At 64.6% G+C, this 57,421-nt stretch carries 54 protein-coding genes and 1 pseudogene (1 of these 55 cut by a window edge); 29 read left to right on the top strand and 26 right to left on the bottom strand.

The features are described from left to right. The first annotated feature begins 42 nt into the window (after positions 1–42). Both AOT87_RS15765 and AOT87_RS15760 read left to right on the top strand, forming a co-directional pair. Positions 43–954: an SDR family NAD(P)-dependent oxidoreductase gene (locus AOT87_RS15765; RefSeq protein ID WP_057967075.1), complete on the top strand. Its 912-nt coding sequence runs from the start codon at positions 43–45 to the stop codon at positions 952–954. Between the two features lie 146 nt (positions 955–1,100). Then, entirely contained in the window at positions 1,101–2,795 is a 1,695-nt protein-coding gene (locus AOT87_RS15760) for a DEAD/DEAH box helicase (RefSeq protein WP_057967076.1), read from the top strand. Here the strand turns inward: AOT87_RS15760 and AOT87_RS15755 are convergent. Then, positions 2,792–3,706, bottom strand: a complete 915-nt coding sequence (locus tag AOT87_RS15755) for an SDR family NAD(P)-dependent oxidoreductase (protein WP_057967120.1) — start codon at positions 3,704–3,706, stop codon at positions 2,792–2,794. The genes AOT87_RS15760 and AOT87_RS15755 overlap by 4 nt on opposite strands. Positions 3,707–3,915: 209 nt before the next feature. On the opposite strand from AOT87_RS15755, the gene AOT87_RS15750 reads away from it, so the two are divergent. Continuing rightward, entirely contained in the window at positions 3,916–4,491 is a 576-nt protein-coding gene (locus AOT87_RS15750; RefSeq protein ID WP_081342997.1) for an MspA family porin, read from the top strand. Then, a complete protein-coding gene (locus AOT87_RS15745) occupies positions 4,488–4,859 on the top strand; it encodes a hypothetical protein (RefSeq protein WP_081346281.1) in 372 nt (123 codons plus the stop codon). The genes AOT87_RS15750 and AOT87_RS15745 overlap by 4 nt, the downstream gene beginning before the upstream one ends. On the opposite strand, the gene AOT87_RS15740 is transcribed toward AOT87_RS15745, so the two are convergent. Further along, positions 4,856–5,236, bottom strand: coding sequence for a VOC family protein (locus AOT87_RS15740; protein WP_057965244.1), 381 nt, complete (start codon positions 5,234–5,236; stop codon positions 4,856–4,858). The two genes, AOT87_RS15745 and AOT87_RS15740, sit on opposite strands and share 4 nt — an antisense overlap. A gap of 15 nt (positions 5,237–5,251) precedes the next feature. Continuing rightward, positions 5,252–6,049 carry an HAD-IIA family hydrolase gene (locus AOT87_RS15735; RefSeq protein ID WP_030095715.1) on the bottom strand — a complete coding sequence of 266 codons (798 nt, stop codon included), beginning with the start codon at positions 6,047–6,049 and terminating at the stop codon, positions 5,252–5,254. A 116-nt stretch (positions 6,050–6,165) separates the two neighbouring features. Between AOT87_RS15735 and glp the strand changes: the two genes are divergently transcribed. The 10 genes from glp (at position 6,166) to mnhG (ending at position 17,640) form a co-directional block, all read left to right on the top strand. Further along, complete coding sequence (gene glp / locus AOT87_RS15730) at positions 6,166–7,359, top strand: gephyrin-like molybdotransferase Glp (RefSeq protein ID WP_057967078.1); 1,194 nt, start codon at positions 6,166–6,168, stop codon at positions 7,357–7,359. A 247-nt stretch (positions 7,360–7,606) separates the two neighbouring features. Beyond that, a complete protein-coding gene (locus AOT87_RS15725; protein WP_057967079.1) occupies positions 7,607–8,338 on the top strand; it encodes a phosphatidylserine decarboxylase in 732 nt (243 codons plus the stop codon). Positions 8,339–8,349: 11 nt separating this feature from the next. Further along, the gene (gene pssA / locus AOT87_RS15720; protein ID WP_057965245.1) at positions 8,350–9,237 is read left to right on the top strand and encodes a CDP-diacylglycerol--serine O-phosphatidyltransferase; all 888 of its coding nucleotides are present in this window, start codon (positions 8,350–8,352) and stop codon (positions 9,235–9,237) included. Positions 9,238–9,243: 6 nt separating this feature from the next. Then, positions 9,244–11,460 carry an AAA family ATPase gene (locus tag AOT87_RS15715; RefSeq protein ID WP_057967080.1) on the top strand — a complete coding sequence of 739 codons (2,217 nt, stop codon included), beginning with the start codon at positions 9,244–9,246 and terminating at the stop codon, positions 11,458–11,460. Positions 11,461–11,546: 86 nt separating this feature from the next. Beyond that, on the top strand, positions 11,547–14,396 hold the full coding sequence (locus tag AOT87_RS15710) for a Na+/H+ antiporter subunit A (protein ID WP_057967122.1): 2,850 nt from the start codon (positions 11,547–11,549) through the stop codon (positions 14,394–14,396). After that, a complete protein-coding gene (locus tag AOT87_RS15705; RefSeq protein WP_057967081.1) occupies positions 14,393–14,857 on the top strand; it encodes a Na(+)/H(+) antiporter subunit C in 465 nt (154 codons plus the stop codon). The genes AOT87_RS15710 and AOT87_RS15705 overlap by 4 nt, the downstream gene beginning before the upstream one ends. Positions 14,858–14,862: 5 nt before the next feature. Continuing rightward, entirely contained in the window at positions 14,863–16,455 is a 1,593-nt protein-coding gene (locus AOT87_RS15700; RefSeq protein ID WP_057967123.1) for a Na+/H+ antiporter subunit D, read from the top strand. Further along, a complete protein-coding gene (locus AOT87_RS15695; protein WP_030095723.1) occupies positions 16,452–17,027 on the top strand; it encodes a Na+/H+ antiporter subunit E in 576 nt (191 codons plus the stop codon). The genes AOT87_RS15700 and AOT87_RS15695 overlap by 4 nt, the downstream gene beginning before the upstream one ends. Further along, positions 17,024–17,317, top strand: coding sequence for a monovalent cation/H+ antiporter complex subunit F (locus AOT87_RS15690; protein ID WP_057967082.1), 294 nt, complete (start codon positions 17,024–17,026; stop codon positions 17,315–17,317). Before AOT87_RS15695 ends, AOT87_RS15690 begins: the two co-directional genes overlap by 4 nt. Beyond that, complete coding sequence (mnhG, locus tag AOT87_RS15685) at positions 17,314–17,640, top strand: monovalent cation/H(+) antiporter subunit G (RefSeq protein WP_046252462.1); 327 nt, start codon at positions 17,314–17,316, stop codon at positions 17,638–17,640. Before AOT87_RS15690 ends, mnhG begins: the two co-directional genes overlap by 4 nt. Here the strand turns inward: mnhG and AOT87_RS15680 are convergent. The 6 genes from AOT87_RS15680 to AOT87_RS15655 all read right to left on the bottom strand — a co-directional run bounded on the left by AOT87_RS15680 (position 17,637) and on the right by AOT87_RS15655 (position 27,723). Beyond that, a complete protein-coding gene (locus tag AOT87_RS15680) occupies positions 17,637–19,565 on the bottom strand; it encodes a MinD/ParA family protein (protein WP_057967083.1) in 1,929 nt (642 codons plus the stop codon). The two genes, mnhG and AOT87_RS15680, sit on opposite strands and share 4 nt — an antisense overlap. 147 nt (positions 19,566–19,712) lie before the next feature. Continuing rightward, positions 19,713–22,853 carry an AAA family ATPase gene (locus AOT87_RS29080; RefSeq protein ID WP_057967084.1) on the bottom strand — a complete coding sequence of 1,047 codons (3,141 nt, stop codon included), beginning with the start codon at positions 22,851–22,853 and terminating at the stop codon, positions 19,713–19,715. A 433-nt stretch (positions 22,854–23,286) separates the two neighbouring features. After that, positions 23,287–24,339 (bottom strand): 4-hydroxy-2-oxovalerate aldolase, encoded by a 1,053-nt coding sequence (dmpG, locus tag AOT87_RS15670; protein WP_044104937.1) that lies wholly within the window; start codon positions 24,337–24,339, stop codon positions 23,287–23,289. A gap of 28 nt (positions 24,340–24,367) precedes the next feature. Then, positions 24,368–25,276 (bottom strand): acetaldehyde dehydrogenase (acetylating), encoded by a 909-nt coding sequence (locus AOT87_RS15665; protein WP_057967085.1) that lies wholly within the window; start codon positions 25,274–25,276, stop codon positions 24,368–24,370. Positions 25,277–25,295: 19 nt separating this feature from the next. Beyond that, positions 25,296–26,081, bottom strand: a complete 786-nt coding sequence (locus tag AOT87_RS15660) for a 2-keto-4-pentenoate hydratase (RefSeq protein ID WP_030095730.1) — start codon at positions 26,079–26,081, stop codon at positions 25,296–25,298. Then, on the bottom strand, positions 26,074–27,723 hold the full coding sequence (locus AOT87_RS15655) for an FAD-binding protein (RefSeq protein WP_081346282.1): 1,650 nt from the start codon (positions 27,721–27,723) through the stop codon (positions 26,074–26,076). The genes AOT87_RS15660 and AOT87_RS15655 overlap by 8 nt, the downstream gene beginning before the upstream one ends. Before the next feature lie 88 nt (positions 27,724–27,811). Here AOT87_RS15655 and kstD point away from each other — a divergent pair, with 88 nt between their 5' ends. Together kstD and AOT87_RS15645 are read left to right on the top strand one after the other, a co-directional pair. Beyond that, positions 27,812–29,500, top strand: coding sequence for a 3-oxosteroid 1-dehydrogenase (gene kstD / locus AOT87_RS15650; protein WP_057967124.1), 1,689 nt, complete (start codon positions 27,812–27,814; stop codon positions 29,498–29,500). A gap of 9 nt (positions 29,501–29,509) precedes the next feature. Next, the gene (locus AOT87_RS15645; protein WP_057967087.1) at positions 29,510–30,367 is read left to right on the top strand and encodes a MaoC/PaaZ C-terminal domain-containing protein; all 858 of its coding nucleotides are present in this window, start codon (positions 29,510–29,512) and stop codon (positions 30,365–30,367) included. 9 nt (positions 30,368–30,376) lie between these two features. On the opposite strand, the gene AOT87_RS15640 is transcribed toward AOT87_RS15645, so the two are convergent. Beyond that, positions 30,377–31,135 (bottom strand): hypothetical protein, encoded by a 759-nt coding sequence (locus AOT87_RS15640; protein WP_057967088.1) that lies wholly within the window; start codon positions 31,133–31,135, stop codon positions 30,377–30,379. A gap of 221 nt (positions 31,136–31,356) precedes the next feature. Here AOT87_RS15640 and AOT87_RS15635 point away from each other — a divergent pair, with 221 nt between their 5' ends. Further along, a complete protein-coding gene (locus AOT87_RS15635) occupies positions 31,357–32,043 on the top strand; it encodes an Rv3717 family N-acetylmuramoyl-L-alanine amidase (protein WP_030095735.1) in 687 nt (228 codons plus the stop codon). A gap of 5 nt (positions 32,044–32,048) precedes the next feature. Here AOT87_RS15635 and AOT87_RS15630 read toward each other — a convergent pair whose 3' ends face one another. The 6 genes from AOT87_RS15630 to AOT87_RS15605 are packed head-to-tail and all read right to left on the bottom strand — an operon-like array spanning position 32,049 to position 38,091. Next, positions 32,049–33,203 carry a lipid-transfer protein gene (locus tag AOT87_RS15630; RefSeq protein WP_030095736.1) on the bottom strand — a complete coding sequence of 385 codons (1,155 nt, stop codon included), beginning with the start codon at positions 33,201–33,203 and terminating at the stop codon, positions 32,049–32,051. A gap of 2 nt (positions 33,204–33,205) precedes the next feature. After that, positions 33,206–33,625, bottom strand: coding sequence for a MaoC family dehydratase (locus AOT87_RS15625; protein WP_057965253.1), 420 nt, complete (start codon positions 33,623–33,625; stop codon positions 33,206–33,208). Beyond that, entirely contained in the window at positions 33,595–34,545 is a 951-nt protein-coding gene (locus AOT87_RS15620) for an OB-fold domain-containing protein (RefSeq protein WP_057967089.1), read from the bottom strand. Before AOT87_RS15620 ends, AOT87_RS15625 begins: the two co-directional genes overlap by 31 nt. A 28-nt stretch (positions 34,546–34,573) precedes the next feature. Beyond that, on the bottom strand, positions 34,574–35,737 hold the full coding sequence (gene fadE29, locus AOT87_RS15615) for an acyl-CoA dehydrogenase FadE29 (RefSeq protein ID WP_057967090.1): 1,164 nt from the start codon (positions 35,735–35,737) through the stop codon (positions 34,574–34,576). Between the two features lie 9 nt (positions 35,738–35,746). Continuing rightward, a complete protein-coding gene (locus tag AOT87_RS15610) occupies positions 35,747–36,808 on the bottom strand; it encodes an acyl-CoA dehydrogenase family protein (RefSeq protein WP_057967091.1) in 1,062 nt (353 codons plus the stop codon). Between the two features lie 23 nt (positions 36,809–36,831). Further along, on the bottom strand, positions 36,832–38,091 hold the full coding sequence (locus AOT87_RS15605) for a cytochrome P450 (RefSeq protein ID WP_057967092.1): 1,260 nt from the start codon (positions 38,089–38,091) through the stop codon (positions 36,832–36,834). 217 nt (positions 38,092–38,308) lie between these two features. Here AOT87_RS15605 and AOT87_RS15600 point away from each other — a divergent pair, with 217 nt between their 5' ends. Next, positions 38,309–39,469, top strand: coding sequence for a steroid 3-ketoacyl-CoA thiolase (locus AOT87_RS15600; protein ID WP_057967093.1), 1,161 nt, complete (start codon positions 38,309–38,311; stop codon positions 39,467–39,469). A 47-nt stretch (positions 39,470–39,516) separates the two neighbouring features. Here AOT87_RS15600 and AOT87_RS15595 read toward each other — a convergent pair whose 3' ends face one another. Both AOT87_RS15595 and AOT87_RS15590 read right to left on the bottom strand, forming a co-directional pair. Further along, on the bottom strand, positions 39,517–40,770 hold the full coding sequence (locus AOT87_RS15595; RefSeq protein WP_057967094.1) for a cytochrome P450: 1,254 nt from the start codon (positions 40,768–40,770) through the stop codon (positions 39,517–39,519). A gap of 115 nt (positions 40,771–40,885) precedes the next feature. Then, positions 40,886–41,272 carry a hypothetical protein gene (locus AOT87_RS15590; RefSeq protein WP_057967095.1) on the bottom strand — a complete coding sequence of 129 codons (387 nt, stop codon included), beginning with the start codon at positions 41,270–41,272 and terminating at the stop codon, positions 40,886–40,888. A 17-nt stretch (positions 41,273–41,289) separates the two neighbouring features. Between AOT87_RS15590 and AOT87_RS15585 the strand changes: the two genes are divergently transcribed. Further along, on the top strand, positions 41,290–41,790 hold the full coding sequence (locus AOT87_RS15585; protein ID WP_057967096.1) for a nitroreductase family deazaflavin-dependent oxidoreductase: 501 nt from the start codon (positions 41,290–41,292) through the stop codon (positions 41,788–41,790). Here the strand turns inward: AOT87_RS15585 and AOT87_RS15580 are convergent. Next, positions 41,787–42,698 carry an SDR family oxidoreductase gene (locus tag AOT87_RS15580; RefSeq protein WP_057967097.1) on the bottom strand — a complete coding sequence of 304 codons (912 nt, stop codon included), beginning with the start codon at positions 42,696–42,698 and terminating at the stop codon, positions 41,787–41,789. The genes AOT87_RS15585 and AOT87_RS15580 overlap by 4 nt on opposite strands. Positions 42,699–42,701: 3 nt before the next feature. After that, the gene (locus tag AOT87_RS15575) at positions 42,702–43,484 is read right to left on the bottom strand and encodes an SDR family oxidoreductase (RefSeq protein ID WP_057967098.1); all 783 of its coding nucleotides are present in this window, start codon (positions 43,482–43,484) and stop codon (positions 42,702–42,704) included. A 94-nt stretch (positions 43,485–43,578) separates the two neighbouring features. Here AOT87_RS15575 and AOT87_RS15570 point away from each other — a divergent pair, with 94 nt between their 5' ends. Genes AOT87_RS15570 through ipdC form a run of 4 tightly spaced genes read left to right on the top strand, consistent with a single transcriptional unit; the run spans position 43,579 to position 47,037 of the window. Then, positions 43,579–44,349 carry an enoyl-CoA hydratase family protein gene (locus AOT87_RS15570; protein WP_057967099.1) on the top strand — a complete coding sequence of 257 codons (771 nt, stop codon included), beginning with the start codon at positions 43,579–43,581 and terminating at the stop codon, positions 44,347–44,349. Continuing rightward, entirely contained in the window at positions 44,349–45,218 is an 870-nt protein-coding gene (locus tag AOT87_RS15565) for a CoA-transferase (RefSeq protein ID WP_046252445.1), read from the top strand. Before AOT87_RS15570 ends, AOT87_RS15565 begins: the two co-directional genes overlap by 1 nt. Continuing rightward, complete coding sequence (locus AOT87_RS15560) at positions 45,215–45,964, top strand: CoA-transferase (RefSeq protein ID WP_046252444.1); 750 nt, start codon at positions 45,215–45,217, stop codon at positions 45,962–45,964. The genes AOT87_RS15565 and AOT87_RS15560 overlap by 4 nt, the downstream gene beginning before the upstream one ends. Beyond that, positions 45,961–47,037 (top strand): (3aS,4S,5R,7aS)-5-hydroxy-7a-methyl-1-oxo-octahydro-1H-indene-4-carboxyl-CoA dehydrogenase, encoded by a 1,077-nt coding sequence (gene ipdC / locus AOT87_RS15555; protein WP_057967100.1) that lies wholly within the window; start codon positions 45,961–45,963, stop codon positions 47,035–47,037. Before AOT87_RS15560 ends, ipdC begins: the two co-directional genes overlap by 4 nt. A gap of 16 nt (positions 47,038–47,053) precedes the next feature. Here ipdC and AOT87_RS15550 read toward each other — a convergent pair whose 3' ends face one another. Next, entirely contained in the window at positions 47,054–47,953 is a 900-nt protein-coding gene (locus tag AOT87_RS15550) for a DUF559 domain-containing protein (protein ID WP_057967101.1), read from the bottom strand. A 147-nt stretch (positions 47,954–48,100) separates the two neighbouring features. Between AOT87_RS15550 and AOT87_RS15545 the strand changes: the two genes are divergently transcribed. Then, positions 48,101–48,439, top strand: coding sequence for a hypothetical protein (locus tag AOT87_RS15545; RefSeq protein WP_057967102.1), 339 nt, complete (start codon positions 48,101–48,103; stop codon positions 48,437–48,439). 92 nt (positions 48,440–48,531) lie between these two features. Here AOT87_RS15545 and AOT87_RS15540 read toward each other — a convergent pair. From AOT87_RS15540 to ipdE1, 5 genes and pseudogenes are all read right to left on the bottom strand, one after another. Continuing rightward, positions 48,532–48,765 (bottom strand): annotated as a pseudogene (locus AOT87_RS15540) (hypothetical protein); the annotation flags it as partial. 26 nt (positions 48,766–48,791) lie between these two features. Next, on the bottom strand, positions 48,792–49,940 hold the full coding sequence (fadA6, locus tag AOT87_RS15535; RefSeq protein ID WP_057967103.1) for a steroid 3-ketoacyl-CoA thiolase FadA6: 1,149 nt from the start codon (positions 49,938–49,940) through the stop codon (positions 48,792–48,794). Between the two features lie 23 nt (positions 49,941–49,963). Then, a complete protein-coding gene (locus AOT87_RS15530; RefSeq protein WP_164687579.1) occupies positions 49,964–50,587 on the bottom strand; it encodes a TetR family transcriptional regulator in 624 nt (207 codons plus the stop codon). 61 nt (positions 50,588–50,648) lie between these two features. Beyond that, positions 50,649–51,437, bottom strand: coding sequence for a (5R,7aS)-5-hydroxy-7a-methyl-1-oxo-2,3,5,6,7,7a-hexahydro-1H-indene-carboxyl-CoA reductase (gene ipdF / locus AOT87_RS15525; RefSeq protein ID WP_057967105.1), 789 nt, complete (start codon positions 51,435–51,437; stop codon positions 50,649–50,651). Next, positions 51,438–52,580: an acyl-CoA dehydrogenase IpdE1 gene (gene ipdE1, locus AOT87_RS15520; RefSeq protein ID WP_057967125.1), complete on the bottom strand. Its 1,143-nt coding sequence runs from the start codon at positions 52,578–52,580 to the stop codon at positions 51,438–51,440. 99 nt (positions 52,581–52,679) lie between these two features. Here ipdE1 and AOT87_RS15515 point away from each other — a divergent pair, with 99 nt between their 5' ends. The 5 genes in view from AOT87_RS15515 to AOT87_RS15495 are tightly spaced (at most 22 nt apart) and all read left to right on the top strand, a layout consistent with a single transcriptional unit that may run on beyond the window. Further along, the gene (locus tag AOT87_RS15515) at positions 52,680–54,251 is read left to right on the top strand and encodes a FadD3 family acyl-CoA ligase (RefSeq protein WP_057967106.1); all 1,572 of its coding nucleotides are present in this window, start codon (positions 52,680–52,682) and stop codon (positions 54,249–54,251) included. Then, positions 54,251–55,402 carry an acyl-CoA dehydrogenase family protein gene (locus AOT87_RS15510; protein WP_057967107.1) on the top strand — a complete coding sequence of 384 codons (1,152 nt, stop codon included), beginning with the start codon at positions 54,251–54,253 and terminating at the stop codon, positions 55,400–55,402. Before AOT87_RS15515 ends, AOT87_RS15510 begins: the two co-directional genes overlap by 1 nt. Beyond that, complete coding sequence (locus AOT87_RS15505) at positions 55,399–56,352, top strand: acyl-CoA dehydrogenase family protein (protein WP_057967108.1); 954 nt, start codon at positions 55,399–55,401, stop codon at positions 56,350–56,352. The genes AOT87_RS15510 and AOT87_RS15505 overlap by 4 nt, the downstream gene beginning before the upstream one ends. Then, on the top strand, positions 56,349–57,302 hold the full coding sequence (locus tag AOT87_RS15500) for an acyl-CoA dehydrogenase family protein (RefSeq protein ID WP_057967109.1): 954 nt from the start codon (positions 56,349–56,351) through the stop codon (positions 57,300–57,302). The genes AOT87_RS15505 and AOT87_RS15500 overlap by 4 nt, the downstream gene beginning before the upstream one ends. 22 nt (positions 57,303–57,324) lie before the next feature. Then, positions 57,325–57,421, top strand: partial view of a MauE/DoxX family redox-associated membrane protein gene (locus AOT87_RS15495; RefSeq protein WP_030095763.1) — the 5' end (the start) only. Its footprint extends 278 nt past the window's final position; 97 of the gene's 375 nt are visible here — the first part of the coding sequence; its start codon is at positions 57,325–57,327; the stop codon falls past the right edge of the window.

Here is a 57,421-nt window from a genome sequence, read left to right as displayed (position 1 = left end):
GTAGCCGCCCCGTTTACTGAAGATATTACCCAAGGAGCCCCCATGACCAAATGGAATACCACCGACATCCCCGATCAGACCGGTCGCGTCGCGATCATCACCGGTGCCAACACCGGCCTCGGGCTGGAGACCGCCAAGGCGCTCGCCGCGCACGGCGCCCACGTTGTGCTCGCGGTGCGCAATACGGAGAAGGGAAAGGCAGCGGCCGACGCGATCACCGCGGCCCACTCGAACGCCGACGTGACCCTGCAGCCGTTGGACCTTTCCTCGCTGGAGTCGGTACGCCGGGCCAGTGACGAGCTCAAGTCGCGCTACGACAAGATCGACCTGCTGATCAACAACGCCGGGGTCATGTGGACCGAGAAATCCACCACCGCCGACGGCTTCGAGCTGCAGTTCGGCACCAATCACCTGGGGCACTACGCATTCACCGGCCTGCTCCTGGACCACCTGCTACCTGTCGAGGGTTCACGTGTGGTGACCGTCTCCAGCATCGGGCACCGCATTCGCGCCGGGATCCACTTCGATGACCTGCAATGGGAACGCGACTACAACAGGGTCGCGGCCTATGGACAATCGAAGCTGGCCAATCTGTTGTTCACCTACGAACTGCAGCGGCGCCTGGCAGGCACCAATACGGCCGCCCTGGCGGCGCACCCCGGCGGCTCCAACACCGAGCTGGCCCGCAACTCTCCGCTGTGGGTCCGGGCCGTTTTCAACGTGGTGGCGCCATTGCTGGTCCAGGGTGCGGACATGGGCGCGCTGCCTACACTGCGGGCCGCCACCGACCCTGCGGCCCTGGGCGGGCAGTACTACGGACCGGACGGATTCGGCGAACAACGCGGCAACCCCAAGGTCGTCGCATCGAGCGAGCAATCCTATGACCTCAATTTGCAGCGACGTTTGTGGTCGGTATCTGAAGAACTCACCGACGTGGTCTTCCCGGTGAAGTGAGCTGAACGGAAAGAGGCGGGCACTGTGCTGATTGTCGCCGACTGTCACTCTGGTGACACGACACGCGGTGCCCGCCACGCCCGTCGGGATGCACTCCCGTAATCCGTTGCGCTAGTCTGCAGTCCAATCAGTGAGGAGTCTGACGGGTGCGGGCTGTAGAGGCGCCCAGCACCCATACATTGCGGGGCTGGCAGCGTAGGGCATTAGTGCGGTATTTGGCCGCCAAGCCCCGAGATTTCCTGGCGGTCGCGACCCCGGGATCAGGGAAAACAAGGTTTGCCCTGCGCATTGCTACCGAGCTGCTGGCCGACGGCACGGTCGACAAGATCACCGTGGTGGTGCCGACCGAACACCTCAAGGTCCAGTGGGCTCAGTCGGCCACTTCCTTCGGGCTGTCTCTGGACCCGAGATTCAGCAACTCGGACGCACAGAACTCCTCGGAGTACCACGGAGTCGTCGTCACCTATGCGCAGGTGGCAAGTCACCCCACCCGGCACCGGGTCCGCACGGAGAACCACCGCACGTTGGTGATCTTCGACGAGATCCACCACGCCGGAGATGCCAAGAGCTGGGGTGAAGCGGTCCGCGAAGCCTTCGACGACGCGACGCGGCGCCTCTCCTTGACCGGAACCCCGTTCCGCAGTGACGACAGCCCGATCCCATTCATCAACTACGAGCCCGACGGCGCGGGCTTCCAGCGCTCGCAAGCCGACCACACCTACGGCTACTCCGAGGCGCTGGCCGACGGCGTGGTGCGTCCCGTGGTGTTCATGGCGTACTCGGGCGAGGCCCGTTGGCGTGACAGTGCCGGCGAGGAACATGCCGCGCGCCTCGGCGAACCACTCACCGCCGAGCAGACTGCGCGCGCATGGCGCACCACCTTGGATCCCAATGGCGAATGGATACCCGCGGTGCTGCGCGCCGCCCATGCGCGGCTGCAGCAGAAGCGCAATGGCGGGATGACCGATGCCGGCGCCATGATCATCGCCTCCGATCAGAAGGCGGCCCGCGCCTACGCGAAACTACTGACCACCATCACCGGATCGGAACCCACGGTGGTGCTCTCGGACGACCCGAAGTCCTCGGATCGCATCGCGCAGTTCTCCAACAGCACCAGCGAGTGGATGGTCGCGGTGCGCATGGTGTCCGAGGGCGTCGACGTGCCGCGCCTTGCCGTCGGCGTGTACGCGACAAGTGCCTCGACGCCGCTGTTCTTCGCCCAGGCGATCGGCCGGTATGTGCGCTCCCGAACACAAGGTGAGACGGCCAGCATCTTCCTGCCCTCGGTGCCGACACTGCTGGAACTCGCCAGTCTGCTGGAAGAGCAGCGCAATCACGTACTCGGTAAACCACACCGCGAGCCGATGGGCGATGAGGAGCCGGTGGAGCGCAAGCGCACCGAACCGGGCGAGGAAGAGAAGGGCTTCGAATCGCTCAGTGCCAGTGCCGAACTGGATCAGGTGATCTTCGACGGCGCCTCCTTTGGCACCGCGACGCCAGCCGGCAGCGAGGAGGAAGCCGAGTACCTCGGCATTCCCGGCCTGCTCGATCCGAATCAGATGCGAGATCTGTTGCGGCGCAGACAAGAAGAGCAGCTCACCAAGCGCACCGCTTCCGGCGAGGTACCCCCGGAAATCACTTCGACACACGGTCAACTGCGCGAACTGCGTCGCGAGCTCAACGCCTTGGTGTCGGCCACGCACTTCAAGTCGGGTAAACCGCACGGCTGGATTCACAATGAGCTGCGCAGGCGGTGCGGAGGCCCCCCGGTGGCCGCGGCCACCCGCGATCAGCTCAAGGAACGCATCGTCGCCGTGCGCACCCTGCATCGGGAGCTCTAGACGGGGAAACTCACTCCAGTCAACTCTCCCGAGACAGACCAAAGCCGTTGTTGCAGAGCCTGATCGTGTGACTGCCTGGTGGACTTGACCACCTTGGGATACCCACGAAACTCACCAAAGCCCGAGGGCCCGTAGTACTGGCCACCGACGGCGGTGGGGTCCGTAGCGGCACGCAGACTGGGCAAGGCGCCCATGGCCGGACTCTGGGCGAGTTTCAACGCCGCCGCACTGAGCGCCTCCGGACCGAAGGTGATGTGACGCATCAGCTCGGTACCCGACGCACCGGGATGCGCCGCCAACGCCACCGTCTCGGCCCCCGCAGCGTGGAGGCGCCGCTGCAGCTCGTAGGTGAACAACAGATTGGCCAGCTTCGACTGGGCATATGCCCCCACCCGGCTGTAATTGCGCTCCCACTGTAAGTCATCGAAATGTATTGCGGCTCTGAACTTATGACCGTTGCTACTGACGGTTACGACGCGGGAGCCACGCACCGTCGTCAGGTTCTCCAGCAGCAGGGCGGTGAGGGCGAAATGGCCCAGATGGTTGGTGCCGAACTGCAGCTCGAAACCGTCCGCGGTGTTGCCCTTCGGCGGATACATCACCCCGGCGTTATTGATGAGCAGATCGATCTGTGGGTATTGATCACCCAATTGTTCAGCGGCAGAACGGATATCCGAGAGGGAAGATAGATCCAGGCGCTGCAGCGCCAGGTTGCCTGCGGGCGCGGTCTTCCCGATCTCTTCGACAGCGGCAGCACCCTTGTCCAGATCGCGGACCGCAAGAACTACCTGCGCCCCCGCGGCCGCCAACGCGCGGGCCGTCTCCAGGCCCAGTCCGGTATTGGCACCGGTGATGATGGCGACGCGTCCCGTCTGGTCGGGAATGTCGGCGGCGCTCCAATGTGCGGTCACACACGCATCCTGCCCCAGATCCACCGCGCTGCCCAGCCTGCTTATTCACAGTTCTCCCGGTGTTCGATACCAGGAATCCCACAGCAGGGGTCAATACGCTCATCGCCGGATCACTGAGCTTGGCCACCTACTGCATGTAAGGCGGGTCCGTGCGCAAACTTACTTCTGTTGCCACCCTTGTAATTTCACTTCTGTGCTCGGGCACGGGAGTGGCTGCGGCAGACCCGCTGCCGGTCGCCGACGTCAGCCAGTCTGCCGATACCGACGACGGCTGGCATCTGAGTGCTGCGCTGTCGCGGATGACTATCAACTCTGTGCCAAACATGGCCGCCACAGCGTTCACACGAGAGGGGTTTGTCACCGGCAAGGCCCTCGCCAGCATCGACGGTAACGGCGCGGTTCCGGTCAACTCCGGAACCCTCGTCATGGGGTTGCAGCTGGGCTGCCAGATCGACCTCAGCGAGGGCGGAAGCGTCGACGTCGGCGCGGACGCGGGAGTCAGTCCCGGCTTCTCCGGCGGCAGCAATCTGCTGGCTATGGTCGGCCCTTACGCGGAAGTCAACGGGAGCATCTCGGTCAATCTGCTTCCGGGGACGATCAAGAACATCGTGCTGGGCAAGAAGGCCCTCAAAGGACGCACCGGCGAAATCGTGGTTCACGATGCCCACGTGAAAGTCGACGCCTGCGGCGGACCAGTCTCCATCCGGTTCTTCACGACGGCGCTGATCGACACCGACAAGTCCGACGACAGCGTGAACGTGTACGGGGACATTCTTTCGCTATGAGCCCTACCCACGCGCGACTACAACGCCACCGAATGGCACGGCTGATCATCGCCACCACCTTGTGCGCAAGCCTCATTGTCGGTCCGGCATCCGTGGCACGGGCGGACAACTGCAGCCCCGGCGACTTCGGCGCGGCGCAAGGATGTGCTCCCCCAGCCGCCGCGACCGGCGGCGACAAGGCCGAGAGTTGGCCCCCGACGAGTGTGGACTGGCCACCTGAACCCGACTCGGACACCGATTCCGCCGGTCAACAGGGCGCCGCACCGCCTCCGATCGTCATGCCCGCCGGCGTGGCACCCGTCAAACCCGCATCGCCGGCGCGGGAACCGGCCAGCGCGCCGGCGCCGATTGTCAGTGCCGGCCCTTAGGCGGGCGCCGCCCCGTGAAACACCGCCTCGACGTTGTTGCCGTCAGGGTCGCGGACGAACGCACCGTAATAACCCGGGTGATACTCCGGCCATAGCCGCGGCGCATGAAGGGCCTCGGCGCCTTCACCCGTCGCCGTCGTGAAGAACTCGTCGACCTTCTCGGTGCTCTCGGCAGAGAAGGCAACGTGGATCTCGCGATTGGGTCCGCCCGCGGCATCGCCGCCGCCGATCCAAAAGTCAGGCTTTCCCGCGGTCCCGTACCCGATGGCGACACCGAAATCCATCTGTCGCGTGTACCCGAGAACCCCGAGCACCTTGTCATAGAACGCGGCCGCGGTCGGCAGGTCCGCGCAGTTGATACCGAAGTGGTCGATCATGAGGCAGATTCTGGCTCACAGGTCCGACAACAAGGACGGCAAATCGGCGATCGAATCGATGACGTACGCGGGTTGCATCGAATACTGATCGGCAGCCCATCTGTCGAGGGTGTCTTGACGGAACTTCCCGGTGCGCACCAGCACACCCGTCATCCCGACCACCTGGGCCGCCAGCACATCGACATGCAGGTCGTCGCCCACCATCACGACTTGATCCGGCTCGCACCCCATCCGCTCGGCGGCCAGCTGAAATCCCGCCGGGGCGGGCTTGCCGACAGCGACCGCCTTGCGCCCCGAAACCTGTTCCATGCCCGCCAGGTACACACCGGTATCGACGCGCAATCCCTCGCGTGTGCTCCACACCGCGTTGCGATGCATCGCGACCACCGGGATTCCCTGAGCCATCAGGTCGTATACCCGGCTCAGCGCCACATGATCGAACTGCGGACCGGCCCCACCAAGAATGATGACGTCGGGATCATCGGAGAGGGATTCGACGAAGTCGACCCCAGGCATGTCGGCGGTGATGTCCCCGTCGTTCAGCAGATAGCACCGGGCGCCGGGGTGCTGGGCGATCACGTGATCGGCGGTCAGCATGGCGGCGGTAATCACCTCGTCGGCGGGCACCGCCAGGCCCGCGGCGGTCAACAGCTCCGCGATCTGCACTCGGGTACGCGAGGTGGTGTTCGTCAAGAAGCAACGACGAACGTCATCACTCTCCAGCACCTTGAGGGCCTGCGCGGCGCCGTCGATCGGCTCCCACGAGGTCACCAGGACCCCGTCGATATCGAAGAGCACTCCGCCGACGGTCATGGCGCTATTTTCCCGCCATGCCGTGCGCGGCGCACGCCGAGGGCATTCCGGACCCACCGGACTCAGCGAAACCCCTGCGTGCGGTATGCGCTGGGTGGTCGGGCAATAATGAGCCGATGCGTTCCGTCGCCGAACACCAGCAAGTCGTCGCGGGATTGATCCAGGCGCCCGCGCTGGTCCGGGTGCCGGTAGGTGCGGCTGAGCGACTGGTCCTGGCCGCCGACGTGATCGCGCCACTGAATCTGCCGGTGTTCGACAACTCGGCCATGGATGGGTATGCGGTCCACCGCGACGATCTCGCGGGGGCTTCGCCCACCAATCCGGTGACATTGCCGGTCACCGAGGACATCCCGGCCGGGCGCACCGACGTCCTGACGCTCAAACCCGGTACCGCGCACCGGATCATGACGGGTGCGCCCCTTCCCGCCGGTGCCTCCGCGGTGGTGCCCGTCGAAGTCACCGACGGCGGCACCGAAACCGTGGCCATCACCGAAGAACCCCGTGCCGGCCAGCACATCCGGTCCGCAGGCGAGGATGTACGAGTTGGCGACACCGTACTGAGCGCCGGCACCCGGCTGATGGCACCGGCGTTGGGTCTGGCGGCGGCACTCGGACTCGAGGAGCTGACCGTGCATCCGCGCCTGCGGGTGGTCATCGCCTCCACCGGCAGCGAGTTGGTGCCCCCGGGCACCGACCTCAAGCCCGGGCAGATCTATGAATCCAACGCCATCATGCTTGCCGCCGCTGTCCAGGAGGCCGGGGCCGACGCCGTAGTGGCGCCGACCGTCGCAGACGATGTCGAGCAATTCCTCGCAGTACTCGACGAATTCGGCGCCCAGGCCGACCTGGTCATCACCACCGGTGGAGTCAGCGCCGGAGCCTATGAGGTGGTCAAGGACGCACTCACCGACGCCGGTGTCCAGTTCGTCTCGGTGGCCATGCAGCCCGGCAAACCACAGGGAGCAGGACACGTCAATGGCGTCCCGGTGCTCACCCTGCCCGGCAATCCCGTCAGCGCGCTGGTGTCGTTCGAAGTGTTCATTCGCGAGCCGTTACGCGCGGCGATGGGGCTGGCGCCCGCGCGGGCGCGCCACGAGGCCGTCCTCACCGATCCCATCTCCGCGCCCGCGGGTAAGCGGCAGTTCCGGCGCGGGTACTGGGATGCCGACAGAGGGACCGTGACGGCTGTCGGACCTCCCGCATCGCATCATTTGAGATGGCTGGCGGCCTCGAACTGCCTGCTGGACATCCCCGAGGATGTCACCGAACTCGCGGCGGGGACCACTGTCAGCGTGTGGAATCTGAGCTGATCACGGCGGTTGATTGTCTAGTCACCGCGGAGCACCGAGAACTCGAGTGCGAGCCTCACGCGGATTTCACGACAGATTTTCGCGTGAGACTCGCACTCGTTTGTGCCCAAGAGCGAATACGACCCGACTGCACCGTAAAGGTGTATTACTCAGGTGACTCGTTGATACCCCTCGGGAGGCACCACCTGACAACGGCGTCTGGGGAACCACGTCCCCAACTGCATGCCCGCATCACTAGGATGGTCCGGTGGCAAGACGCCCCCGCCCCGTAGGTTCAGAGCCGGACTCCGGCATCCCGCATATCGTCGAACTCATCCGCACGACGATCCCACCGATCCATCCGGCAGGACTCCCGTTCATCGCCGGTGGAGTTGGGCTGGCGGGACTTGGGTTCAAGAATCGCTGGATTCGCGGAACCGGGCTGGCGCTCGCGGGCGCGTGCGCCGCATTCTTCCGGCATCCTGCGCGCATCCCACCCAACCGTGCCGATGTGGTGGTTGCCGCGGCCGACGGCCAGATCTGCTTGGTCGATCGCGCGGTACCTCCGCCGGAACTGGGGCTGCCCGCCGAGCCTCTCCCCCGCATCAGCATCTTTCTGTCGGTGTTCGATGTTCACGTGCAGCGGGTCCCCGTCGCCGGTGAGGCGACGGCAGTCATTCACCGCAGTGGGCAGTTCCTGTCGGCCGACCGTGCCGAGGCGAGCGTTGCCAACGAACGCAACAGCGTGCAGATCCGTACTCGCACCGGGCACGATGTGGTGGTGGTCCAGATCGCCGGACTCATCGCACGCCGGATCATCTGCCACGCCAAGGTCGGTGACCAGTTGTCCATCGGCGACACCTACGGATTGATCCGATTCGGTTCCCGGGTAGACACCTACCTGCCCGAGGGGTCGAAAATTCTTGTCCAGCCAGGGCAACGAGCCGTGGGCGCCGAGACCGTGCTGGCCGAGCTGCCGTCCTCCACCGATAACGCGTAAGCGGCTCAGTCATGAACCAAGCCGCGTCCTCGAAGCGCCCCGTACACATCCGGATTCTGCCGAGTGTGATGACGGTGCTGGCGATCTGCGGTGGCCTGTCCTCGATCAAGTTCGCGTTCGACGGAAAGCCCTACATCTCGCTGACCCTGATCGCCGCGGCCGCGATCCTCGACGGTCTCGACGGCAGGATCGCCCGGCTCTTGGACGCGACATCGCGAATGGGCGCGGAGATCGACTCGCTGGCCGACGCGGTGAACTTCGGTGTCGCGCCCGCGGTGGTGCTCTACATCTCGATGCTCTCGGATACCCCGACAGCATGGGTCTTTTCGCTTCTCTACGCGGTGTGCATCGTGCTGCGGCTGGCTCGCTTCAACACATTGCTTGACGACGATTCCCAACCCGCGTTCACCAAGGAGTATTTCGTCGGAGTGCCCTCCCCCGCGGGCGCGCTGATGGTGCTGGCCCCGCTGGCGGCCTTGCTGCAATTCGGCGACGGATGGTGGTCGTCGGTATGGGCGATATGCGCATGGATGGTGTTCGTATCCATGCTCATCGTTAGCCAGATCCCCACCGCGGCCATGAAATCCGTCTCCGTGCCGCCCCGCATGGTGGTCCTGCTGCTCGCGCTGGTGACGGTGGCCGCCGCCGGACTGCTGCAATACCCATACGTACTGCTGCTGATTCTGATCGTTGTCTACCTTGCCCATATCCCGTTCGCCTGGCGCAGTCAGCGCTGGGTGGCGGCCCGACCTGAGTCGTGGGACGCCAAACCCAAGGAGCGACGGGATCTACGCCGCGATCAGCGCCGGGACCAGCGGCGCGCCTTCCGGCACGCCGCACTCCCCAAGCGGCGCACAGCGGAGCGTCTGGGGTTGCGCCGGCCCGGTGGGCCACGCTAGGTACGCATGAGCGAACATCCCGATGCTCTTGGCCCCAATGGCCCGTCACTGACTCTCACCGCTCGCCTCAACACTTCGGCCGTCGACTCGCGGCGCGGCGTGGTCCGCTTGCATCCAGAAGCGATTGCAGCCCTTGGCATCCGGGAGTGGGATGCGATTTCTCTGACCGGATCACGAACAACGGCGGCTGTCGTCGGGGTTGCACCGCGCTCAGTTCCGGCCGGCACCGCCCTGCTCGACGACGTCACGCTGTCCAACGCGGGGTTGCGCGAGGATGCGTCGGTCATCGTCGCCCCCGTAACGGTGTATGGCGCACGGTCAGTCAGCGTCAGCGGTTCTTCTCTTGCCACCCAATCTGTTTCGTCCGCGACTCTTCGGCTGGCGCTACTGGGCAAGGTCATGACCGTTGGGGATACCGTGTCGCTGCTGCCACGGGACCTCGGACCTGGCACGTCCACGTCGGAGGCTACGACGACGCTGGCCCGGTCGGTGGGGATAACCTGGACCTCCGAGTTGCTCACGGTGACGGCGGTCGATCCGGCCGGTCCGGTCAGCGTGCAACCCAATTCTCTTGTCAGCTGGCAGGGCGCAAACCCGTTGAGCCCCAATGCGCGACAGACGGCTCTGCCTGCCGAAGCCGTCGCTGTGGCTCCGTCACCCGAGCCCCCCGCCGCGATATCCGTGGAGGACCTCAAGGGCTCCCGGGCGCAGGCGACCCGGCTCACCGAGTGGCTCAAACTCGCCCTCGATGAACCCGGCCTGCTGAAAACACTGGGTGCGCAGCCGAATCTGGGTGTGCTGATATCTGGCCCCGCCGGCGTCGGCAAGACGACGCTGGCGCGCGCGGTCTGTGCGCCACGCACGCTCGTCGAGCTGGACGGGCCGGAAGTGGGGGCCACCACCGCGGAAGGACGTCTCACCGCGATACGGGAGGCCGTGAGCCGGATCCGGCAGTCTGGCGGCGTCTTGCTGATCTCCGATATCGACGCTCTGCTGCCGGCCACCGCAGAACCCGTGGCGACACTCATCCTGGCCGAACTACGTTCAGCGGTAGCCACTTCCGGCGTTGCATTCATCGCAACGACCGCACATCCCGACGCCATCGACGTACGCCTGCGCGCTCCCGAGCTGTGCGACCGTGAGCTGGGCCTGAGCCTGCCCGACGCCGCTACCCGTAAGTCACTGCTGGAAGTCCTCTTGACGAAGGTGCCGGCGCAGGACCTACAGCTCGACGAGATCGCCGCGCGAACACCAGGTTTTGTGGTGGCCGATCTGGCCGCGCTGGTCCGCGAAGCCGCATTGCGGGCAGCGGCACGGGCCAGCGAGAAGGCCAGCGCCCCCGCCCTGACCCAGGAAGATCTTGTCGGTGCCCTGTCGGTGATCCGACCGCTGTCCCGTTCCAGCACTGAGGAAGTGGCCGTCGGGTCGATAACTCTCGACGACGTCGGCGACATGGTGGCCACCAAACAGGCTCTGACAGAGGCCGTCCTGTGGCCGTTGCAGCATCCGGACACTTTCGAACGCCTCGGCGTGGACCCGCCCCGTGGGGTACTGCTGTATGGACCGCCCGGCTGCGGAAAGACCTTCGTGGTGCGGGCGCTGGCTAGCTCCGGACGGTTGTCGGTGCACGCGGTCAAGGGCGCCGAGCTGATGGACAAGTGGGTCGGCGCCTCCGAGCAGGCGGTGCGCGAGCTGTTTCGGCGTGCGCGCGATTCGGCGCCATCACTGGTCTTCCTGGACGAAGTGGACGCACTGGCGCCGAGGCGCGGGCAGAGCTTCGACTCGGGTGTCACCGATCGCGTGGTGGCGGCCCTGCTGACCGAACTGGACGGGGTGGAACCGCTGCGCGATGTGGTGGTGCTCGGCGCCACCAACCGGCCCGAGCTCATCGACCCGGCGCTGCTGCGTCCAGGCCGGATGGAACGCCTGGTGTTCGTCGAGCCACCGGATGCTCAGGCCCGCAAAGACATTCTCAAGACGGCCGCGCGGGCGGTACCACTGGACGCCGATGTGGATCTGGACGCGCTCGCAGCTGGCCTGGACGGCTTCTCGGCCGCCGACTGTGCGGCGCTGCTGCGCGAGGCCGCGATGGCGGCCATGCGGCGATCCATCGACGCCGCCGATGTGACAGTCGCCGATATCGAAACCGCGCGGGCCACAGTACGTCCGTCGTTGGATCCCGTGCAGGTAGCATCCCTGCGCGCGTTTGCTGACAACCGCTGAAAAGGGTTGCGTCGCGCCAATCGACGAGCGCCCCGTAAACTAGGCAGCACGACACCCCGCCCAACAACCGATAGACGGGAGTGCCTTTGCTTGCCATTCTGCTTGCCCACGCACTTGCCGCCGCGATGGCGCCGTTACTTGTGGCGCGCGTTGGTCGACTGGCGTTCTACCCTCTTGCCCTGGTCCCTTTGGGTTCGCTGATCTGGGTATTGGCAAGATGGCCTGCCGCCGGGGCGGACACTCGTATCGACATCCCCTGGGTGCCCGAGCTGGCGATGGACATCTCTCTGCGCTTCGACTCGCTGGCCGCGATCATGGGCGTGCTGGTGCTCGGCATCGGGTCGCTGGTGCTGTTCTATTGCGCGAGCTACTTCCGGCATCGGGACGGGCACACCGAGCCACGGCTTCCGAGTTTCGCTGCCGAGCTGGTGGCCTTCTCCGGGGCCATGTTCGGTCTGGTGATAAGCGACAACCTGCTGCTGCTGTACATCTTCTGGGAACTGACGACCGTGCTGTCCTTCCTCTTGGTGGGTCACTACGCGGAACGACTCGCGAGTCGCCGCGCGGCGGTACAAGCACTGCTGGTGACCACTGCTGGTGGACTGGCGATGCTGGTCGGGATCATCGTGCTCGGCCATGTCGGCGGAAGCTTCCTGCTCTCTGACCTGATCGCAGATCCGCCATCGGGTATGGCCGCCAGCGTCGGTCTGGTGCTGATACTGATCGGCGCCCTGAGCAAGTCCGCCATTGTCCCCCTGCACTTTTGGCTTCCCGGCGCCATGGCCGCACCAACCCCGGTCAGCGCCTATCTCCATGCCGCGGCCATGGTGAAGGCCGGTATCTATCTGGTGGCCCGCATGTCGCCGGGATTCGCCGAGGCGACACCGTGGCGGCCCGTCGTGCTGGTGTTGGGCATCGCCACCATGATCCTGGCGGGCTGGCGCGCCCTGCGCGAGTACGACCTCAAGCTGATCCTGGCCTTCGGCACGGTGAGCCAACTCGGATTCCTGGTGGTGCTCACGGGCACTGGTGATCCCGACATCCTGTTGGCCGGGCTGGTCATGCTGTGCGCGCACGCCCTGTTCAAGGCCGCACTGTTCATGGTGGTGGGAATCATCGACCACACCGTCGGGACCCGCGATATCCGCAAGTTGGCGTGGCTCGGAAGACGCGAACCGTCTCTACTCGTGATTGCCGGGCTGGCCGCCTCGAGCATGGCGGGGGTTCCACTGACCCTCGGATTTGTCGGTAAGGAGCTGGCCTTCGCGACGGTGCTGCACAGTCAGGTGCTCGGTTCTTCCGCCCCCTGGGTGCTGGCGGGGATAGTCGTCGGATCCATGTTCACCATCACGTACAGCATGCGGTTCATCTGGGGAGCATTCGCACGCAAGGGTTTACCCGAGCCAAGCGCCCGCGTACAGGGCATGCACGCTCCGGCGCCTGCCTTCCTGGTGGCACCCGCCGTGCTGTCGGTGGCAAGCATCGCGGCCGGGATACTGCCCGACTGGCTCAACTGGGCGCTGGGCAGCTACGCCAATCCCGTCGACGCGCATATCGCGATCTGGGAGGGCTTCGGCGTACCGCTGCTGCTTACCGCGATCGCGTTCGCGGTCGGTATCTTCGCGTTCTTCTCGCGGGGACGCCTGCGCAAGGCCCGGCTCGCCGTCAACCCACTGGGTAATGCCGACCGCGGCTACGACGCCGTTCTGCGCGGTGCCGATGTGCTGTCCCAGCGGCTGACCGCACTGACGCAACGAGGCTCGATCCCGTTCACCCAGGCCACCATTCTGGTGACCCTGGTGACACTGCCGACCATTGTGCTGGCACTCGGAGCCCGCGACGAGCCGCACCTCAAACTGTGGGATTCGCCGCTGCAGGGGGTGGTCGGGTTACTGATGCTTGCCGCCGCCATCGGCGCCACCGTCATGCGCAACCGTCTGGCGGCGGTGCTGCTCGTCGGCATCACTGGCTACGGAACAGGCGTTATCTTCGCACTCCACGGGGCGCCAGATCTGGCGCTGACGCAGTTCCTCGTCGAGACCCTGACCCTCGTCATTTTCGTATTGGTGTTGCGCGCCCTACCCGCCGAGTCGGATGCTGAGCAGGCCAACAGATTCCGGCTGCCCCGTGCCGTGCTCGCGATTGCGGTCGGATGCACCGTGACGGCGCTAGGGGTGTACGCGATGGCGGCGCGACGTGATCGCCCGATCGCCGACCTGCTCCCCGAGGCGGCATATCAGCGCGGGCACGGCGCCAACTCGGTGAACGTGCTGCTGGTGGATATCCGTGCCTGGGACACCCTCGGCGAGATCTCGGTACTGCTGGTTGCCGCGACGGGCGTGGCTTCGTTGATGTTCCGGCACCGGCGTTTCGGAAGAGCTCCCCGGGTCGGGGACGCGGCGGGTCAACCGGATGTGGTGGTGGCCTCCAGCGTCTGGTTGCGCGGGAGCGAACTGCGCGACCCCAAGCACCGGTCGTTGGTTCTGGAAGTCGCGACACGACTCATCTTCCCGCTGGTCATGGTGTTGTCGTTCTACTTCTTCTTCGCCGGACACAACGTTCCGGGCGGTGGATTCGCCGGTGGCCTCACGGCCGGTCTGGCTCTCGTACTGCGCTACCTCGCCGGTGGGCGGTATGAGCTGGGCGAGACACTGCCATTCGACGCAGGCAAGATCCTCGGGCTCGGGCTGGCGTTTTCCGGCGGGACAGCATTGGCTTCGATCTTGCTGGGGGCCCCGGTGTTGTCTTCGGCCACAATCCAATTCGATGTGCTCGGATTTGGGCACGTCAAGATCGTGACGGCACTGTTCTTCGATCTGGGCGTGTACCTGGTGGTCGTCGGTCTGGTACTCGATGTGCTGCGCAGCCTGGGCGCACGCTTGGATGTGGAGCTCGAAGAGTCTCCACGGACCCGGGCGGGGGTGCGCGCGTCATGACCAATCTCGGACTACTCATCATCATCGGCGCCCTCACCGCATGCGGCGTGTACCTGATGCTCGAACGCAACCTGACGCGCATGGTGTTGGGCCTGCTTCTCGTCGGCAACGCGGTGAACCTGCTGATCCTCACCGTGGGCGGCCCGTCCGGTAATCCACCGATCATCGGACGCGAGTCCGCGGGCCGGACCTCTATGGCAGATCCGTTGGCCCAGGGCATGATCCTCACCGCGATCGTCATCACCATGGGTGTTGCCGCATTCACTCTCGCCCTGATCTATCGCATGTTCACGTTGGAAGCCGATGACGTCGTCGACGACGACGCCGAGGACGCGCGCGTCGCCCAGGAACCACTTGAACCCGTCACTGACGGCAGGGAAGAACACCACGAGGCGCCCGAATCCGGCGACGAGGACTCGCCGTCCGAACTCGACGCACTTCCGGCGGGTGAGAAGTTATGAACGCCATGGCTGTTCTGACCCCGCTCCCGGTCCTCGTGCCGACCGCCGCGGCAGCGTTGACGCTGATCGCGGGCCGTCGCCCACGACTGCAACTGCTGATCACCGTCACGGCATTGACCACGGTGCTCGGAGTCTGCGCGGTACTGCTCTACCTGGCAGATCGCAACGGCACCTTCGCACTGGCGGTCGGGGGCTGGGGGCCTACCGAGGAGAAACTGGGGCCGCTCGGAATCACCCTTGTGGTGGACCGGCTTTCGGCATTGATGCTGGTGGTCTCGGCCATCGTGTTGCTCGCGGTGGTGCTGTACGCGGCGGCGCAGGGTATTCGGGACGGTGACGAGCGCCAGCCGGTGTCGATCTTCATGCCCACGTACCTGGCGCTGTCCGCAGGTGTCTGCAATGCCTTCCTGGCCGGCGACCTGTTCAACCTGTATGTCGGTTTCGAGGTACTGCTGGCCGCCAGCTTCGTGCTCCTGACCATCGGCGCCAGCGGTGACCGGGTGCGGGCGGGTATCTCGTACGTGATGGTCTCGATGATGTCCTCGGTGGTCTTCCTGCTGGGCATCGCGTTCGTCTACGCGGCAACCGGAACATTGAATATGGCCGAAATCGCAGTCCGCGCAGACGGTATACCGTCGGGTACCCGGATGGCGATCTTCGCGGTGTTGTTGGTGGCCTTCGCCATCAAGGCGGCGGTCTTCCCGCTGTCGACGTGGCTACCCGACTCCTACCCCACCGCGCCCGCACCCGTGACCGCGGTCTTCGCGGGCTTGCTCACCAAAGTGGGTGTGTACGCCATCATTCGCGCACATTCGCTGCTCTTCCCGGGTGGAGTTCTGAACACGGTGCTGCTGGTGGCCGCGCTGCTGACCATGATCGTCGGCATCCTGGGCGCCATCGCGCAGAGTGACATCAAACGACTGCTGTCCTTTACCCTGGTCAGCCATATCGGGTACATGATCTTCGGCATCGCGCTGTCCAACGAGCTCGGCATGTCCGGCGCTATTTACTATGTGGCACACCACATCATCGTGCAGACAACGTTGTTCCTCGTGGTGGGACTCATTGAGCGCCAGGCAGGGGCGTCATCGCTGAATCGCCTGGGTGGTCTAGCGGCCGCCAGCCCGCTACTGGCCTTCGCGTTCGTGGTGCCGGCCTTGAACCTCGGAGGCATACCGCCGTTCTCGGGGTTCATCGGCAAGGTCGCATTACTGGAGGCAGGGTCGCTGCAGGGCTCGGTGCTGGCCTGGACCTTGGTGGCCGGGGGCACCATCACGAGCCTGCTAACCCTGTATGCGGTGGCACGGGTGTGGACCAAGGCGTTCTGGCGGCCGCGCGCCGACGCACCGGAGGGCGATCTCGCCGCGGCGACACCGTCCGCGCTTCTCGATGACGGAGAAGAGGTTGCGTTTGTCGACCGTGCCGACGTAGGCCGGATGCCGGCCGGCATGTTGGCGCCCACATTGGGTTTGATCGCGGTCGGGGTGGCGCTGACCATATTCGCCGGTCCGATCATCGGCATGAGTGATCGTGCCGCCGCCGAGGTCCGTGACCGTGCGGTATACATCAGCGCGGTCCTCGGGGGTGGCCCTCGATGAAAAGCCTCACGATGTACGGCCCTCGCGAAATTGTCTTGCGCATCTGGATTTTGGTGTGGCTCATGCTGGTATGGACGATGCTGTGGGGAAACTTCTCCGTCGCCAACACCGTTACCGGGCTGCTGGTGGCACTGGTCATCACGGTGCTGCTACCGATGCCCCGGCTGCCGGTGGAGGGCCGCCTGCATGTCGGTTCGATGATCCGGCTCGCCTTCACGGTCGCGTACTACATGGTGCTGTCCAGTCTGCAGGTGGCATGGTTGGCGATCAGGCCGGGCGCACCACCGTTGAGTGCCGTACTGCGCGCCCAGCTTTCGGTGAAGTCCGACTTGGTGATGGCGCTTCTGCTCAACACCCTGACCATCATCCCGGGATCGGTGGTCCTGGAAATAGACCAGGAACGCCGGCTGGCGTACGTGCACGTGCTGGATGTGGGCTCGCCCAAGGCTGTGGCGACTTTCTACGCCCAACTGCGGCAACTGGAAAGACTTTTCATCGCAGCCTTCGAACGGGACGCCGATTGGCATCCCGACGATGACACCACCGAGTCCGAGATGAGGGAGGGACTGTGAACGTCGTATGGCACATCGCGGCCGTGCTGCTCATCGCCGCGGCGACCATCACCACATACCGGCTGCTCGCCGGCCCCAACACGCTCGACAGGCTTGTCGCCGTGGACACCCTGGTGGCCGTCACCATGTGCACGCTTGCCGCATGGGCGGCCTACAGCCTGGATTCCACTGTGCTGTACGGGATGGTCGCGCTGTCTCTCATCAGTTTCCTCGGCTCGGTGAGCGTGACACGATTCCGCGTACCCGACACCGCGATCGACCCACGCGACGAGAAGAGGCAACCACGATGAACACTCTTCTCGACGGCATCTCGGGTGCGCTGGTGTTACTCGGTTCCGCGCTGGCCCTGACCGCCGCGATCGGCGTGGTGCGATTTCCTGACACGTTGGCCCGCATGCACGCCGCCTCCAAGCCTCAGGTGTTGGGACTGCTGCTGGTTCTGGCGGGTGCCGCGCTGCGGCTGCGCGGGCACGCCGACGTCAGCATGATTGTGCTCACCGGGCTGTTCACCATCATCACCGCCCCCGTCGTCGCGCATCGGGTTGCACGGCTGGCCTATCACGAACGCAGCGTTCGCGACGACCTGATGACGACCGACGAACTGGAGCGCTAGCCCCAGCTGGTCTGCCGGGTGTTTCCGCCCTCGTAGAAGCCATCGGCCACCGAGGCCGCCAGTTCCATGAACGCCAGCCGGGTCTTCTTACCCATCAGATCCAGCGAGATCTCCGACCCCTCCGACAGATGGTTGTCGAACGGGACGATGTGCACCGCCCTGGCCCGCGTGAGGAAATGCCGGCTCAGCTGTTCGAGGTCGATCGAGGAAGCACCCGGCCGTGACGAGCTAATGGCCACCACAGATTGCCGCACCAGGTGCGAATACCCGTGGTGATCAAGCCAATCCAGGGTCGCAAGGGCGCTACGCGCACCGTCGATGGCCGGCGAGGTCACCAACACAATGGCATTGGCCTCACCGAGCACGCCGGCCATCGCCGAGTGCATGAGTCCGGTACCGCAGTCGGTCAGGATGATGTTGTAGAACCGCTGCAGGATCCGCATCACCGCCAAATAGTCGGCTTCGGAGAACAGCTCGGAGGCCGCCGGATCGCGTTCGGAGGCCAGCACCTCCAGGCGGCTCGCGCTCTGCGACGTGTGCCTGCGCACGTCGGAGTATCGGTGAATATCAGGATCGCGCAACAGGTCTCGCGCGGTGGAACGTGTCTCATCCGGGCCGCGTTGAGCAAGCGTCCCGAAGTCCGGGTTCGCGTCGACGGCGATCACACGGTCACCGCGCAGCGAGGCAAAGGTGGCACCCAACGAGAACGTAGTGGTGGTCTTGCCCACGCCGCCCTTTAAGGACAACACGGCGATTCGGTAGTCACCGCGGACGGGCAGGTTGATTCGGTCGATCAACTCGCTGCGATGCGACTCGTCCGACGACTCGCCGGGGTTGATCGCGCCACCCGAGAGTCGGTGAACGGCCTTGCGCCACCCGCTTCTCGGCAGCGGCTTGACTGACCTGATGAGACCAAGCTGGTCGTGGCTGGGCCCCTGTGGTCGTGATGGTTGCGGGGGCTGCGGCGCCGGCCGATACACGGGCGTTTCGGGGCGGGCAGCCGTGAACGGCGTCTGACCGGGAACAAAGGGGGCCCGCTGCGGCGCCGCCGGCACGTTCCAGTCCGCTCGAGGATATGCCGCCGGAGGGGCCACCGGGGCTGGAGGCAGAGGTGGGGCCGGTGCCCACGACGGCGCGGGTGGCGTTGGTGCGGGCGGTGTTTGGGGCACTTGCCCACCCCACGGTGTCTTGCCCTCCGGAATCATCGAGGACGCATCATCGGGCCTGATCTGGGGCGCGGGTGCCGGCGCAACGGGCGGGGGCGGGGGCACCTCGGCGGGCACCTCGACGTCAGGTGCTTCGTCCCTGGGCGCCTCTTCCTCACTGCGGACCTGAGACTGTTCGGTAGGAGGCGCTCCGGCCGAAGACTCCGGCACCACCGCAGAGGTGGGCCAAGCAGGCAGCTGACTTGCCCACTCCGGGTTAGGAGGGGGCGCAGTGGGCGTGACGGGTTCCGCCGGAGCCGGCGGCCCCGGCGGTGGGGCGGAGGGCGCCGGGGGTGCGTAATAGTTCTGTGGCGGCGGCCCGTAGTAGTTCTGCGGGGGCTGCTGGGCCGGCGCACCGTATCCCTGTGGCGGAGGCTGCGGCGCCCCCTGTTGAGGCGGAGCTTGAGGCGCCGGGTTCTGGTACTGCGGCATGCCGTACGCGCTCAGTGGATCCGGTTCCCATATCGGATTCATCGGACGCTGATGGTTCCGTTGGCGCCGTGAGAGTTTGGGAGTCTTCGGCAGCGGAGGCGGCGGCTTGAGCGTCGGTTGCGGAAAGTAATCGGCGCTGGGCGGCACGAATTCCTGGTTGTTCGGGTTCTTGGACCGGCGGAACGGATTGCCCTTGGTGTCCCCGCCGCCCAGCCCGTCAGCGATGGGCTCGCGCCACGGGCCGCTCGGCGGCGGCGAGTCAGGTGTGTTGTCTTGGGAGTCAGCCATATCAGATCACTTCGCCATCATTGCCAAGCACGACATCGTGGTCCGTTACCAGACGGTCGATTGGGATACCAATCGAGAGCACACCGGCGGCAAAAGCCCGCCGGGCGTCTCTAGCGTCAACCATCTTGCTGTCCTGCCTCTTTCGTCTTATCGCTGCTCGTCGCCGCGCATGCGAAGCCGCGGGAAACTCTCGGAGATCGCGCCTGCCAGCTTCAGGTATGCGGCATTGGTATCCGCATTGAGCAGATTGAAGTCGACGTCGGCGCCTTCGGCGAGGTGGGGATCGAACGGGATCATGTGAATGGAACGGCAACGCGCCTGAAAATGCTCATAGACCTTGTCCAGCTTGATCCCCGCAGATCCAGGACGTGAGGCACTCAAGACGACATGCGCTTCACGCACCAGCGCCGAATGTCCATGCTGCATAAGCCAATCGAGGGTAGCCGAGGCACTACGCGCGGAATCCATGGCCGGCGAGCTCACCAACACAATGGTGTGAGCAAGGTCGAGCACGCCCGCCATTGCCGAATGCATGATTCCCGTACCGCAGTCGGTCAAAATGATGTTGTAGTACCGCTGCAGGATGTCGATCGTATTGCGGTAGTCGACCTCGCCGAAAGCCTCCGATACCGCCGGATCCTGCTCACTGGCAAGTACTTCGAGACGACTTGTCGCCATCCGCGTGTGGTTGCGCACGTCAGCGTAACTTCTGATGTTCCGGTCCTTGAGAAGGTCACGGACGGTGGACTGCGTCGAATTGTCGCGCACTCGCTCAGCCAGGGTGCCACGGTCGGGGTTCGCGTCGACAGCGATGATCCGATCGGTACGGATTGTCGCGAACGCCGAACCCAATCCCAGTGTGGTGGTTGTCTTTCCGACACCGCCCTTAATGGAGAGCACCGCGATGCGGTAATCGCCGAGGATCGGCTGCCGAATACTGGCGAGCAGCTGGTCCTGTTCACGGTCCTTACGCGAATCGCCCGGATTGACCCGGCCTCCGGTGGACCTGTGCACCGCCTTGCGCCAGCCGGACCGGGGCGCGTAACGACCGCGGTTGATGACCTCAGCTTCGTCGAGCGAGGGCGGCATCCGGTAAGCCTGCGGCCCACGGTAGTTGGGGGGAGGTGCCGCTCCCTGCGGCGGTGGCACGTAACCCGGAGGCAGCTGCTCTTGTGACACCGGGGACTGAGGCGCCTGCGGCTGCTGCGGCACCCATTGCCATTGACCCTCAACACTGGTGGGCTGTGGAGGTGGCTGCTGCGAAAACTGCTGTCCACCAAATGATTCCGGAGCCTGTGGAGCGCCCTGCGGCCACTGCCCCGGGTACGGCTGACGTGGGTTCCATCCGGGGGGTGCCTGAGCCGCGGGCTGATGCTCGGGTCCAGGCTGCGGCGGAACGGCGTGTTGCGGCGCAGGCGGCGGCACGTAGTAGGCGGGTTGCGCTGGCAGTTCCGCCACCGGGAACTCCGGGGTAGCCGACGGGGCCTCCCACGGCGAATGCGCATCGCCTTGGTTCACCTGAAGATGTGAATCACCTTCTACCGCAGCCTCTTCGGAAGAACTATCGGGCGTCACCGGCGCGTCATCCGTCGATTCGACGGCGGTGTCAGCGATTTCGCCGGAAGGCAGTGGGTCCGGCGCCTGCTCGACGGAAGCGTTCGACTCATCCGAGAGTTCGGGCTCTGGACCTACCACGTCTTCAATGGCGGGGTCAGCGGACGTCTCCTCGAACACCGCTGCCGGCAGGTCGATGACGATGTCCTCGTCGACCAGAGGCGCAAATCCCTCGAGTTCAGGCGCCGCCGCTTCCGCTGTTTCCGTTTCCGCGGCTTCTTCGGCACCGGTGCTGAGCTCGGTGCTCTCGGTCCCGGCGACTTCGGGCACCGAGGCCCACGGCGCAATCATCGGTACAAACGGCGCGGGTTCGGGCTCGGGCACCGATACGTCCGCGTCGGCCGCGTCGTGCGCGGCCAATTCCTCATTGAGCTCGGCACGTTTAGCTTCGATGCGCTGCAGCAGTGCAGCCGCTCTCGCATCGACGTCGTCGATTTCGGGCGCATCTGCAGGCTCCGGTGCTTCCGGCGCCGCCTCTACCGGTTCCGCGGGGTATTCGGATACCGGGGTGGGCTCCTCCTCCGCCGGCGGCTCTGGGACCAGGCCCCCGACGGCGGGAGCATCGGGCTCGGGCGTTTCTGGCAGCGGGTCGGCGGTAAGCGCTGTAGACGGTTCCGGTTCGGACTCGGCGTCCGGCACGGCGGCCGTAGGCTCCGGCTCCTCCGTCTCGGAAAACGACTGGTTGATCGCTTCAGGGGGCGTGAACCCGAGCGCAGGAGCGGGCGACGGCCCCGCGGATTGCGTGTCTGGAGCCACCTGCGCGGGCTCCGCTAGGTCCTCAACGGCCTCGTCCTCAACGCCCTCGTCCTCATCGACCGCCTCTGGCGGCGTGAAACTGAGTGCACCGCGGGCCTCCGGAGCGGGTGTGGCCTCCGATTCGGGCATCGCGTGGCGCCGATGACGCTCCAGTTCGGCGTCGGTGATGCTTTCGTCGAGGCTCATCTGGCGCAGTTGCGCTTCGAGCAAGCTGAAACGCGAGAACGGGTCCGTGCCGGCGGACTCCTCGCGGCGCTGATCAGCGGTAGGCGCGGGTGAACTCGGCTCCGCCTGCGGTACAGCCACCGGCGCGGGTTCCGGTGAATCTGCGACGTCCGCGGGCGCTTCGATCGCGGCCGGGGTAACCGCCTCCACGTCCGGGGCGGCTCCGGGCGCGGCAGGCTCGGGCGCCGGGATTGCCGGGGACTCATCGGACGCAGGCACCTGCGGTTGCTCGACCTGCGATATTGGCCGTGGTTCCGGCTTCATCTCCGGAATGGGACTCGTGATGATCCGAGGCTCAGCCGATACGGGCTTCGGGACGTTCTCGTTCGACTCGGTGGCCGGCGGCTCCTGCGCGGCCGTCAGCGGGCGCTGCTCGGTCGGTTCGGGCGCACGGGGCGGCGTGTAGTACTTCGACACGTTGGGCACCGGCGTCGTCCCGTTGGCCGTTTCTTCCCGAGGCGCGACTGCAGCGTGCTTCTCAACTGGCGGCAGGACGGAATCGGTGACCGGTTTCTGCGCCGGAGTCTGGGGAGCGGAGGAGTGCCCGGTCTCGTGGGTTAACGAGTCCTCGTTCGACTCGGGATCGTCCGCGTTGCGCTTCTTGCGCCTTAACGAACGGAGAAACCCACGTTGTTCGTCTTCTTCGGGCAGCCACGGAGGACGGGCCGGTGCACCACGATCCTGCTTGGGCAACGTCCCCCTCCCCTTCCTCAATCGCCAAATACTCGTAGAGTTCGATCGTACTCAGTTGCTAGCGCACGGGTACCAAGACTGGTTACCCAACCAAATAAACCCCCGCACTCAACCAGCAGCTTAAGCGAGATGGCGATGTCCTCGCAGCGTTCGGTGCGATCCTGCATCGGCTCCGTCCCGGCGGTAACCACTGAGCAGGGCCTGCGGGTGAGCCTTACGAGCAACCAGGCCGTACTGGCTAAGCCACCGCGAGTGCCCGCGGTCGCCGTATGACGCTGAGCTCCCGCTCCCGAGCGGGCGCATCTGGTCTTCGACCAAAACCCAGGCAACCGTCCCTGCCCGGGTGCGCGAGCACCTGATCGACACCCCCCTGCCCCCGCGCGCACGACGGCGCGATCACGACCGCAGCAGGGGTGGCGATAGCGAGCCGCGACTACGACTTCTTTTCGGCGTTCTCGCGCTGAATCTCCAATGCGATATCGATGAGCTGGTCCTCCTGCCCACCAATGAGCTTTCGCTCACCAGCGCGGTGCAGCAGCTGGTGTGCGGGCACCCCGTAACGCTCACCCTGCCGGATGGCGTGCTTGAGGAAGCTGGAGTACACACCGCTGTAGCCCATGATCAGCGCATTGCGATCCAGCAGGCACTCGGCCGGCATCGCAGGTGCGACCACCTCTTCGGCGGCGTCCGCGATATCGAAGAAGTCGATGCCCGTCTTCACGCCGATCTTGTCGAAGACACCGATCAGCGCCTCCACCGGAGCATTACCGGCACCAGCACCGAACCGCCTTGTGCTGCCGTCGATCTGCTTGGCCCCGGCACGCACCGCCTCGATGGAGTTGGCGACACCGAGTCCAAGGTTCTCGTGCCCATGAAAACCAACCTGCGCATCGTTGCCAAGCTCTGCCACCACCGCGGCCACCCGGTCGGCGACACCGTCGAGCACCAATGCGCCCGCGGAGTCCACTACATACACACACTGACATCCGGCGTCTGCCATGATCCGGGCCTGCTTCGCCAGCTTCTCCGGCGAGATGGTGTGCGACATCATCAGGAAGCCAACGGTTTCCAGCCCGCGCTCACGCGCCAGACCGAAATGCTGAAGCGACACGTCAGCCTCGGTGCAGTGAGTGGCGATACGGCAGATGGAGCCGCCGTTGCCCTGTGCCTCGATGATGTCTTCCTTGGTACCTACGCCCGGCAGCATCAGGAAGGCGATCTTGGCGTTCGTCGCGGTCTCCGCGGCGAGCTTGATCAGTTCCTGCTCAGGGGTTTTGGAGAACCCGTAGTTGAATGACGATCCACCAAGACCGTCACCGTGGGTCACCTCGATGACCGGCACACCGGCACCGTCGAGGGCGGCCACGATCGCGCGCACCTCGTCGGCGGTGAACTGGTGACGCTTGTGGTGCGACCCGTCGCGCAATGACGTATCGGTGATCCGCACATCCCACGCGGCGTCGAAGAAGACGCCGTCGGTGCCCAAGAGCTGAGTGCTGGTGTCCGAACCCATGTTACGAAACCTTCACTGATAGAAGTTCTTTGGCGATTTCCTCGCCGACCTTGGTCGCGGCCGCGGTCATGATGTCCAGGTTTCCGGCATACGGCGGCAAGAAGTCTCCCGCACCCTCGACCTCCACGAAAGTGGTGACGACGTGGTTACCCCCATTGACCACAGACGGCTCATCGAACTGCGGCTCATTGAGTAGCCGGTATCCGGGCACGTACTGCTGCACCTGGCTCACCACGTCGTGAATTGACGCGGCGATCGCATCGCGATCCGCATCCTCCGGGATGGCACAGAAAATGGTGTCGCGCATGATCATCGGCGGGTCGGCCGGGTTGAGGATGATGATCGCCTTGCCGCGCTTGGCACCGCCGATCACTTCCACACCCTTCGATGTGGTCTTGGTGAATTCGTCGATGTTGGCACGTGTACCCGGACCCGCCGAGACCGACGCAACCGACGCCACGATTTCCGCGTAGGCCACCTCCACCACGCGGGAGACCGCGTACACGATGGGGATTGTCGCCTGGCCACCGCAGGTGATCATGTTGACGTTGGGAGCATCGAGGTGCGCACGCAGATTCGCGGGCGGTACCACGGCCGGCCCGACAGCGGCCGGAGTCAGGTCGATCGCCCGGATACCGGCTTCCTCGTAGCGCGGCGCGGCGGCCTTGTGCACGTACGCGGATGTCGCCTCGAACACTAAGTCGGGCTTCTCATCCTGCGCCAGCAGCCAGTCCACGCCCTCATGCGAGGTTTCCAGCCCGAAGCCGCGGGCACGCTTGAGGCCCTCGGACTCGGGGTCGATGCCGATCATCCACCGCGGTTCCAGCCACTCAGACCGCTGCAATTTGTACAGCAGATCGGTACTGATGTTTCCCGAACCGACGATCGCTACAGATGCCTTGCTACCCATACGTTCTCCTCTACCTCGGCTATTCAAAAGCCAGTCGGACCGAACCAAGTCCGGCGAACTCAGCCAAAAATTCGTCCCCCGGATGCGCATCGAATGCCCGCGTGCACGAACCCGGCAGCACCACGTCACCGGCGCGCAGGCGCACCCCGAACGAAGCCACCTTGCGCGCCAGCCACGCCACCGATGTCACCGGGTTACCCAGCACCGCATCGCTTCTGCCTTCAGCCAATTTCTCGCCGTTGCAGGTCAGCACCGCGTCGATCGACTTGATGTCGATGTCCTTCGGCGAAACACGTTGCTTACCAATGACAAAACCGGCTGAGGATGCGTTATCGGCGATGGTGTCGCAGATTTTGATCTGCCAGTTGGTGATCCGGCTGTCCACCACCTCGATGGACGGCACGTATGCGGCCGTCGCCGCCAGCACGTCATCCTCGGTGCAGTCCTCACCCGGCAGGTCGGCGGCCAGGATGAATCCGACCTCCACCTCGACCCGCGGGAACAAGAACTTGGACGCGGAGGCCGCGACGTCCTCGAACAGCTCCATATCGGCCAGCAGGTGCCCATAGTCCGGCTCGTGGACACCCATCATCTTCTGCATCGCTTCGGACGATAGGCCCACCTTGTGCCCGACGACCTTGGCTCCGTCCGCTAGGCGGGAGCGAATGTTCATCAGCTGGATCTCATAGGCGTCGACCACACCGAAATCCGGATACGTGTCGGTGGGCGGCGCGATGGCCACCCGGGTGCGCTCGGCCGCTGCCAAATCGGCGGCGATGGCCTCACGAACTTCGGAACTAAGCATCTATGTGTCTCCCAGTCTCAGTCCCGGCCCGCCGTCCGGAGAAGACGCAGTCGGCCAGGGACAATCCGCTCACATACGAATTGGAGCAGATACCCACCGCCGCACGTCCGGCGGCATAGAGCCCGGGGATCGCCGCGCCCGATGTGGTCTGCACGGCACCAGTCTCCTCGTCCACCACCAGCCCGCCAAGGGTCAGCATCGGACACGGATTGAGCATGTTGGTCTTGATGGACACGTTGAACAGATAGAACGGCCCTTCGGCGACGGGAACCCGAATATCGTCCGGCTTGCCGAGGGGGTCAGGGGTGCCGTCGGCGATGGCCCGATTATGTTCGGACACGGTGCGCGCCAATCCTTCCGGATCGATGCCGGCCTTGGCAGCCAGTTCTTCGATGGACCCGGCCTTCCTGCGCCCCACATTCAGGAACGCTTCGGCCTGGATCCGCTGAAACCACAGGGTCTGCGACCCCAACTGCTGACGGGCCCGCTTCACCAGCGCCTTGTCGGCAACCAGATAGCCCACCCCTCCTGCCGTGCGCACGATCTCCTTACCCAATGCGGCGCCATATCGGGACTCGTCAATCATCCTCTGCCCCTTGGCATCCACCAACAGCGAGCCGAGGAAGGCCGCGGGCGGCACGATGAACCGCCAGGCCGAGATCTCGTCGAGATGCCCGGTGGCCGCGTTCAACGGCTCCGCGAGCGTCAAGGCGGTCCCGTCGTCACCGGCGGTGCCGAGTTGCAACCCGTCCCGATAGGCGGGGGCATGACGCTCGATGAGTTCGCGGTTCGCGATGAACCCACCCGAAGACAGGATCACCCCGTCATTCGCCCGGATCTCGAAGGGCTTGGCGAACCGGCGCTCCAGCGCGTACGCCGGTCCTTCCAGCACCTTTCGCATCGGCGGGTAGTAGATGCCCGGCTTGGTCGCGTACCGCGTGAACAACGAGTACGCCCGCCGCACCCAGCCCGGCGCGTCCTTCAGCGTCACGCCGCGCACTCCCACGACACGACCGTCCTCCACGATCAGGCCGGTGGCCCGGGTCTGCCGCCAGACATCGGCACCCAAACGCTCCGCGGAGGCCGCCAACGGTGCGAACAGCGCCTTACCGGACACGCCCCGGCCAAAGGCCCGATGTCCGCGTTGACGGGGCGGGGTGACGGCTCGCGCCATCCCGGAGGATTCGCTGCCGGAAAAGTAGAGGTAGTAGTCGTTGGTGGGGTACGAAGTCTTAAACGGAGCCAGCGAACCTTCGAACGGCACTCCGTAACCTTGGAGCCAATCCAGAGTGTCCGCGCTACCGTCGACGAATCTCTGCAGCGTCTCGGGCTTCACCGCGTCTCCGACTTCAAGCTGCAGGTACTCCATCATCAGCTCCGGGGTGTCCTCGACACCGGCGTCACGCTGAATATTGGTGCCACCTCCGGCGTAGTAAATGCCCCCTGAAATGGCCGAAGCCCCGCCGCCGTCGAACCGTTCCAGGATCGTGACCGATGCGCCGCGTTCCAGGGCGGCCAGTGCGGCGGCCGCCCCCGCGACCCCGTACCCGACGATGACGACATCCGAGGAAGACACCGCGGGCACCTCGACATCACCCGGCACTAGGCCTCCCTCACCGTCATTTGGCCAAAACAGCAACAAGTTTCTGTTTTCACCGCAACATCAAAGTGTCGAGACGGTGAAACCACAGGCCAGCGCCGGTAGCGCCGGGCCGCCTCAATTCTATAACGTGTTCTACATGACTGAGCAGGAGTACGACGTCGTCGTCGTCGGGAGTGGTGGCGCCGGCATGGTTGCGGCGCTCACCGCGGCACACAACGGGCTGAGCACCGTGCTGATCGAGAAGGCCCCCCACTTCGGCGGATCTACCGCGCGTTCCGGTGGCGGCGTCTGGATCCCCAACAACGAGGTGCTCAAGAAGGCCCGCCAGAGCGACACCCCCGAGGCGGCCCGCGAGTACCTCTACACCATCATCGGCGATGTCGTACCCCGCGAGAAGATCGACACCTACCTCGATCGCGGCCCGGAGATGCTCTCGTTCGTGTTGGCCAACTCTCCGCTCAAGCTCGACTGGGTGCCCAACTACTCCGACTACTACCCCGAGGCCCCCGGCGGGCGTTCGACTGGCCGCTCGGTGGAACCCAAGCCTTTCGATGCCAAGAAGCTTGGCGACGAGCTGCCCAACCTGGAGCCTCCCTACGGCAAGGTCCCGTTGAATGTCGTCGTACGCCAGCAGGATTACGTGCGGCTGAACCAGCTCAAGCGCCATCCCCGTGGTGTGCTGCGCAGCCTGCGCGTGGGCGTGCGCACCTTCTGGGCGCAGGGCACCGGCAAGAAACTCGTCGGCATGGGACGGGCCCTTTCGGCCGCGTTGCGCATCGGCCTGCGTGACGCCGGTGTTCCGGTCAAGCTCAACACCGCTTTGACCGATCTCTACCTCGAGAACGGCACGGTCAAAGGCGTCTACGTGCGTGAGAGCGGTTCTTCGGAGGCTTCCGAGCCGACGGTCATCAGGGCACGCAAGGGCGTCATCCTGGCCTCCGGTGGGTTCGAGCACAACGAGCAGATGCGCGTGAAGTACCAGCGCGCCCCCATCACCACCGAGTGGACGGTCGGTGCCAAGGCCAACACCGGCGACGGCATCCTGGCAGCAGAAAAGCTCGGCGCCGCGCTGGAGTTCATGGAGGACTCGTGGTGGGGCCCAACGGTTCCGCTGGTCGGCAGGCCGTGGTTCGCGCTGTCCGAGCGCAACTCCCCCGGGTCCATCATCGTCAACGCATCCGGTAAGCGGTTCATGAACGAGTCGCTGCCCTACGTCGAGGCCACCCACCGCATGTATGGAGGCGAGTACGGCCAGGGCGCGGGACCCGGCGAGAACCTGCCCGCATGGCTGGTCTTCGACCAGGAGTACCGCAACCGGTACATCTTCGCCGGATTGCAGCCGGGACAAAAGATTCCGAGCAAGTGGATCGAGTCCGGCGTGATCGTCAAGGCCGACAGCATCGAAGAGCTCGCGGCGAAGGCCAACCTGCCCGTCGAGGAGTTCAAGGCGACCGTCGACCGGTTCAACGGTTTCGCCCGCAGCGGTACCGACGAGGACTTCGGCCGCGGTAAGAGCGCCTACGACCGCTATTACGGAGACCCGACGAACAAGCCGAATCCAAATCTGGGTGAACTCAAGAAGGGGCCCTTCTACGCGGCCAAGATGGTGCCCGGCGATCTGGGCACCAAGGGTGGCGTGCGCACCGACGTCCAGGGCCGGGTGCTGCGCGATGACAACAGCATCATCGAAGGCCTTTACGCCGCAGGCAATGTCAGCACCCCGGTGATGGGTCACACCTACGCCGGCCCCGGCGCCACCATTGGTCCGGCCATGACATGGGGCTACCTCGCGGCGCTCGATATCGCCGGGAAGTAGGGTCAGCTCATGCCTATCAACGTCGATATCGCTCTGGGCGCTGCTGTCGAGCCCGCAGAATTCTCGTGGACCGCATCCGATGTGCAGCTGTATCACCTGGCCATCGGTGCGGGCGCCGACCCGGTGAGCGAGACCGAGCTGCGCTACCTGCAGGACAAGACTCCGCAGGTGCTGCCGACGTTCGCGACCGTGGCCTCGGGCTTCCACACGGTGGAGCCACCCAAGGTGTCATTCCCGGGTATCGAGATCGACCTGGCCAAGATCCTGCACGGCACCGAGCAGGTGACTGCACACCGTCCCTTGCCGCCCGCGGGTTCGGCCCGCTCCGAGGGCAAGGTCGTGGAGATCTGGGATAAGGGCAAGGCAGCCGTCATCGTCACGGAGACAACGACTTCCGATGACCAGGGACCGCTCTGGACGGTCCGCCGGTCGATCTTCGCACGTGGCGAGGGTGGCTTCGGCGGCGAGAGAGGGCCCTCCGCCGCAGGCGGCACTCCCGACCGCACGCCCGACATTGAGGTCTCGACGCACATCCTGCCGCAGCAGGCGCTGCTGTACCGGCTCTGCGGTGACCGCAACCCGCTGCATTCCGACCCTGCCTTCGCGGCGGCGGCCGGATTCCCCCGCCCGATCCTGCACGGGCTGTGCAGCTACGGCGTGGTGTGCAAGGCGGCGGTTGACTCCGCACTCAACGGGGATGCCTCGCGGGTGACGTCGTATGCCGCGAAGTTCGCGGGTGTGGTGTTCCCGGGCGAGACCCTCAAGACCCGCATCTGGAAGGAAGACGGCAAGCTGCTGATCTCGGCTGTCGTGGCCGAACGTGAGGATGCCGCCGCGCTCGCAGACGTGGAGCTCACCTACACCTAGTCCGGCGCGCTAGTACCAACGTATTCCGCGGTAGCGGTACACCCCCAGGGCCAGCGCGGTGCCCATGCTCCAGACGGCGACACCCAAGCCGAGTTCCAGTAGGGATCGTTCGGTGAGCGGCATGGAGTGGAAAACGTTGCGCCCGAAGATGGCTCGAGGGATACCTCCAACCGGCGCAACGAGGTAGTAGACGCCGTACGGTAGAGCTAGATAAAAGAGCCATCGCGCCGTGGCTGGAACGTCCCCTCGTTGCCGCCACCGCTCGCGCAACGGGCGCGTCACCATCGGCAGCAGTACCGAGACCAGATTGCCCAGACCAAGCCAGCTGACGATGTGTACGCCCACATCGGGCACGGTGATCGCGGTTTGGGTTGCCTGCTGCCGGTGGATGGTCAAGAAAGCCGTCAGGATGAGCGTCGGCAGCCCGGCGACAAGAAACAGCGCGATGTTCTTGACCAGCAAGACGTACAGAAGCGATCGATGTCCCCGCAGCACGTGCCTGACTCGATCGGCATCCAGACCCAGCATGTTGGTCACCGACACATCGGCGAAGATGAACATCGCGAAGTACAGGCCGATCAGCAGTGCCCAGTCGCGTTTGCGCCCATGTTGGGCAATCGGCTGCCAGATGATCAGATAGGCGATTGCCAGGCCGAGGTTCAGACCCAATCCCTCGAGCCACCGACGCGGCGGCCGGAAGGTCTCGACGACATCCTCGCGCAGGCGGGTCAATGCGCCTGTCGCAGTGGCGGCCTTTGATTGAGTCACTGGGCAAGCATCGCCGCGGTTTCTGTCAGAAAGCTGTGACTGCGATACGGTCTCGTCTCGGTCACAGTTCAATCGAGCCACATGTCGGGTTCTCAAATCCCAGGTTCGGGGCCTACCTTTCCGGCGTGCAGACCACCCCGTGCGGTCCCGCCAAGCGGTCCCGCTGCCTCTCGCGACGCGACGTCCTCAAGTACGCCTCGAGCGTGCCCGTCCTACTCAGCATGCCGGCCGTGCTGTCCACCACGGCCCTGGCCCACGCGGAATCTCCCATCGCGGGAAAGATCGTCTTCCTCGACCCTGGGCACAACGGCGCCAACGACCGCTCAATCACCCGGCAGGTCAGTGACGGCCGGGGACGCACCAAGGACTGCCAGACCAGCGGCACCGCAACCGATTCAGGTTTTCCAGAACATACCTTCAACTGGAATGTGGTGTTGCACATCCGGCAGGCCCTCACCGTGGCCGGTGTTCGCACCGCATTGTCTCGTGGCAATGACAACGCGCTCGGGCCGTGCATCGACGAGCGCGCTGCCACCGGAAACTCGTTCAGGCCCAACGCCATCGTCAGCATTCACGCCGATGGCGGCCCCCGGGATGGCCGTGGATTCCACGTCAACTACTCGAACCCACCGATCAATGAAGCGCAAGGAGGTCCCTCGCTGCGCTTGGCCAGCACCATGCGCGATCAACTCAAGGCCTCGGGATTCCAGCCGTCGACCTACCGCGGAAACGATGGTCTGTATGGACGTTCCGACCTGGCCGGGTTGAACCTGGCTCAGTACCCGGCGATCCTCATCGAGTGCGGAAACATGAAGAACAGCGACGACGCCGCGATGCTGTCCAGCGCGGACGGCCAGGCGCGTCTGGCAGCGGCTATCGCGCAAGGCATCGCCAGGTTTCTGAGCTGAGCCGGCTATCCCAGGATGAGGCCGGACGTCGGCACACCGGTGCCCGCTGTGACGAGCACGTGCTCGACATTGGGCACCTGGTTCACCGAGGTTCCTCGCAGCTGACGCACGCCCTCGGCGATACCGTTCATACCGTGGATATAGGCCTCGCCGAGCTGACCACCGTGTGTGTTGATCGGCAGCTTTCCGCCCAGCTCGATGGCGCCGTTGGCGATGAAGTCCTTGGCCTCGCCCGTGCCGCAGAAGCCGAGTTCTTCGAGCTGCAACAAGGTGTACGGCGTGAAGTGGTCATACAGGATCGCGGTCTGAATATCGTTGGGCGTCAAGCCGGACTGGTCCCAGAGCTGCCGACCGACGAGTCCCATCTCGGGTAATCCCAACTCGTCCCGGTAGTACGAGTACATGGTGAACTGGTCGTCGCCGGACCCCTGCGCGGCCGCCTCAATGACCACCGGCCGGTTCTTGAGATCCTTGGCCCTCTCCGGTGTCGTCACGACGATCGCCACCCCACCATCGCTCTCTTGGCAACAGTCCAGCAGTCGCACCGGATCGGCGATCATCCGCGAATTCTGGTGGTCCTCAATGGTGATCGGCTTGCCATAGAAGAATGCCTTCGGGTTGGTGGCCGCATGCTTACGGTCGGCCACCGACACCGCACCGAAATCGGCACTCGTGGCACCATATTCGTGCATATACCGGCGAGCGATCATCGCCACCGAGGCGGCCGGCGTACTCAGCCCGTGCGGGTACGACCAGCTGTACTCAACGCCTCGCGAGTCGGCGGTCGAACTCAGTCCCGTCATCACCTGACCGAACCTGAACTCCGAGCGCTCATTAAAGGCCCGGTACGCAACGACCACCTCTGCGACACCGGCAGCGACCGCCAATGCGGCCTGCTGCACCGTCGCCGCAGCCGCGCCACCGCCATAACCGATCTGGCTGAAGAACTTCAGCTCGCCGATGCCCGTCGAACGCGCGACCGCGGTCTCCAGGTTCGAGTCCATGGTGAAGGTCACCAGGCCGTCGACTTCGTCGGGAGACAAACCGGCATCCGTCAACGCATCGAGCACCGCCTCGGCCGCCAACCTCAACTCGGATCGGCCCGACTTCTTCGAGAAGTCGGTGGCACCGATACCGGCAATAGCGGCCTTACCCGACAAGCTCACGCGCTTGCTCCGATCGTCAGCTTCACCTTGGCGGTGACATGCGCACCCAGGCTGTTGTTGCCCACCACATCCACTTCCACGACACCGTCATCGACGGCGGTCACCTCGCCGGAGAACACCGTGGTGTCGTAGGCGTACCACGGCACACCCAAACGCAACGAAATCGATTTCACCCGAGCCGAAGGTCCGGCCCAGTCGGTGACGAATCGCTCGACCAGACCGGTGTCGGACAGGATGTTGATGAAGATGTCCTTGGACCCCTTCGCCTGCGCCAGGTCACGGTCATGATGCACGTCCTGGAAGTCACGTGTGGCCAGCGCGGTCGACACGATGAACGTCGGAGTGCCCTCAAGTTTCAGCTCGGGCAGCTTCTCGCCAACGGTGGTCACTTTGCCTCCCAGGCATACAGAGTCCATGCCGGGCTCTCCCCCTCGGCGGGGAAGTCCAGATATGTCACCTGAACCGGCAACCCGATCTGAACATCGTCGGGCGATACCCCTCGAAGCTCGCCCAGCATCCGAACACCCTCGTCAAGCTCCACCAGCGCGATCACGAAAGGCAGTGTGCGACCAGGCACCTGAGGGGCGTGATGCACAACGTAGCTGAACACCGTGCCATGCCCACTGGACACCTGGTACTCGATCGGAGCGTCTTTGTCCTGCCACACAGCGGGTACGGGCGGATGCTGCAACGACCCATCGGGCCGCTTCTGCAACCGCAGTTCATGGGCCGCGACACCCTCCCAGAAGTACGCGCTATCCCTCGACCAGGACGGACGCATCAGCTTCGAAGGATCGAGATCATCCGGCACCTCGGCCGACTTCTTAGCGCCCGGCCGGAACTTCATGATGCGCCAGTTCATTTCATTGACGAGCTCATCGCCCACATGCCATTCGGCGTGGATGTTGATGAACCAGCTCTCGCCGAGCGCGGTCTGCTTCGGCCCGAAGACCTCGGTCACCTCATTGGTGGTGGTGACCTGCTCGCCCAGCCGCAGATAGCGGTGATAGATCTGCTCGTAGTTAGTGGCGACCACCGACTGGTAACCCGCCGAATCGAGCAGCTCCATCACCCGGCCCAGCGGGTCGTCTCCCGAGCGCTCGCCGTACAACCCGGCCATGGTCCACACCTGCGCCATCGCGGGCGGCGCGACGACACCGGGATGCCCGGCGGCCTTCGCGGCGTCCTCGTCGACGTAGATCGGGTTGCGGTCCCCCATCGCCTCAACCCAGTTGTTGATCATGGCCTGGTTCACCGGATCGCGCGCCAGACGGGGGGCGCTGGGTCCGGCGGCCTTGATCTCGGCGAAGCCGTCCTGAATATCCACGACGCTCATGATTGTCCGTTCTTCGCGCAAGCCTTCATCACCGCGGCACCCTGGGAGTACCCAGACCAGCCGTCGCGACCATCTCGCGCATCACCTCGTTCACACCGCCACCGAACGTGATCACGAGGTGGCGCTTGGTCTGAGCGTCCAGCCATTCAAGGGTCTCGGCAGTGTTCGCGTCGGCGGGGTCTCCATAGCGCCCCACGACACCCTCACTCAACCGGCCAAGCTTCTGAATCCATTCGGTGGCAAGGATCTTTGTTGCGGCAGCATCGGCCATGCTGATGTCATCACCCGACGAGGCCACCTGCCAGTTGAGCAGCTCGTTGAGGCGCCACACAGCCTTCATCTCGCCCAGAACCCGGCGCACATCCTCATGCGCCAGCGGCGCCACACCGTCGTGTCCCGGCTTGGCGGCCCATTCGTAGACGCGGTCGTACATACCCGCGATCCGGCCGGACGGTCCGAGCGAAACCCGCTCATGGTTCAGCTGAGTGGTGATGAGCTTCCATCCCAAGTTCTCTTCACCCACCAGCATGTCCACCGGAACCCGCACGTCCGAGTAGTAGGTGGCGTTGGTGTGGTGCGCACCATCGTTGGTGATGATCGGGGTCCATGAGTAGCCCGGATCCTTGGTATCGACGATGAGAATCGAGATTCCCTTGTGCTTGGGCGCATCCGAGTCTGTCCTGCAGGCCAACCAGATGTACTGGGCCTGGTGGGCACCGGTGGTGAAGATCTTCTGCCCGTTGACGATGTAGTGATCGCCATCGCGTACCGCGGTGGTACGCAACGACGCCAAGTCTGTCCCGGCTTCCGGTTCGGTATATCCGATGGCGAAATGTATTTCACCCGCGAGGATTCCGGGCAGAAACTTCTTCTTCTGCACCTCGGTGCCGTACTTCTGCAGCGTCGGACCGACGGTTTGCAGCGTCACCAACGGCATCGGCACGTCGGCCCGCATGACCTCGTTCATGAAGATCTGCTGCTCCAGCGGACCGAATCCGTGCCCGCCATACTCCTTAGGCCAGCCCACACCGAGCCAGCCATCCTGACCCATCCGCCGCACCACCGCCTCATAGGACGAGCCGTGGCGGTCGACCATCATCTCGCGCGTCTCATCGGCAGTAACCAGATTCGAAAAGTACTGTCGCAGATCGTTTTGCAACTTCGCCTGTTCCGGCGTGAGATCTATCAGCATCACTGGCTCCTAAACCTGGGCCGCAGCGAGAACGTCGAGGCGCTCGGAGGACCCACCCACCAGACGACTCAGGTCCTTGATGGTCGAGTAGTAGCGGTTCATCGGGTAGGTGATGTCGACGCCCAGACCACCATGCAGGTGATGACAGATCTGCATGACTCGCTGCGCTTCCGCGGCCATCCAGAACGCCACGACGTCCAGATCCTCCGTCGCGTCAAGCCCGGCAGAGAGACGCCATACCGCAGACGTGACACCGAGATTCAGCGTGCGCGAGACCACATACACGTCTGCCAGCTGCTGCGAAACCGCCTGGAAGGTAGCCAGTGGCTTGCCGAACTGCACCCGGTTGGACACGTGATCGGCGGTCAGGCGCAGGGCACCCGAGACCAATCCGTCCGCATAGGAACCGACCGCCGCCAAGGCGAGCTCGTTCACACGCTCAACAGACCCGCCCAACACATCCGAATCGGGTACCGAGGCATCGGCGAAGGTCACCGCGTATTCGGCGGCTTTACTGGCCGTCGGCGTCCGGGTGATCGTCACTCCCGGGGTGTTGGGTGCCACCACAACGACGCCGTTGTCGGTGGTGACAAGTATCCAATTTGCCTCGGCCGCATGTAGAACGCCGATCTTGCGGCCGTTCAACACCAACGAGGAACCTTCGCGCACGGCGGAAACCGAGGGCGACGAAGGCAGCGCGGACCCTGGCTCATCGAGGGCCGCGGTGAGGATCGAACCGGAGCCTACGCCGTCGAGGAATCTGTCCTGTTGCTCGACAGAGGCCAGCTCCACCAGGGGAACCACGCCGAATCCGAGCGTCGCCAGCGCCGGCGTCAAAGCGCCGTGCTTTCCGAGCACCCGCAACGCCACCGACACTTCGGCCAGGCCCAGTCCGTCGCCGCCCAGCCGTTCAGGCAGCGCAAGACTCAGGACCCCATTGGCGGCCAGCGACTGCCACAATCCGTCGTCATATCCAACCTCGGGCACCACACCGATGAACTCCCGATCGGCAAGCACCGCTTCGACCACGTCGGAGACAGCCTGCTGCTCCTCCGCGAAAGCGAAATCCATAGCGTGCGTTTCCTTTTGAATGGCTAGTGCAGAACCGGGCAACCGCTGGCGCCGTTGAAATCAACCTGCCAGTGCTTAATACCGTTGAGCCAGCCGGACTGCAGTCGCTTCGGGTCGCCGGCCGGAGCCAGGTTGGGCATGTGGTCGGCGATGGCGTTGAACATCAGGTTGATGGTCAGCCGCGCCAAGTTCGCGCCGATGCAGAAATGCGCACCGCTGCCACCGAATCCCATGTGCGGATTCGGGTTACGCATGACATTGAAGCTGAACGGATCGTCGAAGACTTCTTCATCGAAGTTGGCCGAGCGGTACATCATGACCACCCGCTGGCCCTTCTTGATCTTCACACCACCAAGCTCGGTGTCCTCCAGCGCAGTGCGCTGGAAAGACGTCACCGGCGTTGCCCAACGGACAATCTCATCAGCCGCCGTCTCCGGACGCTCCTTCTTGTACAACTCCCACTGCTCCGGAAACTGCGTGAAGGCCATCATGCCCTGGGTGATCGAGTTGCGTGAGGTCTCGTTGCCTGCCACCGCGAGCATGATCACGAAGAAGCCGAACTCGTCATCGGAGAGCTTGCCCTCGCCCTCAACCTCGGCGTTGATAAGGGTGGTCACGATGTCCTCGCCGGGATTCTCGGACTTCTGCTTCGCCATCTCCATCGAGTAGGCGAGGATCTCCATCGACGATGCCGCCGGGTCGATGTGCGAGAACTCGGGGTCGTCGTACGAGGTCATCTCGTTCGACCAGTTAAAGAGCTTGCCCCGGTCCTCGATGGGCACCCCGAGCAGACCCGCGATGGCCTGCAACGGCAGCTCGCAGGACACCTGCTCCACGAAGTCACCCGAGCCGGTCGCGGCGGCGGCCTTCGCGATCTGCTGAGCGCGCTCGTTCAGCTCGTCGCGCAGCCGGCCGATCGCCCGGGGCGTGAAACCGCGGGAGATGATCTTGCGCAGCCGGGTGTGATGCGGGGCGTCCATGTTGAGCATCACGTAGCGCTGCAGCTCGATGGCCTCGCGGGTGATGTCATCCTGAAACCGCGGGATGGCGGTGTTTTCCCAGCTGGAGAAGACATCGCTGCGCAGCGACACCTCCTTGACGTCCTTGTGCTTGGAGACGACCCAATACCCGCCGTCATTGAAGCCGCCGACGCCGTCGGGCTGCTCCTGCCACCAAATCGGAGCCGTCTTCCGTAGCTCCTTGAGCTCCTCGATCGGGAGCCGTTCTGCGTAGATCTCCGGGTCGGTGAAGTCGAAACCGGCGGGAAGGCTGGGGTGCACCACGTTGAACTCCTATGGCCTTTCAGGGCGTCATTCAGGGACGATCTTGTTAGAGCATCTAGTGAGAGCTTAGTGAGATACGACACTCTCTAGCCCCATTGAAGCACACGATCAGCGCAGACAAAACGTGGTGGATGGGGGGAGAACACGTTCCCATTGCTTCCAGACTGGAACGTGTTCTACCGTGAAGTCAACGTTCAGAGCGCAAAGGAGCAGCTCCATGGGTAATCCGGTCATCGTCGAAGCGACGCGCAGCGCCATCGGCAAACGTGGTGGATGGCTCGCGGGCCTGCATCCGGCCGAGCTGCTCGGCAGCATCCAAAAGTCGGTGATCACACGCGTAGGTCTGGATCCGAACGAAGTCGAGCAGGTCATCGGCGGCTGTGTCACCCAGTTCGGTGAGCAGGGCGGCCACATCACTCGGCAGGCATGGCTGCACGCGGGGCTGCCCGAAGCCGCCGGTGCCACCACCATCGACTGCCAGTGCGGCAGCGCGCAGCAGGCCAACCACCTCATCGCCGGCCTGATCTACTCCGGCGCCATCGACACCGGCATCGCCTGCGGTATCGAATCGATGAGCCGCGTGCCACTGGGCGCCAACGTCGGCGGCACCGGCATCCCCCGCCCCGCCTCCTGGGATATCGACATGCCCAATCAGTTCGAGGCAGCAGAGCGGATTGCCAAGCGCCGCGGGATCACCCGCGCCGATGTCGACGGCCTCGGAGTGCGCTCGCAGGCACTGGCCAAGCAGGCATGGGCCGAAGGACGATTCGATCGCGAGATCACCGCGCTTGATGCGCCGCAGGTGGACAAGGAAGGCAACCCCACCGGTGAGACCCTGACGGTCAGCCGCGACCAGGGCCTGCGCGACACCACCCTGGAATCTCTGGGCAACCTCAAACCCGTTATGCCGGAGGGTATTCACACAGCCGGTACGTCCTCGCAGATTTCCGACGGTGCGGCTGCGGTATTGCTGATGGACGAGGACAAGGCCCGCTCACTGGGCCTGACGCCGCGCGCCCGCATCGTGTCGCAGGCGCTCGTCGGTGCCGAGCCCTACTACCACCTGGACGGCCCGGTGCAGTCGACGCAGCGCGTGCTGGACCGCGCGGGCATGAAGATCGGCGATATCGACGTCGTCGAAATCAACGAGGCTTTCGCCTCGGTGGTGCTTTCTTGGGCCGCGGTGCACAAGCCGGACTTCGACCGGGTCAACGTCAACGGCGGCGCCATCGCGCTGGGGCACCCCGTCGGCAGCACCGGCAGCCGCCTGATCACCACGGCACTGCACGAGCTGGAACGTACCGACAAGTCAACGGCTTTGATCACCATGTGTGCTGGTGGCGCGCTGTCCACCGGCACCATCATCGAGCGGATCTAGTACCTGCGCGAAGGCCCCCGGCACCTCGGTGTCCGGGGGCCTTTTCGTCAGCTGGCGCGCCCGAACCCGGCCGGGCAGAAGTCAACCTCCCAGTGCTTGACCCCGTTGAGCCATCCGGATCGCAGCCTGTCCGGCTCGCCCGCCGACGCGAGGTCCGGCAGGTGATCGGCGATGGCGTTGAACATCAGGTTGATGGTCATGCGGGCCAGGTTGGACCCGACGCAATGATGTTCGCCATTTCCGCCAAATCCCACATGCGGGTTGGGGTTACGCATGATGTCGAAGGTAAACGGATTCTCGAAGACTTCTTCATCGAAGTTGGCCGAGCGGTACATCATCACCACACGCTGGCCCTTCTTGATCTTCACACCACCAAGCTCGGTGTCCTCCAGCGCAGTGCGCTGGAAAGACGTCACCGGTGTTGCCCAACGGACAATCTCATCAGCCGCCGTCTCCGGACGCTCCTTCTTGTACAACTCCCACTGCTCCGGAAACTGCGTGAAGGCATGCATTCCATGAGTGATGGAGTTGCGGGTCGTCTCATTGCCGGCCACCGCCAAAAGCATGACGAAGAAACCGAACTCGTCATCGGAAAGCTTCTGCCCATCGATATCGGCATTCACCAGGTCGGTACAGATATCCGGGCCGGGCTCCGCGGTCTTGCGTGCCGCGACCTGCATGGCATACATCAACAGCTCGGCGCTGGCGATCGCGCTGTCATCCTCGCCATCGTCGGAACCCACCAGCCTGTTGGACCAGTCGAACAGCTGCTCGCGTTCCTCGAGCGGAGTGCCCAACAAACCGGCGATGGCCTGCAACGGAAGCTCGCAAGCCACTTGTTCCACAAAGTCGCCGTGCTGCAGTCGGGCCGCCGATTTCGCGATGCCCTGCGCGCGGGCATTGAGGTCATCGCGGAGCCGGTTCACCGCGCGCGGCGTGAACCCTCGGCTGATGATGTGCCGCAACCTGCTGTGCCGCGGTGGGTCCATGTTCAGCATGATCAAGCGGGTCGCGTCGATGCGCTCACGCGGCGTGGTGGCCAGATAGCGCGGTATCGCGGTGTTCTGTTCGCTGGAGAATACGTCGCACCGAAGTGAGATCTCTTTGACGTCTTTATGTTTGGACACCACCCAGAAACCGTCATCATCGAATCCGCCGACCCCACGCTCGGTGTGATTCCACCAGATCGGTTCGGTATGCCGCAGTTCGGCGAGCTCGACCTCTGGGATTCCGTGCACAAAAAGATCGGGATCGGTGAAGTCGATACCATCCGGCAAGTGGGGATGTTGGGCCTGTACCACGCTGTACCTCCCGGCCTGTGATGCATTTCACTAATGGCTCTAGTGGCAGTGAAGCACAGAAATCGACCCCGGGACAAGGGTGCGTCGAGGAAAAACCCCAGATCTAGAACGCGTTCTAGGTGCGTGACAGCTTCGGCACGAAGATCGCCCGGATGTGGTGGATCCGCGGATCAGTAGCCGGAATCTTGAACGTCTCGTCCACTTTTGCCACGACGCGCCATCCGGCGACCTTTGCCTTGGTCTCGATGACAAAACTCGCGATGACGTTGTCACCTTCGACACGAAATTGCCGATTGGACGCGGCAGCAATCAGCCGGAACTGCGGTCCGTTATTCAGGCTGCGCCGCAAGTGATCTCCAGAAAAGCCGGTCTTGACACCCTGCTCGATCCGCACACATTCCGGGGCGAACGGCACCGCGTCTGCCTCATGGGTGACGAGGGCTTCGATGTAGGCATTCGCGGCGGCAATACGTACTTCGTCGGAGGCTCCAGGTGTTGACACCCTCGTAGCATAGGGCCATGTCTAATGGTCTTGCCGCGAGCGGCTCCTCCGCGAATGCACCCGCCCAGTTGAACTCGGAGTTGGCCGGAAAGCTGATCAAGTGGATGACCACCGCCAATGTCTGGCTGTATCAGCGGACTGACGGCCGCCTGGGCGGAAAGTGGCGTGTGGGTGCGGCTTTCCCCTGGGGCATACCGGTACTACTGATCACCACCATCGGCCGCAAGACCGGGCAGAAGCGGCTGAGCGCGCTGCTTTACTTACCCGATGGCGACAAGATCGTCCTGGTGGCGTCGCAGGGCGGACGCGATGCCAATCCGGCGTGGTACCTCAATCTGAAGGCGAATTCTGAAGTCACCGTTCAGATAAAGGGCGATATCCGAACCATGACGGCCCGCACCGCGACCGACGAGGAACGCGCGTACTACTGGCCCAAGCTGGTCGAGCTCTACGCCGACTTCGCTAAGTACCAGTCGTACACGACCCGCAAGATTCCCGTCGTCATCCTGGAGCCCTAACCCTGTGAGCCGTAGACCGGAACCGGCGTACGAGCCTTATCGAGCAGGTCGGTGACCACGGGACCCAATTCACTTGGTTCCCAACGCGCACCCTTGTCCACCTGCGGACCGTGCGCCCATCCCTCGGCGACGCGAATGATGCCGGCTTCGACCTCGAACACCTTTCCGGTGACCGCGCGCGACTCCGGGCTGCCCAGCCACACCACCAGCGGCGAGACGTTCTCCGGGGCCATCGCGTCGAATGCACCGTCCTCGGGCTTGGCCATGGTCTCGGCGAACACTGCCTCGGTCATCCGGGTACGCGCGGCCGGAGCGATGGCGTTGACAGTGATGCCATAGCGGCCCATCTCGGCAGCAGCCTGCAGGGTCAAGGTGGCGATACCGGCCTTGGCGGCGGCGTAATTCCCTTGCCCGACACTGCCTTGCAGCCCGGCGGCGGAGCTGGTGTTGATGATGCGGGCATCCACCGCATTGCCGGCCTTGAACTCGTCACGCCAGTACGCGGCGGCATGACGCAGCGGCGCGAAGTGCCCCTTGAGGTGCACACGAATCACCGCGTCCCACTCCTCCTCGCTCATGTTGGCGAGCATCCGGTCGCGCAGAAATCCGGCGTTGTTGACCAGAACATCCAGGCGGCCAAAGGAATTGACGGCCGTGTCGATCAGGTTCTTGGCACCGTTCCAGTCGGCGACATCATCACCATTGGTGACGGCTTCGCCACCGGCAGCCTTGATCTCCTCGACCACTTCCTGAGCGGGGCTGGTGCCAGCCGATCCATCCAGGCCCACACCGATGTCATTGACGACCACCCGGGCGCCTTCGGCCGCGAACGCCAGCGCGTGCGCACGTCCAATACCCCGGCCTGCACCGGTAATGATGACGACCCGACCGTCGAGCAAACCTGGCATGTTCTATTCCTTTTCGCCGTTCTCATTGCTGTTGACATTGGCGGCGTCGAGGAACGCGGGACGCTCCCCTCCACCGTGAACCGTAAGAACCGAACCCGTCACGTAGGAGGACAGGGGTGAGGCAAGAAACGCTGCCGTCCAACCAATCTCGTCCGGATTGGCAAGGCGGCCCAGAGGCACCGTCGCGCCGACGGACGCGATTCCCTCTTCATCGCCATAGTGCATTTCCGAGAGCTCGGTGCGGATCATTCCGGCGGCCAGGGCATTCACCCGCACCTTAGGCGCCCATTCCACAGCGAGGCTCCGAGTCAGGCTCTCGAGCCCGGCCTTGGCGGCGCCGTATGCGGCGGTACCCGGCGAAGGCCGGCTTGCGCTCACGCTGGTGATGTTGACGATGGTGCCGCCCTCGTCCTGCCGCTGCATCACGGCGTTGGCGCGCTGCGAGACGAGCAAGGCGGAGAGCAGATTCAGTTCGATGATCTTGCGATGAAAGTTATGGCTCGCGTCGGCAGTCAGTGCGAAGGGCGCACCACCGGCGTTATTGACGACGGCGTCCAGACGCCCATGTGTGGAAACAACGGTGTTGATGAGCGCATCGACCGACTCTTCATCACGGACATCGCAGGAATGGAATTCGTAAGGGGTCTCACCGGGACGGCGCGCACAGGTGATCACCGTCGCACCGAGCTCGTCGAACACCCGGCTGATCCCGGCACCGACGCCGCGGACACCTCCGGTGACCAGCACGACGCGACCCGCGAGGCCGAGTTCGTAAGGGGTTCGCACGTCACTCCTTGCTGTATTCCTGCTGTTTGTCCTGCGCTTTCGAGCCATGGTAGCGTACCAAGCAAGTGCTTGTTTCGGTACCTTGAGGAGTCTCATGGGCATCATCACCGCGACGGTTGAACCGGGCATCGTGACCGTCACCGTCGACTATCCGAAGGTCAACGCCATCCCCTCGCGCGGATGGTTTGAGCTGGCCGACGCCATCCTGGCGGCGGGCAACGACCCGTCCACCCACGTCGTGATCCTGCGAGCCGAGGGCCGCGGGTTCAACGCGGGCGCCGATATCAAGGAAATGCAGCGCACTCAGGCAGAAGGACAGGGCTTCACCGCCTTGATCGATACCAACCGCGGCTGTTTCGAAGCCTTCAGCGCGGTCTACCGCTGCAAGGTGCCCGTCATCGCCGCTGTCAACGGCTTCTGCCTCGGCGGTGGAATCGGCCTGGTGGGTAACGCCGACGTGATCGTCGCCTCCGACGACGCGGTGTTCAGCGTGCCCGAGGTGGACCGTGGCGCACTCGGCACCGCCACTCATCTGCAGCGCTTGGTTCCCCAGCATGTGATGCGCCGGATGTTCTACACGGCGGCCAAGGTTGACGCAAAAACGTTGCACCACTACGGATCCATCCACGAGGTGGTGCCACGGGAGGATCTCGACGAGGCCGCGCTGCGCGTAGCGCGTGACATCGCCGCCAAGGACACCCGCGTCATCCGCGCCGCCAAGGAAGCCATCAACTTCATCGATCCGCAGGACGTCGAGTCGAGTTACCGCATGGAGCAGGGCTTCACATTCGAGCTCAACCTGGCGGGTGTCGCCGACGAGCATCGCGACGCATTCGTCGAGACCGGAAAGCCGAAGGGAAACTAATGGCAGACAAGACAAGCACTCTCGACGAGGTCGTCTCCGAACTGCGCAGCGGCATGACCATCGGCCTCGGAGGCTGGGGTTCGCGCCGCAAGCCGATGGCCTTCGTGCGCGCGATCTTGCGTTCGGATGTCAAGGATTTGACGGTCGTCACCTACGGCGGACCGGACTTGGGCCTGCTGTGTTCGGCGGGCAAGGTCAAAAAGGCCTACTACGGCTTCGTGTCCCTGGATTCGCCGCCGTTCTATGACCCGTGGTTCGCCAAGGCCCGCACCACCGGCGCGATCGAGTCCCGCGAGATGGACGAGGGCATGGTCAAGTGCGGCCTGGAAGCCGCCGCCGCCCGCCTGCCGTTCCTGCCTATCCGGGCCGGGCTCGGCTCGGACGTCATGAATTTCTGGGGCGACGAGCTCAAGACCGTCACATCCCCGTATGCGGATAACGAGACCCTGGTCGCGATGCCCGCGCTGAATCTGGACGCCGCATTCGTGCACCTGAACCTGGGTGACGCCACCGGCAATGCCGCCTACACCGGCGTGGACCCATACTTCGACGACCTCTACTGCCTGGCAGCCGAGCGCCGCTTCCTGTCTGTGGAGAAGGTGGTCTCCACCGAAGAACTGGTGAAAACCGTTCCTCTGCAGTCGCTTCTGCTGAACCGCATGATGGTGGACAAGGTGGTGGAAGCTCCCGGTGGCGCGCACTTCACCATCGGCGCCGCCGACTACGGCCGCGACGAGAAGTTCCAGCGGCACTACGCCGAGGCCGCCGGGGATCCGGAGACCTGGCAGACCTTCGTCGACACCTACCTGTCCGGTTCCGAAGAGGACTACCAGGCAGCCGTTAAGCGGTTTAAGGAGCAGCAGGCATGAGCGAGGCAACCCGCGCCGAGGTATGCGCCGTGGCGTGCGCCGAGTTGTTCAGGGACGCAGGCGAGATCATGGCCTCCGCGATGTCGACCATGTCCACCGTCGGCGCCCGGCTGGCTCGCCTGACCTTCTCCCCTGATCTGGTGCTCTCCGATGGCGAGGCCGTCCTGATGGCCGAGACACCGGCGATCGGCGGCATCTCGCCGATCGAAGGGTGGATGCCCTTCCGCAAGGTGTTCGATGTCGTGGCCTCCGGCCGCCGGCATGTCGTCATGGGCGCCAATCAGATTGACCGCTACGGCAATCAGAACCTCTCGGCGTTCGGGCCGCTGCAGCACCCGACCCGGCAGATGTTCGGTGTGCGCGGCGCTCCCGGCAACACCATCAATCACGCCACGTCGTATTGGGTGGGCAACCACTCGGCGCGTGTGTTCGGGAACTCTGTCGACATCGTCTCCGGCGTCGGCTACGACAAGGTCGACCCGGCCAACCCGGCGTACAAGTACCTCAATGTGTTCCGGGTGATTTCCAACCTGGGTGTGTTCGATTTCAACGGCCCCAACCACGAGATGCAGGCCCTGTCACTGCACCCCGGGGTCTCGGCCGAGGACGTCGCGTCCAACACCAGCTTCGAGGTGCACGGGCTGGCCGACGCCGGTGAGACCCGCCTGCCCACCGATGAAGAGCTACGGATCATTCGCGAGGTGATCGATCCGAAGTCGTTCCGGGACAAGGAAGTCAAGCAATGAGCGCACCGGTCCTCAAAACAGCACTGACCGAGCTGGTCGGCATCGACCATCCCGTCGTCCAGACCGGCATGGGGTGGGTGGCCGGACCGCGCCTGGTGGCCGCCACCTCCAACGCCGGCGGTCTGGGCATCCTCGCCTCGGCGACCATGACGCTGGAAGAATTGGTCGCGGCAGTCGCGAAGACGAAGTCACTCACCGACAAACCCTTCGGTGTGAACATCCGTGCCGACGCCGGTGATGCCACCGAGCGCATCGATCTGCTGATCCGCGAGAAGGTGAAGGTGGCCTCGTTCGCGCTGGCCCCCAAGCAGGATTTGATCGCCAAGCTGAAAGACAATGGCGTGGTGGTGGTTCCGTCTATCGGAGCGGCCAAGCACGCCAAGAAGGTCGCCGCCTGGGGTGCCGACGCGGTGATCGTCCAGGGTGGTGAGGGCGGCGGACACACCGGTCCGGTAGCAACCACCCTGCTGCTGCCCTCGGTGCTCGATGCGGTGAAGGGCACCGGAATGCCGGTCATCGCAGCCGGTGGATTCTTCGACGGGCGTGGCCTCGCCGCCGCGCTGTCCTACGGTGCGGCCGGTGTCGCCATGGGCACCCGATTCCTGCTGACCTCCGATAGCACCGTGCCGGATGCGGTCAAGGAGCGCTATCTGGCCTCGGCCCTCGACGGCACCGTGGTGTCGACCCGGGTCGACGGCATGCCGCACCGGGTGTTGCGCACCGAGCTGGTCGAGAAGCTCGAAAGCGGTTCGCGGGTACGTGGATTCAGTGCAGCGATCCGGAACGCGGCCAAGTTCAAGAAGATGTCGGGAATGACGTGGCGGTCCATGGTCAAGGACGGCCTGGCGATGCGTCACGGCAAGGAGCTCACCTGGTCTCAGGTGCTCATGGCCGCGAACACCCCGATGCTGCTGAAAGCCGGTCTGGTGGAGGGCAACACCGGCGCCGGTGTTCTCGCCTCCGGTCAGGTCGCGGGCATCCTCGATGACCTGCCCAGCTGCCAAGACCTGATCGACGCGATCGTGACGGAAGCGGTCGCCCATCTGAAGAGTGCGAACGCGGCCATCCTCTAACCGCCGAGTGGGAATCTCACGAGGCAAAACGACCGAAATCCCTCGCCAGATTCCCACTCGACATCGCTGTTCGAAACGCCTCATCGACCCGGGCCACGATCGTGCCGGCTCGATGCCGCAGCATCTCGGATGTCACCCGAATGATGGTCCAGCCCTCTGCGGAGAGTCCGGCTGACCGGTCGACATCGCGGGAGCGCTGGTGCGGATCAGTCCAGTGCTGGGCGCCGTCGAATTCGACTCCGAGTTTGAGGTCCTCCCAACCCATGTCGATCCGCGCGACGAATTCTCCATAGCGCGTGTAGACCCGGATCTGAGTCCGCGGCGTGGGGAATCCCGCCCTTACGAGAAGCAGCCTCGTGCGGGTTTCTTGAGGTGATTCTGCTCCGCCGTCGACCAACTCCAGCGCCCTGCCGAGCGCCACTAGCCCCCTGGCTCCGGGATGCATATCCGCGATCTGAAGAATCTCTGCAGGGCCGACGCCAGTGGCTGCGATCAGGGCGTCCAAGCGTTCAACAGCAGCGTCTAGCGGCAACCAGCGTCCAAGATCGAAGGCCGTGCGTGCCGCCGAGGTGACCGCGAGGCCGTCATTGCTGGCAACCTCGTCTGCCAGCAATGACTCTCGGTGAACCCTCAAACCTCTGGGCGCCTTATGGTTTTGATAGATCAACTCCGCTGGGGCCGAACCATCGACCCACTGCGAGCCGAGAAGCGCCGACGCGGACAAGCCCGCGACCACCCCGCCCCGCCGCGACCATAACCATGCGGCCCGCGCACGCTGTATGGCCGTCACATTCGATCCGCGTGGAACGTAGACGGATGGGTAGAGCTGTTCGTATCGACGACGGATTTCGTGCTCAGTCACAGCCCCAGAAGCAATAGCCTCACCCGAACGAAACGGCCATGGAACCTCCCCCATAGCGGGAGCATGCCACTCACCACTGACAAATCTGAGTGGGAATCTCACGAGGGAAATCGGTCGAAATCCCTCGCCAGATTCCCATTCGGCAGGAATGGGCAAGGATAGGGACAGCGGATTCACAGAATGCGGGAGAATCCTGGAGATATGAGACATCGAACGTTCAGCTTCTCGACAGCTGCGTGTTGTTTGGCCGCAGCCGCCGCCTTCGTGCTGGCACCGGTCGCCGCGGCCGACCCCGACGAACCATTGGCACCCGAGCAACCCATCCACGCACCCTCACAAGGGGCGATGGAGCTACCGACCGACCGGGGTCCGCACCACGTGTTGTTACAAGACCAGAACAAGGGCGGCGCCGACCCGGACGTCCCGTACGGAACCGATCCCTATGTCCCGGACCATGCCAACGACATCGGTGGCGCCGACCCGGATACCCCGTTGGGCACCGACCCTGACGTCCCGTTCGGCACCTGGGCCGGAAACTAGTCGCCCGGTAGAGCAGGCCCCGGTAGGGGTGGCGGCGCCTGCTCCGGCGCCCACGCATCGGATGGCTGCGACCGAATGAAGTCCGCCGCCCCTGGGGTATCGAACATGCCTGTGTTGTCCCGTTTGCTCAACCAATCCCAGGCCTGACCCATCCACATCGGGTCTTGTGGCAGGTCAGACATCTGCGGGTTGAAGGGCAGACTGCCGCCCGGCAATCCGGGAATGCTGCAAACCTCCGGCGGACACGGTTCGGCAGATGCCGGCGCACTGCTTGCGATGACGCCGAGGGCCGCTGCGGCCGTGCCAATCAGGATTCCTGCACGCATCAGTTCAGGCTACGCCCGCGAGGCGCTCAGAGGCGCTCGATGATGGTGACGTTGGCGGTGCCGCCGCCCTCACACATCGTCTGCAGACCGTACTTGCCGCCGGTGCGCTCCAGCTCGTTGAGCATGGTGGCGAACAACTTGGCGCCGGTGGCCCCCAGCGGGTGACCCAGCGCGATTGCGCCGCCGTTGGGGTTGACCTTCTTCAGGTCGACATCCAGCTCCTTGGCCCATGCCAACACCACGGGGGCGAAGGCCTCGTTGATCTCGACAACGTCGATATCGTCCATCGTCAGGCCGGTCTTGGCCAGCGCGTACTTGGTGGCGGGGATGGGGCCGGTCAACATAAACACCGGGTCGTCGCCCCGGGCGCTGATGTGGTGAATACGTGCGCGTGGCTTCAGCCCGTGCGCCTTCACGGCGCTTTCCGAGGCGACCAGCGTCGCGCTACCACCGTCCGAGATCTGGCTGGCCAGCGCTGCCGTGAGCCGGCCCCCATCGACGAGGGTCTTGAGCCCCGCCATCTTCTCCAGCGTGCTCTCGCGCGGACCCTCGTCGACGCGGAAGTCGCCGACCGGGATGATCTCATTGTCGAAGTGTCCGTTGCGGATCGCGGCAAAAGCCCGCTCATGGCTGGAGAGCGCGAACTGCTCCATCTCCTCGCGGCTGATGTCCCACTTCTCGGCGATCATCTCCGCGCCGCGGAACTGGGAGATTTCCTGATCGCCATAGCGGTGCAGCCAGCCTTCGGATTCTGCTGTGGGCGAAGTAAATCCGTACTCCTTGCCGACGATCATCGCGGCAGAGATCGGAATCTGGCTCATGTTCTGGAAGCCACCGGCCACCACCAGGTCCGCGGTACCGGACATAACGGCCTGCGCGGCAAAGGAAATGGCCTGCTGGCTCGATCCGCACTGGCGGTCAACGGTGCAGCCCGGCACCTCTTCCGGGTATCCACCGGCCAGCCACGCGAGGCGTCCGGCATTGCCGGCCTGCCCACCGATGGCGTCCAGGACACCCATGATCACGTCATCGATGGCGTCGGGGTCGACGTCGACGCGGTCGAAGAGCCCCTTGAAGGTGGCTGCACCCAGATCCAGCGGGTGCACCGTGGACAGTGAGCCGTTGCGCTTACCGACAGCGGTACGCACAGCGTCAATGATGTACGCCTCAGACATGGTGAATCTCCTTATTTCCCAGACTAATCGACGGTAATCCCGCCGAGGACTATCGAAAGGTACTGTTCGGCGACTTCCTGCGCCGTGCGCGAACCGCCCGGACGGAACCAGCGCACCGATACCCATGTTGCGTCGCGGATGAACCGGTACACCACTGCCACATCAAGATCGGGACGGAAGTAGCCCTGGGCGATGCCGTCGCGCAGCACTTCGAGCCATAACTCGCGCTGCTCAGTGTTGAGTTCGTTCAGATAGGCGAACCGCTCCTGCGACAGCAACCGAGGTGCTTCCGCCTGGTAGATGGCGACCTGTGCGTGCTTGGTTTCGATCGCGTCGAACGAGGCCAGGAACAGGCCCTTAAGCGTGTCGACGGGATTCAGGTTGGCCGCGGCAATCTCGCGATACCGGGCGAAGAGTCCCTCGAGGAAGTCGCGCAGCAGTTCGTCGACGATCGCCTCTTTGGAATCGAAGTGGTGATAGAGGCTGCCTGACAGAATTCCGGCGGCATCGGCGATGTCGCGCACCGTGGTGGCGCGCAGGCCGCGCTCTGCGAACATGGCGGCCGCAAGGCTCAGCAGTTCGTCACGTCGCGACGGCTGCGATGCACCGCTTGAGCGAAGAGCGTCCGACTCTCGCACTTCTGCCACCTTGTCCACCTCCCTACTGTATCAACCAAGCGCTTGTTTGGTCACCGCTTAATGGCGCATGTCACGCCCGCTGGCTGGACACCGAGATGACCTCACCGGTCAGATAGCTCGAGTAATCGCTGGCCAGGAAGGCGATGGTGGAGGCAATCTCCCACGGCTCGGCGGCGCGACCGAATGCCTCATCGGAGGACAGCTTGTCCAGCAGATCCGAGGACGTCACCTTGTCGAGGAACTTGTGCCGGGCAATGCTCGGGGCTACCGCGTTGATGCGTACGCCATGCTCGACGGCCTCGATGGCGCTGCATCGCGTGAGCGCCATGACGCCGGCCTTGGCCGCGGCGTAATGCGATTGTCCGTACTGCGCGCGCCAGCCCAGCACGCTCGCGTTGTTGACGATGACACCGCCGTGACCGGCCTCGCGGAAGTACCGCAGGGCCGCACGGGTCGCGCGGAACGTGGAGGTCAAGGTGACGTCGAGAACCCGGTCCCACTGCTCATCGGTCATATCGGCGACGGGAGTCTCACCGCCGAGCCCGGCGTTGTTCACCAGTACATCGATACGGCCCAGTGCGGCAACGGATTCGACGATGAGTGCGTTGACGGCCTCGGTAGAGGTGACATCACACACCACTGCGGCCACCTTGCCAAGCCCGAGTGCCGCGAGCTCGTCACGCGTCTCGGTGAGGCGGCGCTCGTGGTAGTCGGAAACGACCACGTCGGCTCCCTCAGCCAGAGCACGGCGCGCGGTCGACGAGCCGATCCCGGTTCCGGCGGCCGCGGTCACGACGACGGCCTTGCCTTTCAGAAGACCGTGTCCGTCAATCTCTTTCGGTGCCTGGGACAAGCTCACTTAGCGCGCCTCTCTGGGTAGTCCGAGCACCCGCTCGGAGATGATGTTGCGTTGGATCTCATTGGAGCCGCCATAAATCGTGTCGGCACGAGAGAAGAGGAATAGACGCTGCCATTCGTCCATCTCGCCGTCATCGGTCAACAGGGTCGACTTTCCGATGATCTCCATCGCCAGCTCGCCCAGATCACGATGCCAGTTGGCCCACAACAGCTTTGACACATTGTCCTGGCCGGGGCGCTCCTCGTCCATGGTGGCCAGCGCGTAGGCCCGCATGGTACGAAGCCCGACATAAGCCTGGGCCAGGCGCTCGCGGATCGCAGGGTCGTCCGCCGAGCCGTTGGACTTGGCCAGTTCGGCAAGCCTCGAAAGCTCACGGGCATAAGTGATCTGGTTACCCAGGGTCGAGACACCACGCTCAAAGGTCAGGGTGCCCATAGCGACCCGCCAGCCATCGCCCGGCTCACCGACCACCAGATCGGCGGCAGTGCGCGCACCGTCGAAGAACACCTCGTTGAACTCCGAGGTGCCGGTCAGCTGGATGATCGGACGGATCTCGACACCTGGCTGATCAAGGGGCACCAGAAGATACGAGAGGCCCTTGTGTCGCGTCGATCCGGGTTCGGTACGCGCGACCACGAAGCACCACTGCGATTGCAGCGCAAGCGAGGTCCACACCTTCTGCCCGTTGATCACCCATTCATCACCGTCAAGCACCGCAGTGGTGGATACGTTCGCAAGGTCTGACCCCGCGCCGGGCTCCGAGTATCCCTGACACCACAGCTCGGTGACATCGCGGATGGCCGGAAGGAAGCGCTGCTGCTGCTCGGGGGTGCCGTAGGCGATGAGTGTCGGTCCGAGCAGCTCCTCGCCCAGGTGATTGACCTTGTGCGGCGCCTCGGCGCGCGCGTACTCCTCATAGAAGATGACGCGCTGGCTCACGGTGGCTCCGCGACCGCCGTGCTCGACCGGCCAGCCCAGGCAGGTCCAGCCCGCGGCAGCCAGGTGACGGTTCCAGGCGAGGCGCTCTTCGAACGCCTCGTGCTCGCTACCCGGGCCGCCCAGGCCCTTCAGCTCGGCGAACTCGCCGACAAGGTTCTCGGCCAGCCATTCCCGGATCTCGGCACGCACCTGATCGTCGGATATCTCCGACAACGGACGCTCGGAAGCCGCTTGGAACTCACCCACACCTGTAGGCTAACCTACCAAGCACTTGCTTGTTATTGGAAGGTGGGTCGGACGCGTATGGAGTCGGCGCAGCAGACACCCGAACTCACCATCCCGGCAGCATTGGACCAGGCAGCGGCCCGTTTCGGCGGTCGCGACGCCCTCTATGCGGACGGCTCCTGGCTGACCTTCTCAGAACTTCGTACTCGCGCGCGGCGCTTCTCCGCGGCGCTGATCGCGCTCGGGGTCGAGCACGGCGATCGCGTGGCCATCTGGTCCCCCAATTCATGGCACTGGCCCATCGCCTGCCTGGGTGCGCAGTACGCGGGCGCCGCCGTCGTCCCGATGAACACCCGCTACACCGTCGACGAGGCGACCGACATTCTGCAGCGCAGCCAGGCCCGCGTGCTGGTTTCTGTCGGGATCTTCCTCGGTTCGGACCGCATCACCCAGCTGGACGCCGCAACGCTCCCCGACCTGCGGCACATCGTGCGGGTCGCGGTGGAGGACGGCGACCGGTGCAACTGGGACGAGTTCGTGGCGCACGGAAACGACGTCACCGACGAGGACATCGACACCCGCCGGGACACAGTGGGTTCCGAGGACATCAGCGACATCCTTTTCACCTCCGGCACCACCGGGCGCAGCAAGGGCGTGCTGTGCATGCACCGTCAACCGCTGGCCGCCTCCCTGGCCTGGGCCACCTATGGCGAATTCACCGAAAACGACCGCTATCTCTGCGTCAATCCGTTCTTCCACAACTTCGGGTACAAGGCGGGCATCCTGGCCTGCCTGCAGACCGGCGCGGCACTCATGCCGCAGCTGACCTTCGACCCCGAAAAGGCGATGGCCGCCGTCCAGGAGCACCAGATCACCGTGCTGCCCGGCGCGCCGACCATCTTCCAGATGCTGCTCGATCATCCGGCACGCAAGAACTACGACCTGACCTCGCTGCGGTACTCGGTCACGGGTGCGGCCGTCGTCCCGGTGGTGCTCATCGAACGCATGCAATCTGAACTGGATTTCGATCTGGTGCTTACCGCCTACGGCCTCACCGAGACTCAGGGTTTCGCCACGATCTGCCGCTCCGATGACGACGCGGTCACCGTCGCGACCACCTGCGGGCGCCCGATGATCGGCTACGAGCTGCGGATCGACGGCGCGCAGAAACCCGGCGATGAAGGCGAAGTGCTGCTGCGTAGTGCCAATGTCATGAAGGGCTATCTCGACGATCCGCAGGCCACCGCCGAGACCATCGACTCAGACGGCTGGTTGCACACCGGTGATATCGGAAAGCTCGACGAGCGCGGAAATCTCACCATCACCGACCGCCTCAAGGACATGTACATCTGCGGCGGGTTCAACGTGTATCCCGCCGAGATCGAGCAGGTGCTGATGCGCCTGGAGGGTGTGGCCGATACCGCCGTGATCGGTGTTCCCGACGCGCGCCTCGGCGAGGTCGGTAAGGCGTACATCGTGCGCAAGCCCGGTGCATCTCTGGACTCGCAGGCAGTAATCGATTACTGCGCACAGCATGTGGCGAACTTCAAGAAACCGCGGTTCGTCGAGTTTCTCGACGAACTTCCCCGCAACCTGGGCGGCAAGGTGGTCAAACCCACCCTGCGTGCCATGCATGAGGAGTCTGCGTAATGGACCTATTGCTTGACGACGAGACCGAGGCATTCCGGGCGGAGGTGCGCGAGTTCCTCGCCGCCAACGTCCCGAACCCGCCGCTGCCCTCCTACGACTCCCCGGAAGGTGCAGTGGCGCACCGGCAATGGGAACGCACCCTGTACGACGCGGGATTTTCCGCGGTGTCCTGGCCCAGGGAGTACGGCGGTCGTGACGTCACCCTGCTGCAGTGGGTGATCTTCGAGGAGGAGTACTTCAAGGCGGGCGCCCCGGCGCGCATCAGCCAGAACGGCATGTTCCTGCTGGGCCCGACGTTGTTCGCACATGGCAGCAAGGACCAGCTGGATCGCATCCTGCCCAAAATGGCCAACGGCGAGGAGATATGGGCGCAGGCATGGTCGGAGCCGGAATCCGGCAGTGACCTGGCCTCGCTGCGCTCCCCCGCCCGCAAGGTCGACGGGGGCTGGCGGCTGTCCGGTCAGAAGATCTGGAGCTCACGAGCACCCTTCGCGGACAGGGCATTCGGGCTGTTCCGATCCGACCCGACGGCCCAGCGCCATCAGGGATTGACCTACTTCATGTTCGACCTCAAGGCCGAGGGCGTCACGGTGCGCCCCATTCCGCAGCTCGACGGCGACCCCGGCTTCGCCGAGATCTTCCTGGACGACGTATTTGTTCCCGACGAGGACGTCATCGGCGGGGTGCACGACGGCTGGCGCGTGGCCATGAGCACCTCGAGCAATGAGCGTGGCATGTCGCTGCGCAGCCCCGGCCGTTTTCTGGCCACCGCCGATCGGCTGGTGGACTTGTGGAAATCGGTTCCGGACAATGGGTTCGCTTCCGAACGTGTGGCGGACGCCTGGATCGCGGCACAGGCCTACCGGCTGCACACCTTCGGCACCGTGACCCGGCTGGCGGGCGGCGGCGAGCTAGGTGCCGAGTCCTCGATCACCAAGGTGTTCTGGTCCGAATTGGATGTCGCTCTGCACGAGACGGCCTTCGATCTACGCGGCGCGGACGGCGAGCTGACCGGACCGTGGACCGACGGGTACCTGTTCTCCCTCGGCGGCCCGATCTATGCGGGTACCAATGAGATTCAGCGCAACATCATCGCCGAACGCATTCTTGGCCTGCCCAAGGAAAGTGCTCGCACGGGAGGTGCCAAGTGAGGTTCGATCTGGACACTCAGCAGCGGGATTTCGCGGCCAGCATCGATGCCGCCCTGTCGGCCGCCGATGTTCCCGGCGCAGCGCGCGCGTGGGCCACGGGCAATCATGAGCCCGGGCTGGCCGTGTGGTCAACGCTGGCTGACCTTGGCGTCACGGCCCTGGCGGTGTCCGAGAAGTACGACGGCATCGGGGCACACCCCGTCGATCTGGTTGTCGCTCTCGAGGGCTTGGGCAAGTGGGCGGTACCTGGACCCGTTGTCGAATCGATCGTGGTGGCACCGGTCTTGCTCGCGGAGGATGAGCGTTCCTCACAACTCGCTGCCGGAGAACTCATTGCTACGGTCGCCGCACCTCCCGTCACACCGCGTGCGCTCGATGCGGACGTCGCTGGTCTGGTGCTCATCGCCGATGACATCGGGCTCCGTGAGGGGCAGGCCGGTGCCCAGCATGAGTCGATCGATGCCACTCGTCGGGTGTTCGACGTGACGCCGACTGGCGGCGGTGTCTCCCTGGACACCAGCCGCGCCATCGACTTTGGTGTGCTTGGCATTTCAGCACAACTGATCGGTGCCGGACAGGCCCTGCTGGACCGTGCCGTGGAGTATGCCAAGCAGCGTTCCCAGTTCGGCCGGCCGATCGGCTCTTACCAGGCCGTCAAGCACAAACTGGCCGATGTACACATCGCTCTGGAGCTGGCGCGCCCGCTGGTGTACGGCGCCGCACTGGCCCTCGCCGACGAATCCCCCACCGCCGCTCGCGATGTGAGCGCCGCGAAGGTTGCCGCCGGCAAGGCCGCCTACCTTGCCGCGCGCTCTTCTCTACAGACTCATGGCGCCATCGGCTTCACCGCCGAATACGACCTTTCTCTGTGGATCCTCAAGGTGCGGGCGCTGACGGCGGCGTGGGGCACACCGGAATGGCACCGTGCGCGTGTACTGGAGGCACTGTGAGTACTTCCTCAAACGACGAACGGCAGATGCTGCGTGACACCGTCCGTTCTTTGGTGACCAAACGAGCCGACTCGGCCGCGGTGCGCAAGGCGATGGAATCCGAGCGCGGCTATGACGAGAACCTGTGGACCGTCCTGTGCGAGCAGGTCGGAGCGGCAGCGTTGCTGGTTCCGGAGGAGTTGGGCGGTGCCGGAGGCGAGCTCGCGGACGCGGCCGTCGTGGTGGAAGAACTCGGCCGTGGGCTGGTGCCCAGTCCACTGATGGGCACCCTGTGGACGGAGCTGGCCCTCCTCGAGGCCGGCTACCAGGGTGAACTACTGGAATCGCTGGCGGCCGGTGAATCGATCGGTGCGGTGGCCTTCGACCCGGGATACGTCGTCAACGGAGCTATCGCCGATGTGGTGCTCACCCTGGACGGCGACGAAGTACGCCGAGCGGAGAACGTCACCGATACTGCGTTGTCCACGATGGATCCCACCCGCCGACTCGCCGCAGTCGCGGTCAGCGGAAACGAACCGATCGGCGCTGCCCCAGGACTGATCGACAAGGCCGGGCTCCTGCTGGCCGCCGAGCAGGTGGGCGCAGCGGCACGCGCCCTGGAACTCACTGTCGAATACACCAAGACCCGGGTGCAGTTCGGCCGTACGATTGGCAGCTTCCAGGCCCTCAAACACCGGATGGCCGATCTGTATGTGCTGGTGGAGTCCGCACGCGCCATTGTGTACCAGTCCATCCAAGACCTCACCGCCGAGGCCGCGACCGTAGCGAGAATCAAAGCCAGCGAGGCACTCTCGGCAGTGGCCGCGGACTCGATCCAGTTGCACGGCGGTATCGCCATCACCTGGGAGCACGACGCCCACCTGTACTTCAAGCGCGCACACGGCAGCGCGCTGCTGCTGGGAACACCACGTCAGCTGCTCCCAAGCCTGGAGAGCGCCGCGGGACTGTAGGTTCCCGGCCTAGACTCCGGGCATGCAGACCAAAGCCAGCCCCTGGCCCGCCTACCGGCTCGCCGCCGTGCTCCTCGGCGTCGGCGTCGTACATTTCGTCGCACCCAAACCCTTCGACG

Origin of the sequence: Mycobacteroides sp. H003 (assembly GCF_001440135.1) — a bacterium.
In the GTDB taxonomy this organism is placed as follows: domain Bacteria; phylum Actinomycetota; class Actinomycetes; order Mycobacteriales; family Mycobacteriaceae; genus Mycobacterium; species Mycobacterium gwanakae.
This window is presented reverse-complemented; position numbering and strand designations above follow the sequence as displayed.

What these genes read in the sequence shown, in the direction of transcription:
- AOT87_RS15585 (WP_057967096.1), top strand. Translation starts at nt 41,290, where the DNA reads ATGTCTAATGGTCTTGCCGCGAGCGGCTCCTCCGCGAATGCACCCGCC.
- AOT87_RS15625 (WP_057965253.1), bottom strand. Translation starts at nt 33,625, where the DNA reads ATGGACTCTGTATGCCTGGGAGGCAAAGTGACCACCGTTGGCGAGAAG.
- fadA6 (WP_057967103.1), bottom strand. Translation starts at nt 49,940, where the DNA reads ATGTCTGAGGCGTACATCATTGACGCTGTGCGTACCGCTGTCGGTAAG.
- AOT87_RS15695 (WP_030095723.1), top strand. Translation starts at nt 16,452, where the DNA reads ATGAAAAGCCTCACGATGTACGGCCCTCGCGAAATTGTCTTGCGCATC.
- AOT87_RS15545 (WP_057967102.1), top strand. Translation starts at nt 48,101, where the DNA reads ATGAGACATCGAACGTTCAGCTTCTCGACAGCTGCGTGTTGTTTGGCC.
- AOT87_RS15600 (WP_057967093.1), top strand. Translation starts at nt 38,309, where the DNA reads ATGGGTAATCCGGTCATCGTCGAAGCGACGCGCAGCGCCATCGGCAAA.
- AOT87_RS15550 (WP_057967101.1), bottom strand. Translation starts at nt 47,953, where the DNA reads ATGGGGGAGGTTCCATGGCCGTTTCGTTCGGGTGAGGCTATTGCTTCT.
- AOT87_RS15560 (WP_046252444.1), top strand. Translation starts at nt 45,215, where the DNA reads ATGAGCGAGGCAACCCGCGCCGAGGTATGCGCCGTGGCGTGCGCCGAG.
- AOT87_RS15740 (WP_057965244.1), bottom strand. Translation starts at nt 5,236, where the DNA reads ATGATCGACCACTTCGGTATCAACTGCGCGGACCTGCCGACCGCGGCC.
- AOT87_RS15645 (WP_057967087.1), top strand. Translation starts at nt 29,510, where the DNA reads ATGCCTATCAACGTCGATATCGCTCTGGGCGCTGCTGTCGAGCCCGCA.
- AOT87_RS15660 (WP_030095730.1), bottom strand. Translation starts at nt 26,081, where the DNA reads ATGCTTAGTTCCGAAGTTCGTGAGGCCATCGCCGCCGATTTGGCAGCG.
- AOT87_RS15680 (WP_057967083.1), bottom strand. Translation starts at nt 19,565, where the DNA reads ATGGCTGACTCCCAAGACAACACACCTGACTCGCCGCCGCCGAGCGGC.
- AOT87_RS15715 (WP_057967080.1), top strand. Translation starts at nt 9,244, where the DNA reads ATGAGCGAACATCCCGATGCTCTTGGCCCCAATGGCCCGTCACTGACT.
- AOT87_RS15510 (WP_057967107.1), top strand. Translation starts at nt 54,251, where the DNA reads ATGGACCTATTGCTTGACGACGAGACCGAGGCATTCCGGGCGGAGGTG.
- AOT87_RS15635 (WP_030095735.1), top strand. Translation starts at nt 31,357, where the DNA reads ATGCCGGCCGTGCTGTCCACCACGGCCCTGGCCCACGCGGAATCTCCC.
- AOT87_RS15565 (WP_046252445.1), top strand. Translation starts at nt 44,349, where the DNA reads ATGGCAGACAAGACAAGCACTCTCGACGAGGTCGTCTCCGAACTGCGC.
- mnhG (WP_046252462.1), top strand. Translation starts at nt 17,314, where the DNA reads ATGAACACTCTTCTCGACGGCATCTCGGGTGCGCTGGTGTTACTCGGT.
- AOT87_RS15765 (WP_057967075.1), top strand. Translation starts at nt 43, where the DNA reads ATGACCAAATGGAATACCACCGACATCCCCGATCAGACCGGTCGCGTC.
- AOT87_RS15570 (WP_057967099.1), top strand. Translation starts at nt 43,579, where the DNA reads ATGGGCATCATCACCGCGACGGTTGAACCGGGCATCGTGACCGTCACC.
- AOT87_RS15705 (WP_057967081.1), top strand. Translation starts at nt 14,393, where the DNA reads ATGACCAATCTCGGACTACTCATCATCATCGGCGCCCTCACCGCATGC.
- AOT87_RS15700 (WP_057967123.1), top strand. Translation starts at nt 14,863, where the DNA reads ATGGCTGTTCTGACCCCGCTCCCGGTCCTCGTGCCGACCGCCGCGGCA.
- AOT87_RS15620 (WP_057967089.1), bottom strand. Translation starts at nt 34,545, where the DNA reads ATGAGCGTCGTGGATATTCAGGACGGCTTCGCCGAGATCAAGGCCGCC.
- AOT87_RS15515 (WP_057967106.1), top strand. Translation starts at nt 52,680, where the DNA reads ATGGAGTCGGCGCAGCAGACACCCGAACTCACCATCCCGGCAGCATTG.
- AOT87_RS15745 (WP_081346281.1), top strand. Translation starts at nt 4,488, where the DNA reads ATGAGCCCTACCCACGCGCGACTACAACGCCACCGAATGGCACGGCTG.
- pssA (WP_057965245.1), top strand. Translation starts at nt 8,350, where the DNA reads ATGAACCAAGCCGCGTCCTCGAAGCGCCCCGTACACATCCGGATTCTG.
- glp (WP_057967078.1), top strand. Translation starts at nt 6,166, where the DNA reads ATGCGTTCCGTCGCCGAACACCAGCAAGTCGTCGCGGGATTGATCCAG.
- AOT87_RS15665 (WP_057967085.1), bottom strand. Translation starts at nt 25,276, where the DNA reads ATGGGTAGCAAGGCATCTGTAGCGATCGTCGGTTCGGGAAACATCAGT.
- AOT87_RS15735 (WP_030095715.1), bottom strand. Translation starts at nt 6,049, where the DNA reads ATGACCGTCGGCGGAGTGCTCTTCGATATCGACGGGGTCCTGGTGACC.
- AOT87_RS15580 (WP_057967097.1), bottom strand. Translation starts at nt 42,698, where the DNA reads ATGCCAGGTTTGCTCGACGGTCGGGTCGTCATCATTACCGGTGCAGGC.
- ipdC (WP_057967100.1), top strand. Translation starts at nt 45,961, where the DNA reads ATGAGCGCACCGGTCCTCAAAACAGCACTGACCGAGCTGGTCGGCATC.
- AOT87_RS15610 (WP_057967091.1), bottom strand. Translation starts at nt 36,808, where the DNA reads ATGGATTTCGCTTTCGCGGAGGAGCAGCAGGCTGTCTCCGACGTGGTC.
- fadE29 (WP_057967090.1), bottom strand. Translation starts at nt 35,737, where the DNA reads ATGCTGATAGATCTCACGCCGGAACAGGCGAAGTTGCAAAACGATCTG.